General features: G+C 37.1%; 59 protein-coding genes and 2 pseudogenes. 31 read left to right on the top strand and 30 right to left on the bottom strand.

Going from position 1 to position 57192, the window contains the following annotated elements:
• Positions 1 to 244 precede the first annotated feature (244 nt).
• The 5 genes from EZ449_RS18590 (at position 245) to EZ449_RS18570 (ending at position 4813) form a co-directional block, all read left to right on the top strand.
• The gene (locus EZ449_RS18590; protein ID WP_131561703.1) at positions 245 to 547 is read left to right on the top strand and encodes a DUF2752 domain-containing protein; all 303 of its coding nucleotides are present in this window, start codon (positions 245 to 247) and stop codon (positions 545 to 547) included.
• Positions 548 to 552: 5 nt separating this feature from the next.
• Positions 553 to 930, top strand: a complete 378-nt coding sequence (locus EZ449_RS18585) for a TM2 domain-containing protein (RefSeq protein WP_131561701.1) — start codon at positions 553 to 555, stop codon at positions 928 to 930.
• 390 nt (positions 931 to 1320) lie between these two features.
• Complete coding sequence (locus EZ449_RS18580) at positions 1321 to 2418, top strand: Nif3-like dinuclear metal center hexameric protein (protein WP_131561698.1); 1098 nt, start codon at positions 1321 to 1323, stop codon at positions 2416 to 2418.
• Complete coding sequence (locus tag EZ449_RS18575; RefSeq protein ID WP_131561696.1) at positions 2418 to 3164, top strand: zinc ribbon domain-containing protein; 747 nt, start codon at positions 2418 to 2420, stop codon at positions 3162 to 3164. Before EZ449_RS18580 ends, EZ449_RS18575 begins: the two co-directional genes overlap by 1 nt.
• Before the next feature lie 164 nt (positions 3165 to 3328).
• Positions 3329 to 4813 (top strand): tetratricopeptide repeat protein, encoded by a 1485-nt coding sequence (locus EZ449_RS18570; RefSeq protein ID WP_131561694.1) that lies wholly within the window; start codon positions 3329 to 3331, stop codon positions 4811 to 4813.
• Here EZ449_RS18570 and EZ449_RS18565 read toward each other — a convergent pair.
• From EZ449_RS18565 to rsfS, 4 genes are all read right to left on the bottom strand, one after another.
• Positions 4810 to 5889: a 3-oxoacyl-ACP synthase III family protein gene (locus EZ449_RS18565; RefSeq protein WP_131561692.1), complete on the bottom strand. Its 1080-nt coding sequence runs from the start codon at positions 5887 to 5889 to the stop codon at positions 4810 to 4812. The two genes, EZ449_RS18570 and EZ449_RS18565, sit on opposite strands and share 4 nt — an antisense overlap.
• A gap of 72 nt (positions 5890 to 5961) precedes the next feature.
• Entirely contained in the window at positions 5962 to 6606 is a 645-nt protein-coding gene (locus EZ449_RS18560; protein ID WP_131561689.1) for a LutC/YkgG family protein, read from the bottom strand.
• Positions 6607 to 6672: 66 nt separating this feature from the next.
• Positions 6673 to 8700, bottom strand: a complete 2028-nt coding sequence (ftsH, locus tag EZ449_RS18555; protein WP_131561687.1) for an ATP-dependent zinc metalloprotease FtsH — start codon at positions 8698 to 8700, stop codon at positions 6673 to 6675.
• Between the two features lie 30 nt (positions 8701 to 8730).
• On the bottom strand, positions 8731 to 9105 hold the full coding sequence (rsfS, locus tag EZ449_RS18550) for a ribosome silencing factor (RefSeq protein WP_131561684.1): 375 nt from the start codon (positions 9103 to 9105) through the stop codon (positions 8731 to 8733).
• 44 nt (positions 9106 to 9149) lie between these two features.
• Here rsfS and EZ449_RS18545 point away from each other — a divergent pair, with 44 nt between their 5' ends.
• The 4 genes from EZ449_RS18545 to pfkA all read left to right on the top strand — a co-directional run bounded on the left by EZ449_RS18545 (position 9150) and on the right by pfkA (position 13196).
• Positions 9150 to 9926, top strand: a complete 777-nt coding sequence (locus tag EZ449_RS18545) for a biotin--[acetyl-CoA-carboxylase] ligase (protein ID WP_131561682.1) — start codon at positions 9150 to 9152, stop codon at positions 9924 to 9926.
• A gap of 8 nt (positions 9927 to 9934) precedes the next feature.
• A complete protein-coding gene (locus tag EZ449_RS18540; protein ID WP_131561680.1) occupies positions 9935 to 10384 on the top strand; it encodes a protein-disulfide reductase DsbD N-terminal domain-containing protein in 450 nt (149 codons plus the stop codon).
• Positions 10385 to 10531: 147 nt separating this feature from the next.
• Complete coding sequence (locus tag EZ449_RS18535) at positions 10532 to 12208, top strand: protein-disulfide reductase DsbD family protein (protein WP_131561678.1); 1677 nt, start codon at positions 10532 to 10534, stop codon at positions 12206 to 12208.
• A gap of 4 nt (positions 12209 to 12212) precedes the next feature.
• Complete coding sequence (gene pfkA, locus EZ449_RS18530) at positions 12213 to 13196, top strand: 6-phosphofructokinase (RefSeq protein ID WP_131561676.1); 984 nt, start codon at positions 12213 to 12215, stop codon at positions 13194 to 13196.
• Between the two features lie 52 nt (positions 13197 to 13248).
• Here pfkA and EZ449_RS18525 read toward each other — a convergent pair whose 3' ends face one another.
• Positions 13249 to 13575 carry a heavy metal-binding domain-containing protein gene (locus tag EZ449_RS18525; RefSeq protein WP_047799724.1) on the bottom strand — a complete coding sequence of 109 codons (327 nt, stop codon included), beginning with the start codon at positions 13573 to 13575 and terminating at the stop codon, positions 13249 to 13251.
• A 287-nt stretch (positions 13576 to 13862) separates the two neighbouring features.
• Between EZ449_RS18525 and EZ449_RS18520 the strand changes: the two genes are divergently transcribed.
• Entirely contained in the window at positions 13863 to 16946 is a 3084-nt protein-coding gene (locus tag EZ449_RS18520; protein ID WP_131561674.1) for a VIT domain-containing protein, read from the top strand.
• A 247-nt stretch (positions 16947 to 17193) separates the two neighbouring features.
• Here the strand turns inward: EZ449_RS18520 and EZ449_RS18515 are convergent, their stop codons facing one another.
• A complete protein-coding gene (locus EZ449_RS18515; protein WP_165499806.1) occupies positions 17194 to 17715 on the bottom strand; it encodes a 5' nucleotidase, NT5C type in 522 nt (173 codons plus the stop codon).
• A 143-nt stretch (positions 17716 to 17858) separates the two neighbouring features.
• On the opposite strand from EZ449_RS18515, the gene EZ449_RS18510 reads away from it, so the two are divergent.
• The 8 genes from EZ449_RS18510 to EZ449_RS18475 all read left to right on the top strand — a co-directional run bounded on the left by EZ449_RS18510 (position 17859) and on the right by EZ449_RS18475 (position 24014).
• Positions 17859 to 18431 carry a 30S ribosomal protein S16 gene (locus EZ449_RS18510; protein WP_131561672.1) on the top strand — a complete coding sequence of 191 codons (573 nt, stop codon included), beginning with the start codon at positions 17859 to 17861 and terminating at the stop codon, positions 18429 to 18431.
• 105 nt (positions 18432 to 18536) lie between these two features.
• The gene (gene rimM / locus EZ449_RS18505) at positions 18537 to 19064 is read left to right on the top strand and encodes a ribosome maturation factor RimM (protein WP_131561670.1); all 528 of its coding nucleotides are present in this window, start codon (positions 18537 to 18539) and stop codon (positions 19062 to 19064) included.
• 60 nt (positions 19065 to 19124) lie between these two features.
• Entirely contained in the window at positions 19125 to 19559 is a 435-nt protein-coding gene (locus EZ449_RS18500; protein WP_131561668.1) for a hypothetical protein, read from the top strand.
• An 83-nt stretch (positions 19560 to 19642) separates the two neighbouring features.
• Complete coding sequence (locus EZ449_RS18495) at positions 19643 to 21016, top strand: DUF4419 domain-containing protein (protein ID WP_131561666.1); 1374 nt, start codon at positions 19643 to 19645, stop codon at positions 21014 to 21016.
• A gap of 45 nt (positions 21017 to 21061) precedes the next feature.
• Complete coding sequence (locus EZ449_RS18490; RefSeq protein WP_131561664.1) at positions 21062 to 21529, top strand: DUF4488 domain-containing protein; 468 nt, start codon at positions 21062 to 21064, stop codon at positions 21527 to 21529.
• Positions 21530 to 21609: 80 nt separating this feature from the next.
• On the top strand, positions 21610 to 22284 hold the full coding sequence (gene trmD, locus EZ449_RS18485; protein WP_131561662.1) for a tRNA (guanosine(37)-N1)-methyltransferase TrmD: 675 nt from the start codon (positions 21610 to 21612) through the stop codon (positions 22282 to 22284).
• A 138-nt stretch (positions 22285 to 22422) separates the two neighbouring features.
• Entirely contained in the window at positions 22423 to 22770 is a 348-nt protein-coding gene (gene rplS, locus EZ449_RS18480; RefSeq protein ID WP_131561660.1) for a 50S ribosomal protein L19, read from the top strand.
• Positions 22771 to 22970: 200 nt separating this feature from the next.
• Positions 22971 to 24014, top strand: a complete 1044-nt coding sequence (locus EZ449_RS18475) for a mechanosensitive ion channel family protein (protein ID WP_225872367.1) — start codon at positions 22971 to 22973, stop codon at positions 24012 to 24014.
• Positions 24015 to 24183: 169 nt separating this feature from the next.
• Here EZ449_RS18475 and EZ449_RS18470 read toward each other — a convergent pair whose 3' ends face one another.
• The 3 genes from EZ449_RS18470 to EZ449_RS18460 all read right to left on the bottom strand — a co-directional run bounded on the left by EZ449_RS18470 (position 24184) and on the right by EZ449_RS18460 (position 27674).
• Positions 24184 to 24843, bottom strand: coding sequence for a phosphatidylserine decarboxylase family protein (locus tag EZ449_RS18470; RefSeq protein ID WP_131561650.1), 660 nt, complete (start codon positions 24841 to 24843; stop codon positions 24184 to 24186).
• Positions 24844 to 24899: 56 nt separating this feature from the next.
• Complete coding sequence (gene hpt, locus EZ449_RS18465; RefSeq protein WP_131561648.1) at positions 24900 to 25442, bottom strand: hypoxanthine phosphoribosyltransferase; 543 nt, start codon at positions 25440 to 25442, stop codon at positions 24900 to 24902.
• Between the two features lie 84 nt (positions 25443 to 25526).
• Complete coding sequence (locus EZ449_RS18460) at positions 25527 to 27674, bottom strand: transglycosylase domain-containing protein (protein ID WP_131561647.1); 2148 nt, start codon at positions 27672 to 27674, stop codon at positions 25527 to 25529.
• 131 nt (positions 27675 to 27805) lie between these two features.
• Between EZ449_RS18460 and EZ449_RS18455 the strand changes: the two genes are divergently transcribed.
• Genes EZ449_RS18455 through EZ449_RS18440 form a run of 4 tightly spaced genes read left to right on the top strand, consistent with a single transcriptional unit; the run spans position 27806 to position 30346 of the window.
• On the top strand, positions 27806 to 28882 hold the full coding sequence (locus EZ449_RS18455) for an Mrp/NBP35 family ATP-binding protein (RefSeq protein ID WP_131561645.1): 1077 nt from the start codon (positions 27806 to 27808) through the stop codon (positions 28880 to 28882).
• Positions 28883 to 28916: 34 nt separating this feature from the next.
• Positions 28917 to 29162, top strand: coding sequence for a NifU family protein (locus EZ449_RS18450; protein WP_131561643.1), 246 nt, complete (start codon positions 28917 to 28919; stop codon positions 29160 to 29162).
• Between the two features lie 52 nt (positions 29163 to 29214).
• Positions 29215 to 29853, top strand: coding sequence for a peptidase associated/transthyretin-like domain-containing protein (locus tag EZ449_RS18445; RefSeq protein ID WP_131561641.1), 639 nt, complete (start codon positions 29215 to 29217; stop codon positions 29851 to 29853).
• On the top strand, positions 29825 to 30346 hold the full coding sequence (locus EZ449_RS18440; protein WP_131561639.1) for a hypothetical protein: 522 nt from the start codon (positions 29825 to 29827) through the stop codon (positions 30344 to 30346). The genes EZ449_RS18445 and EZ449_RS18440 overlap by 29 nt, the downstream gene beginning before the upstream one ends.
• Before the next feature lie 63 nt (positions 30347 to 30409).
• Here EZ449_RS18440 and def read toward each other — a convergent pair whose 3' ends face one another.
• From def to EZ449_RS18420, 4 genes are all read right to left on the bottom strand, one after another.
• Positions 30410 to 30970 carry a peptide deformylase gene (gene def / locus EZ449_RS18435; protein WP_131561637.1) on the bottom strand — a complete coding sequence of 187 codons (561 nt, stop codon included), beginning with the start codon at positions 30968 to 30970 and terminating at the stop codon, positions 30410 to 30412.
• 149 nt (positions 30971 to 31119) lie between these two features.
• Positions 31120 to 32352, bottom strand: a complete 1233-nt coding sequence (locus EZ449_RS18430; protein WP_131561635.1) for a M16 family metallopeptidase — start codon at positions 32350 to 32352, stop codon at positions 31120 to 31122.
• Between the two features lie 26 nt (positions 32353 to 32378).
• A complete protein-coding gene (locus EZ449_RS18425; RefSeq protein ID WP_131561633.1) occupies positions 32379 to 32831 on the bottom strand; it encodes a hypothetical protein in 453 nt (150 codons plus the stop codon).
• Between the two features lie 171 nt (positions 32832 to 33002).
• Positions 33003 to 35081, bottom strand: coding sequence for a S9 family peptidase (locus tag EZ449_RS18420; RefSeq protein WP_317130440.1), 2079 nt, complete (start codon positions 35079 to 35081; stop codon positions 33003 to 33005).
• Between the two features lie 588 nt (positions 35082 to 35669).
• Here EZ449_RS18420 and proB point away from each other — a divergent pair.
• Both proB and EZ449_RS18410 read left to right on the top strand, forming a co-directional pair.
• Positions 35670 to 36749 (top strand): glutamate 5-kinase, encoded by a 1080-nt coding sequence (gene proB / locus EZ449_RS18415; RefSeq protein ID WP_131561631.1) that lies wholly within the window; start codon positions 35670 to 35672, stop codon positions 36747 to 36749.
• A gap of 116 nt (positions 36750 to 36865) precedes the next feature.
• Positions 36866 to 38113 (top strand): glutamate-5-semialdehyde dehydrogenase, encoded by a 1248-nt coding sequence (locus tag EZ449_RS18410; RefSeq protein ID WP_131561629.1) that lies wholly within the window; start codon positions 36866 to 36868, stop codon positions 38111 to 38113.
• A gap of 188 nt (positions 38114 to 38301) precedes the next feature.
• Here EZ449_RS18410 and EZ449_RS18405 read toward each other — a convergent pair whose 3' ends face one another.
• Positions 38302 to 39684, bottom strand: coding sequence for an MBL fold metallo-hydrolase (locus EZ449_RS18405; RefSeq protein ID WP_131561627.1), 1383 nt, complete (start codon positions 39682 to 39684; stop codon positions 38302 to 38304).
• 81 nt (positions 39685 to 39765) lie between these two features.
• Complete coding sequence (locus tag EZ449_RS18400; protein ID WP_131561625.1) at positions 39766 to 40113, bottom strand: hypothetical protein; 348 nt, start codon at positions 40111 to 40113, stop codon at positions 39766 to 39768.
• A 323-nt stretch (positions 40114 to 40436) separates the two neighbouring features.
• Here EZ449_RS18400 and EZ449_RS18395 point away from each other — a divergent pair, with 323 nt between their 5' ends.
• Positions 40437 to 40688 (top strand): hypothetical protein, encoded by a 252-nt coding sequence (locus tag EZ449_RS18395; RefSeq protein WP_131561623.1) that lies wholly within the window; start codon positions 40437 to 40439, stop codon positions 40686 to 40688.
• A gap of 49 nt (positions 40689 to 40737) precedes the next feature.
• Here EZ449_RS18395 and EZ449_RS18390 read toward each other — a convergent pair whose 3' ends face one another.
• From EZ449_RS18390 to EZ449_RS18380, 3 genes are all read right to left on the bottom strand, one after another.
• Positions 40738 to 41415, bottom strand: a complete 678-nt coding sequence (locus EZ449_RS18390; protein WP_131561621.1) for a type 1 glutamine amidotransferase domain-containing protein — start codon at positions 41413 to 41415, stop codon at positions 40738 to 40740.
• A gap of 84 nt (positions 41416 to 41499) precedes the next feature.
• Positions 41500 to 42069 (bottom strand): Crp/Fnr family transcriptional regulator, encoded by a 570-nt coding sequence (locus EZ449_RS18385; protein ID WP_131561619.1) that lies wholly within the window; start codon positions 42067 to 42069, stop codon positions 41500 to 41502.
• A 72-nt stretch (positions 42070 to 42141) separates the two neighbouring features.
• Positions 42142 to 42513, bottom strand: a complete 372-nt coding sequence (locus EZ449_RS18380) for a hypothetical protein (protein ID WP_131561618.1) — start codon at positions 42511 to 42513, stop codon at positions 42142 to 42144.
• A gap of 363 nt (positions 42514 to 42876) precedes the next feature.
• Here EZ449_RS18380 and EZ449_RS18375 point away from each other — a divergent pair, with 363 nt between their 5' ends.
• Positions 42877 to 43122, top strand: coding sequence for a redox-active disulfide protein 2 (locus EZ449_RS18375; RefSeq protein WP_131561616.1), 246 nt, complete (start codon positions 42877 to 42879; stop codon positions 43120 to 43122).
• Between the two features lie 14 nt (positions 43123 to 43136).
• Here EZ449_RS18375 and EZ449_RS18370 read toward each other — a convergent pair whose 3' ends face one another.
• The 5 genes and pseudogenes from EZ449_RS18370 to ffh form a co-directional block, all read right to left on the bottom strand.
• The gene (locus EZ449_RS18370; protein WP_131561614.1) at positions 43137 to 43325 is read right to left on the bottom strand and encodes a hypothetical protein; all 189 of its coding nucleotides are present in this window, start codon (positions 43323 to 43325) and stop codon (positions 43137 to 43139) included.
• Between the two features lie 111 nt (positions 43326 to 43436).
• Positions 43437 to 44105: a SanA/YdcF family protein gene (locus tag EZ449_RS18365; protein WP_205943035.1), complete on the bottom strand. Its 669-nt coding sequence runs from the start codon at positions 44103 to 44105 to the stop codon at positions 43437 to 43439.
• Positions 44106 to 44175: 70 nt separating this feature from the next.
• Positions 44176 to 44694 carry a hypothetical protein gene (locus EZ449_RS18360; RefSeq protein ID WP_131561613.1) on the bottom strand — a complete coding sequence of 173 codons (519 nt, stop codon included), beginning with the start codon at positions 44692 to 44694 and terminating at the stop codon, positions 44176 to 44178.
• A gap of 548 nt (positions 44695 to 45242) precedes the next feature.
• Positions 45243 to 46094 (bottom strand): annotated as a pseudogene (locus EZ449_RS18355) (YifB family Mg chelatase-like AAA ATPase); the annotation flags it as partial.
• A gap of 356 nt (positions 46095 to 46450) precedes the next feature.
• Positions 46451 to 47791, bottom strand: a complete 1341-nt coding sequence (ffh, locus tag EZ449_RS18350) for a signal recognition particle protein (RefSeq protein ID WP_131561611.1) — start codon at positions 47789 to 47791, stop codon at positions 46451 to 46453.
• A gap of 554 nt (positions 47792 to 48345) precedes the next feature.
• Between ffh and EZ449_RS23190 the strand changes: the two genes are divergently transcribed.
• Both EZ449_RS23190 and EZ449_RS18345 read left to right on the top strand, forming a co-directional pair.
• Complete coding sequence (locus tag EZ449_RS23190; RefSeq protein ID WP_225872366.1) at positions 48346 to 48993, top strand: carbohydrate binding family 9 domain-containing protein; 648 nt, start codon at positions 48346 to 48348, stop codon at positions 48991 to 48993.
• 16 nt (positions 48994 to 49009) lie between these two features.
• Positions 49010 to 50767, top strand: coding sequence for a DUF5916 domain-containing protein (locus tag EZ449_RS18345; RefSeq protein WP_225872365.1), 1758 nt, complete (start codon positions 49010 to 49012; stop codon positions 50765 to 50767).
• Between the two features lie 39 nt (positions 50768 to 50806).
• Here EZ449_RS18345 and EZ449_RS18340 read toward each other — a convergent pair whose 3' ends face one another.
• From EZ449_RS18340 to ruvX, 7 genes are all read right to left on the bottom strand, one after another.
• Entirely contained in the window at positions 50807 to 51808 is a 1002-nt protein-coding gene (locus tag EZ449_RS18340; protein ID WP_131561609.1) for a DUF3078 domain-containing protein, read from the bottom strand.
• A gap of 94 nt (positions 51809 to 51902) precedes the next feature.
• The gene (locus EZ449_RS18335; RefSeq protein ID WP_131561608.1) at positions 51903 to 52226 is read right to left on the bottom strand and encodes a hypothetical protein; all 324 of its coding nucleotides are present in this window, start codon (positions 52224 to 52226) and stop codon (positions 51903 to 51905) included.
• Complete coding sequence (locus tag EZ449_RS18330) at positions 52223 to 52975, bottom strand: hypothetical protein (protein ID WP_131561606.1); 753 nt, start codon at positions 52973 to 52975, stop codon at positions 52223 to 52225. Before EZ449_RS18330 ends, EZ449_RS18335 begins: the two co-directional genes overlap by 4 nt.
• A 48-nt stretch (positions 52976 to 53023) precedes the next feature.
• Positions 53024 to 53887 carry a glucosaminidase domain-containing protein gene (locus EZ449_RS18325; RefSeq protein WP_131561604.1) on the bottom strand — a complete coding sequence of 288 codons (864 nt, stop codon included), beginning with the start codon at positions 53885 to 53887 and terminating at the stop codon, positions 53024 to 53026.
• A 39-nt stretch (positions 53888 to 53926) separates the two neighbouring features.
• The gene (locus EZ449_RS23180) at positions 53927 to 54595 is read right to left on the bottom strand and encodes a glucosaminidase domain and LysM peptidoglycan-binding domain-containing protein (protein ID WP_131561603.1); all 669 of its coding nucleotides are present in this window, start codon (positions 54593 to 54595) and stop codon (positions 53927 to 53929) included.
• 79 nt (positions 54596 to 54674) lie between these two features.
• On the bottom strand, positions 54675 to 55310 hold the full coding sequence (locus EZ449_RS18315; protein ID WP_131561601.1) for an O-methyltransferase: 636 nt from the start codon (positions 55308 to 55310) through the stop codon (positions 54675 to 54677).
• A gap of 8 nt (positions 55311 to 55318) precedes the next feature.
• Entirely contained in the window at positions 55319 to 55735 is a 417-nt protein-coding gene (ruvX, locus tag EZ449_RS18310) for a Holliday junction resolvase RuvX (RefSeq protein ID WP_131561599.1), read from the bottom strand.
• Positions 55736 to 55965: 230 nt separating this feature from the next.
• On the opposite strand from ruvX, the gene EZ449_RS18305 reads away from it, so the two are divergent.
• The 3 genes and pseudogenes from EZ449_RS18305 to EZ449_RS18295 form a co-directional block, all read left to right on the top strand.
• Positions 55966 to 56379, top strand: coding sequence for a DUF3575 domain-containing protein (locus EZ449_RS18305; protein ID WP_131561597.1), 414 nt, complete (start codon positions 55966 to 55968; stop codon positions 56377 to 56379).
• Positions 56376 to 56696 (top strand): hypothetical protein, encoded by a 321-nt coding sequence (locus tag EZ449_RS18300; protein ID WP_131561595.1) that lies wholly within the window; start codon positions 56376 to 56378, stop codon positions 56694 to 56696. Before EZ449_RS18305 ends, EZ449_RS18300 begins: the two co-directional genes overlap by 4 nt.
• Positions 56697 to 57008: 312 nt before the next feature.
• Positions 57009 to 57192: pseudogene (locus tag EZ449_RS18295) on the top strand (IS1634 family transposase); the annotation flags it as partial.

Genomic DNA, 57192 nt, shown 5'->3' with positions numbered 1-57192 from the left:
TATTTAACCGCAAACTTTGTTAAAGGTTTTTTAAGTTTGTGCGTAGTTTCTCGTGTTCCAATCCTAATTCGTCGGTTTAAATTTACGGTTCGTCGAATAAACGTATATTTCAGTAACAAAGCTTCTGGTAAACCCTCTAAAATATATAAATTGAAAGCATGAAACCATCATTGATTTACCTAAAATCAAAATATACAAGAAAATCATGATAGCTTCATCACCATTGAAAACAAATTTTAAAGCGATGAAACACCTAAAAAACTTGCCTCTAGAACTGGTGTTCTGGCTGACAGCTTTAGTGTTATTGGCAACAGCTAATGGTCATGAACATCACTTTACACTTTGTCCGCTAGCAAATTTAGGCTACGAGGGTTGGTGTCCAGGGTGCGGTTTGGGCAGGTCGATTAGTCATATTTTTCATGGCGAATTTACCGAAAGCTTTTCCCAACATTGGTTTGGCTTTCCGGCACTTTTAATTATAGTTTACAGAATTTACACATTGATAAAAAATAGAAACAAATTTAAATTTCAAACAACAAATACATAGAAACCATGGATATATTTCAATCGCCTTTAATGTCGTTACCAGGTATAACGCCAGAAGAATACGCCTACTTACAGCAAGCAACAACAGGCTTAAACGAACAACAATTACGTAATTTCTTAATGATTTACGGTAGTCGTAGAAAGCAACCATCAGAAATCTTATTGTTGGCCCTAATCGGATTTTTAGGCTTTGCCGGAATACACCGTTTTGTAATCGGCCAAATCGGGATGGGTATTTTATACTTCTTTACTGGCGGTTTATGCGCAATCGGTACAATTGTAGATGTGATAAACCATAAAAGTCTAACGTTTGAGTACAACCAAAAAGCGGTTTTCGAAAGCTTGCAAATGGTAAGAATGGGCGGTGGCTTTCAACAAGCATAATTTAACTTACGAAGTTTCAAGGGCAGCGAGCGTTAAGAGAACTTCGTAAGTTTTTAAAATAATTTTTTGAAAAGCAGAGACAGAATCTTTTTTTAAGCGTTTGTCCCGCTATACACTACAAGTCCGCACCCGATGAAGAATCGGGTTTGCGGGCTTTTCGTTGCTATCGGGTTTAGGTGGAAAACATTGTTAAGAATTTAAACAGCAATCGTTCAAAATGCCGTCATCTCGATTGAAGCGCAGCGGAACAGAGAGATCTTTGAACATTGCAATTCGACTTAAAAAGATTTCTCGGCTTCGCTCGAAATGACGGTTAGCTAAATTACCTGCCTACGCTACTTTCAAAAAATCCATTCAAACAAAAAACATCAAATTATATATCTTTATGCCATGAGATTATCAGAAATAACCAATTATTTAGAAAGCATTGCGCCTTTGAATTATCAAGAAGATTATGACAATTCAGGTTTAATTGTTGGCGATCCGAATATGGAAATTCGAGCGGCTTTGGTGGCATTAGATTGTATCGAATCGATTGTTGATGAGGCAATTTCAACGGGCTGTAACCTCATTATCACCCATCATCCAATCGTTTTTAAAGGATTAAAAAAGCTAAACGGCAAAAACTATGTGGAGCGGGTTGTATTAAAAGCCATAAAAAATAACATCGCTTTATATGCCATCCATACAAATTTAGACAGTATTCATACAGGTGTAAATGCCAGAATTTGCGAACGTTTAGGTTTAACCGGAACCAAAGTACTCTCGCCGAAAACTGGGTTGTTAAAAAAATTGGTTACTTTTTGCCCGCAAGCACAGGCTGAGCAATTGCGTTCAGCTTTATTTTATGCCGGCGCAGGCAATATTGCTAATTACAGCGAATGCAGTTTCAATGCAGATGGTTTTGGAACTTTTAAAGGCAATGAGGATTCTGATCCCTTTGTTGGTGAAAAAGGTGTTCGCCACAGAGAACCTGAAGTGCGAATCGAAATGGTTTATCCCACGCAAGCAGAAAGAAAGATTTTGGTAGCCTTGTTTGAAAATCATCCTTATGAAGAAGTTGCCTATGATATTTACAAACTCGAAAATAAACATCAATTGGTTGGTGCGGGAATGATGGGTTGGCTGGAATACGATATGGATGCGTATGATTTTTTGCATTTAGTAAAAGATAGAATGCAAGCTAAAGTAGTCCGGCATACCGATGTTATCGGCAAAAGGATTAAAAAAGTGGCTGTATGTGGTGGCTCTGGAAGTTTCCTTTTGAGAGAGGCCATCGCCGCAGGAGCAGATGCTTTTATCACAGCTGATTATAAATACCATGAGTTTTTCGATGCAGAGGAAAAAATCATCATTGCCGACATCGGACACTTTGAAACTGAACAATTTACCTCAAATTTATTGGTAGAAATTATTCAGAAAAAATTTACTAACTTTGCAATCCGTTTAACGGAGCAAAATACAAACCCAATTAATTACTTGTTTTAATGGAACAAACCGTAGAACAAAAGCTAAAAGCTTTATACGAATTACAAAATATCCACACAAAAATTGATAAAATCCGCCAAGTACGTGGCGAATTACCAATGGAAGTTGCCGATTTAGAAGATGATGTTTTAGGATTAGAAACTAGAATTTCAAAAATCAAAGGTGAGCTAGATGATCTTGAGGATTCAATCGTAACTCGCAAAAATACAATCAAAGATGCTCAAGCAGCAATCAAAAGATACGATACTCAATTAAAAGATGTTAAAAACAACCGTGAATACGATGCTTTAACAAAAGAAATTGAGATTCAAGGTTTAGATATCCAAGTTTCTGAAAAGAAAATTAAAGAACATGGTTTCGAGATTACTTCTAAAACTGAAATCTATGAAGCTGCAAAAGCTGAATTAGATGGTAGAAAAAAAGATTTAGATGTTAAAAAAGGCGAATTGGATGTAATTACTGCAGAAACTGAAAAGGAAGAGCAAGATTTACAAAAGAAAGCTGATAAAGCTGAGCCAACTATCGACGAAAGATTATTGGTTGCTTACAAACGTTTACGCAAGAATGCAATTAACGGTTTAGCTGTTGTAACTATCGACCGTGATTCTTGTTCAGGTTGTTTTAACCAAATTCCACCTCAACGTCAGTTAGATATTCGTCAACGTAAAAAAATTATCGTTTGCGAGCATTGCGGACGTATCTTGGTTGATGAGGCTTTAACAGTTGAAGTAGCAGAGGCTTCTTAGGTAGCAATCTTTAAAATTATTAAAAGACGTTCTGATGAAAATCAGGACGTTTTTTGTTTTTACGCAAAACAAGAATAAGATTTTAGCGTTAAATTTAGATATTTGTTTAAATGTGAATTTCTGCTACCCGAAAAGTAGTGGCGCCAAACTATAATAATTCCCGAATGATTAAAAGCTTGCGTTTTTGTGCATTAGCTGCATTACTAATATTTCCTTTTTCTTCCTTTGCCAACTTCGATTTCAATACCAATTGCCTAAATGCCTACAGAAGTATATTCGAATTAAAGCTGGGTAATGCAAAGGCATACATCTCGACAGAAAAAAAACAACATCCCAATAATTCTATCATTCCGCTATTAGAAAACTATGTAGATTATTTTACAGTGCTCACTTCAGAAAGTAAGGCAGATTTCGATCGATTGAAGGGCAATAAATCATCACGCTTGGATCAGATTAGTGATGATGATAAGAGCTCTCCGTATTACCTGTATGCGCAAGCAGAGATCAATTTGCAATGGGCATTAATTCGTGGTCGTTTTGGTGAATATTTTAATGCCGCGATGGAAGTAAAAAGGGCAAATAATCTACTTCAAGAGAATGCTAAAAAGTTTCCCAACTTTCATCTAAATTTAAAAGGATTGGGTTTAATCAATGCGGTTTTGGGAAATCTTCCAGATGGAGCATTAAAAACAGCATTATCAACATTTGGGATAAAAGGCAACCTACAAAATGGATTAAATATGTTCGAGAAATTGGCAGATAATCTCCCAAAATCATCTTACGAGCCATTTTACGAAGAGGTAGTTTTCTATTATGCATACGTGCTTACAGATGTAGCGCATAGTCCGCTGGCGTATTCAAAAACAATGAAATATACCGAACGAATTGCCGATACGAGCTTATTAAAAAGTTACTTGCAAAGTTATGTTTGCATCAAAAATGCGCACAGTGAGGAGGCGATTTCTATTTTATCGAAAAGACCAGAAGGCGGCGTTTATCAACCATTTCCATACCTTGATTATTTGGAAGGTGTTGCACATCTTAATAAACTAGATTTAAATGCTGCAACTTATTTTAATCGCTTTTTGCAGACGAATAAGGGCGTAAATTTTATTAAGGATGCTAATATCCATTTGGGATGGATCTCGCTTTTAAAAAATGATAAATCGGCTTATGCTAGTTATGCGACAAAGACGATTAACAATGGATATACTTATATGGAGAAAGATAAACAGGCAAAAAACGATGCAACGGCTTCTACTCCAGCAATTGATCTTTTAAAAGCTAGGCTATTATGTGATGGTGGTTATTTTGCCAAGGCCTTGCAGGTTTTGGATGATAAAAAAACCTCTGATTTTTCTAGCGATCGTGATAAAATTGAGTTTAATTATCGATTGGGGCGAATATACGATGATTTGGGAAAAGACGATCAGGCTTTAAGTGCTTACCAAACAACCATTAATCTAGGTAAAAACCAAAAACATTATTTTGCTGCGAATGCCGCTTTGCAAATTGGTAAAGTTTATGAAAATAGAAAAAACGTAGCCAAAGCAAAAGAGGCTTTTAATCTTGCTATAGCCATGAAAAACCATGAATATGAAAGCAGTATCGAAAGTCAGGCTAAGGCTGGTTTAAGGCGCTTAAACTAAAAACGATATACAAATGCATTGATGTGCATTCCCGCTCCCACCGATGCAAAAACAGCAACATCTCCAGCTTTAACCTTATAGCCTTTAACTTGTTCTTTCAACACTAAATCGAGCAAAGTTGGCACTGTTGCAACAGAGCTATTTCCTAACCAAGATATAGTCATTGGAACCAAGTTTTCTGGAACGGTATCCTTGCCATAAAGCTTAAATAAGCGCTTCATTATTGCAGTGTCCATTTTACCATTAGCTTGATGAACAAAAACGATGTTCACATCTTCTACGCTCAATCCAGCCTTATCAATCGCTTTTTTAATCACCTGCGGAACCTGTACAACTGCAAATTCATACAGCTTTCGGCCATTCATTTTTAAGTATAAGTTTCCATTGGTTTCCTCTGGATGAGCACCTTTGCCCATAATTAAAAGGTTGCCATGGTTTACCGCATGAGTTTCAGTTTTATGTGCTAAAATTCCAGTCTTTTGCTCAGCTTCTTCCTTGGCTTCGAAAATAACAGCTCCAGCACCATCAGAAAAGATCATGCTATCGCGATCATGCGGATCGATGATTCTACTCAAGGTTTCAGCGCCAATAACCATTACACGTTTAGCATCACCGCTTTTAATGTAATAATCTGCCTGAATAGATCCTTGAACCCAACCCGGGCAGCCAAAAATGATATCGTAAGCAACACAATCTGGGTTAACAATACCCAATTGTTGCTTGACTTTTGAAGCTAACGATGGTAAAATATCTATACGATTGCTTCCCTCCGGGATGTCTCCGAAGTTATGGCAAAAGATAATACAGTCTAATGTTTCTTTATCGATCCCCGCATTCTCAATTGCCTTTTCAGCAGCAATTGCGCCAATGTGGTTACTCAATTGTTCCGGACAAACGTATCTACGTTCTACAATTTCCGTAATCTCAGAAAATTTATTAATGATCTCAGAATTTTCCTTTTCTAATTGAGATCCATTCTCAAAAAAAGTAGAATTTAAAAATTCGTTACCAGAAATAATGTTCTCAGGAATATAACTTCCCGTTCCGGCAATTACTGTATTTATCACTTTGCTCATAAATTATAATACCGCATACTAAATCGGTATGTAGTATAAAAATATGGTTAATAAATTAGAAACAGAAATTTTTTAAGCAAAATCATCAATCAAGAAAACAAAAAGCTCTTTAGGACCATGTGCACCCAATACTAATGTTTTCTCAATATCAGCGGTTCTGCTTGGACCAGTAATGTTGCTTATCATCGATGGAATTTGATTTCCATATCTATTTTTAAGCATTTGGAACGCATCCTTAAGGTCTAAAACCAATTGACTTGTTCTGGCAATAACAATATGATGATGTGGGAAAATGCTTAATCTTCTGCCCGCTGCACCCTGATTGGTAACCATCACGCTTCCGTTGCGGGCAACTAAGGCTTCGCAAAGCGTAATGCCCACTTCTGCTTGTTCAAAATCCTTATCGGTTTGGTAAAAAGGAAATTCGTATTTAGTTAGAAATTCTTGAAGTTCAGGTTCCCAGCAATAAATTTTGCGCCATTTGTACTTATCAGCCAATTGGAGCATGTTTTCAAAAAAATCGATGCCATCTTCGCAAAAGATAAAATTTCCCGATACAGCCGTAAGTTGCTCTGCAAATAGAATTTCGAGTTCCTCGGTATTTTTTTTATATAAAGGGCTATCTTCTAAGTTCGGATAAGGGTTTTCACGCTTTTCTAAAAGCGCTTTCCTTATCTTTTTTAGTATTTGTTCCTTCGCTGTCGTATTATCCTTCATTATTAAAAAAAAAGCTACCCTAATTTATTAACTAGGGTAGCAAATGTAATAATAGAAATTATTTATTTATGCTTCTACTGGAGTAATATGTCCTGGAGTTCCGCTTTCGCCTTGAGCTTCGAACAAACGTTTACCAAAAATTACTTCTAAATCATCTTTAAACAAAACTTCTTTTTCGATTAAGATATCAGCCAATTGAATCAATTTATCTTTATTTTCTTGTAATAAACTTATTGCTCTTTGGTATTGGCCCTCAATTAATGCAGAAATCTCTCTATCGATTGTTAAGGCAGTATCTTCAGAATATGGTTTAGAAAAATTGTACTCATTTTGGCCAGATGAATCGTAATAGGTAATGTTTCCTAACTTTTCATTTAAACCGTAAATGGTAACCATTGCTCTGGCTTGTTTATTTACTTTTTCTAAATCGCTTAATGCGCCAGTAGAAATCGTATCGAACATTACCTTTTCTGCAGCTCTACCACCCATTGTAGCACACATTTCATCGAGCATTTGGTGTGGACGAACAATTAAGCGTTCTTCTGGTAAATACCAAGCTGCACCTAAACTTTGTCCGCGGGGAACAATTGTAACCTTAACCAATGGCGCAGCATGTTCTAATAACCAACTTACCGTTGCGTGGCCAGCCTCATGAATAGCGATTGCTCGTTTTTCACTAGGGGTGATGATTTTGTTTTTCTTTTCTAAACCGCCAACAATTCTATCAACAGCATCTAAGAAATCTTGTTTGTCAACAGCTGTTTTATTCTTACGAGCAGCAATTAAAGCTGCTTCATTACAAACATTTGCGATATCTGCACCAGAGAAGCCAGGAGTTTGTTTTGCTAAAAATTCAGTATCTAATTCTTCTGATTTTTTTAGCGGCGTAATGTGTACTTCGAAAATTTGTTTACGCTCGATAACATCCGGTAAATCAACATAAATTTGTCTATCGAAACGACCAGCTCTTAGTAACGCTTTATCTAAAACATCTGCACGGTTAGTTGCCGCTAAAATAATTACATGTGTGTTTGTGCCGAAACCATCCATTTCAACCAATAACTGGTTTAATGTGTTTTCACGCTCATCATTACCACCCATTACACCATTTTTTCCACGAGCACGACCAATTGCATCAATCTCATCGATAAAAATAATACATGGTGATTTGTCTTTCGCTTGTTTGAATAAATCCCTCACACGAGAAGCACCAACGCCCACGAACATCTCAACAAAATCAGAACCTGATAAAGAGAAGAATGGAACTTGAGCCTCGCCAGCAACAGCTTTAGCCAATAGGGTTTTACCAGTACCTGGAGAACCGACCAATAAAGCGCCTTTCGGGATTTTACCACCTAGATCAGTATATTTTTTAGGGTTTTTAAGGAAATCTACAATTTCCATTACCTCAGTTTTTGCTTCTTCTAAACCAGCAACATCATTAAATGTAATATTAACTTGGCTTTCCTTATCGAATAAGGTTGCTTTAGATTTTCCAATGCTGAAAATTTGTCCGCCGCCGCCAGCGCCGCCACCCATTCTGCGCATCATAAAAATCCAGAATCCTATTAAAAGTAAAACTGGTAAAATGATACTTAAGAACCAGCTTGCTAATGGGTTGCTACGATTTTCTGCTTGAAAAGAAATCGCTTTTCTGCCAGCAGGTAAACTGGCTTGAGATTCTTTTAATTTTGCTGCCAAATCCGAAAACTTTCCACCAACTTCAAAATAAACTGTTGGCGTAGGTGTATTCGATAAATTGATTGCGCTTTTGCTTTTATCCGTTTTGTAAATGGCTTTTTTAGCTAAGCTATCTTTATTTATATACACTTCAGCCTTAACTAAATCTTCGGTTTGGTAAGCAACAATTTTATCTACATCACCTGGTAAAAGCATTTGGCTCTCAAAAGTTTCGTAAGTTACTTTTTTGCCACTATCGCTAGTAAAAAAAAACTGTGCGGCAACAATTGCAATTATAATGGCTGCGTAAACCCAGAAAATATTAAACTTCGATCCTTTTTGCGGTTTCTTTGGAATGTTTGGAAGTTTCTTCCCCGGTTTGCCGTTTTCGTTTGTATTTTGATTATCGTTCATCTGTCTTTGTCAAAATTGTGGTTCTATAGGTTATGCGCTCTGATAATTTGTGCTTTCTGCATCTCCCCAAAGTTCTTCTATGCCATAAAAGTGGCGCTTTTCTGTTTTAAAAATGTGCACAACCACATCAAAATAATCTAAGATAATCCAATCTGCAGATTCAAAACCTTCTTTATGTCTTGGGTCTGCTTGGGTAACTTTATATATTTCTTTTTCAACGCTATCGGCAATTGCTTTTACTTGCGTACCAGAATTGGCGCTTGCGATAATAAAATAATCTGCTACAGATGTATGAATATTCGTTAGATCTAACCGCACAATATCTTCTCCTTTTTTTTCCTGAATGCCCAGAACGGCTAACTCAGAAAGGTATGTAGAAAGGGCTACTATTTTCTTTTTTACCATTAAAATGATTTAATTTTGGAATTACAATAATATAAACTCAACACTTGCAAAATAACACTTTTTCGACACTATTTGTTGGTCAAAATTTAATCAAATTAAAAGAGGTTGATTCTACTAATAACTTTTTGAAAGATTTGGTGTCAAAATCCGAGCCATTAGCAGAAGGCACTGTAATTATGGCAGACAATCAGTTTGCGGGTAGAGGGCAGCAAGAGAGCGTTTGGCAAACTCAGGCAGGGAAAAATATCAGCACAAGTATATATTTAAAACCTTCTTTTTTACCTTTGGATAAACAGTTTTATTTAAATATTGCCGTTAGTTTAGCTGTTAGCGATGCTCTTTCTCATTTTATCCCCAGTGGGATTAAAGTAAAATGGCCAAATGATATGTATTATTTGAACAAGAAAGTAGGTGGTATTTTAATTGAAAACACACTGACAGGGAGTTCCATAAAATCATCAGTTATTGGCATCGGTTTGAATATTAATCAGCAAGAATTTGCCGAAAATATTAGCGATAAAGCCACATCCGTCATTCAAATTTTACAAAAGGTTACGCCTTTGATGGATATTATGGAGAAAATATTTGTGTTTATGGAAAAATACTACCTAATTTTGAGATCAGGAAAATATAGTATTTTACAAAACGATTACCTTAAAAGGCTGTATAACTTCGAAATGTCGGCTAGTTATAAACAAAATGGAGAGGTTTTTGAAGGTACAATTATTGGAGTTGAAGATAGTGGTCGATTGCAAATGAACACCGCTAATGGTTTGGTTTCTTTCAACTTTAAGGAAATAGAATTTACACACACAAAATAAACACACAAATGAAAAGAATCACACTGGCGCTATCCATGGTATTATTTACCATTTTTGGAGCGTCTGCTCAAATCGAGAAACCGGTTACCTGGTCTTACTTCGCAAAAAAAGTAAGCAAAACAGAAGCTATTTTATACATTAAAGCAACCATTGAAGATAAATGGCATATTTATTCTCAAAACGTAAAAGATGGTGGACCGGTTAAAACTACTTTCACTTTCTCCCCATCAAAAGATTTTACCCTAGTTGGAAAAACAGTTGAGCCAAAAGCCATCACCAAGTATGAGAGCACTTTTAAAATGAATGTTAGTTATTTTGAGAGTTCGGTAATCTTCCAACAGAAAATAAAACTGAATAAAGCTACTACAGCCGTTAAGGGTAAGGTAGAATTTATGGTTTGTAACGATAGGCAATGTCTTCCCCCAGAAGAAGTAGAGTTTAGCGTTCCCGTTAAATAATTGATACCAAAATATTTACAAACAGTCCCGAAGAACTCGGGACTGTTTCTTTTTAAAGTAAAATCTACTTGGTGTAGCCGTTTATAAACTAATCGTTTATAAAATTATTCTTAATTTCACGGCCACAAACACACACAAAACACATAAATGAAAAAGGTTTTATTATTATTACTAATGGCAGCAATGTTTTTAGCATTGCCAGCTATTAAAAGTTACGGCTCCGTAATACAGGATACCACCGCAACGGCACCAAGCGACATGGTTTTTACCGAGGTAGGCTCGGCACAAGACAGTGCAGCTAACAATATTGTAAAAGACACAGTTAAGAAAGAAACGAAAGCTGTCGCAAAAACCGTAGCTAAAAGCACTTCAGCAGAAAAGCTAACCCTTTGGCAAACTTTTATAAAAGGATTGTTTGGCGGTTTTTTAGCCTTTTTAATGCCCTGCATTTTTCCTATGGTGCCTTTAACGATAAGCTATTTTACCAAAAAAGCGGGAAGTAGAAAAAAAGGCATTGGGCAAGCCATTCTCTATGGAATTTCGATTATCGTTATTTATGTGGTTTTTGGTTTATTAATTACCATACTCTTTGGCTCAAGTAAGCTTAACGAACTAAGCAGCAGTGGTTGGTTTAATTTTGCATTTTTTATACTCCTCATTGTATTTGCTGTTTCCTTTTTTGGAGCTTTCGAAATCACCTTGCCAAGCTCATTTGTAAATAAAATAGATCAAAAAGCAGATAACAGCAAGGGGTTGGGTGGCATATTTTTTATGGCAGCCTCGCTGGCCTTAGTTTCGTTTTCATGTACAGGCCCAATTATTGGAACATTATTGGTTGAGGCCAGTTCAAAAGGAAACGTGCTTGGCCCTGCAGTTGGAATGTTTGGTTTCGCCTTAGCCTTGGCTTTACCGTTTACATTATCGGCCATATTTCCAGGCTTTTTAAATAGTATGCCTAAATCTGGTGGTTGGCTTAACAGCGTAAAGGTGTGTTTGGGGTTTTTGGAGTTGGCTTTAGCTTTAAAATTTTTATCAGCAGCAGATTTAGTATGGCATTGGGAATGGTTTGATAGAGAAATTTTCCTTTGTTTATGGATTGTTATTTTTATTTTGATGGGAATTTATCTGTTAGGAAAAATCAAATTTTCTCATGACAGTGATTTATCTTACGTTTCCGTACCAAGGCTGTTTTTGGCTATCTTATCTTTTTCGTTTGCCGTATATATTTTACCAGGATTATGGGGTGCTCCGGTAAGTGTTTTAAGTGGTTTAGCCCCACCAATGAATACACAAGATTTCATCCTTGGAGGTAGCACTCAGGCATCAATCACATCTTCCGAATTTCCAGCGAAAGTTAAATATAGCGATGTACTTCATCCACCGCGTGGTTTCAATGCATTTTTCGATTTAAATGAAGGTCTTGCTTATGCCAAAAAAGTAAATAAACCTATGATCATAGATTTTACAGGACATGCTTGTGTAAATTGCCGAAAAATGGAAGATAATGTTTGGATCGACCCTGAGGTTGGCCGCTTAATTAAAGAAGAATTTGTATTAATTCAGCTATATGTTGATGAAAGATCTGCTAAGGTTCCTACTAGCCAAGTTCATTATTCTTCATTTTTGCGTAAGGATACTGAAGACTTAGGAGCGTGGAATGCTGATTTTCAGGCATCAAAATATAATTCTAATTCACAGCCATTTTATGTTTTAGCTGGTCATGATTTAAATACATTGGTAGCACCTCAAGGAGCAATCTTTGATGCAAAGGATTATGCACTATATTTGCAAAGCGCCCTAGATATTTTTAAGGGAAAGAAATAACAAAATGAATAAGATAAAGAACATTGGTGTTTTAACCTCCGGAGGGGATTCTCCGGGCATGAACGCCGCAATTAGGGCTGTTGTTAGGGCCTCAATTTATTACGATATTGAAGTAACTGGATTTATTCGTGGATACGAAGGTTTAATCAATAACGATTTTATAGCCATGGATCGCAAGTCTGTGGCCAACATTATCCAACGTGGCGGTACCATTTTAAAAACCGCCCGTAGTGAGGCTTTCAGAACGGTTGAGGGCAGAAAAACAGCTTATCAAAACCTTAAGGATAAAAACATTGATGCCTTGGTCGTGATTGGGGGAGATGGAACTTTTACTGGAGCGAATGTTTTTGCTCAAGAATTCGATTTTCCAATCGTTGGCTTACCCGGAACTATTGACAACGATCTTGCAGGTACCGATTTTACCATTGGTTACGATTCGGCCATTAATACCGTTATTGATGCTGTTGATAAAATTAGAGATACTGCAGAATCTCACGATAGATTGTTCATCGTAGAGGTAATGGGTCGCGATTCAGGCTTAATTGCCTTACGAAGTGGCATTGGTGTTGGCGCAGAAGCCATTATGATTCCTGAAGCGAACATGAATGTAGATGATATTTTGCATAAACTAGAGCATAGTCGTAAAGATAAGGCATCGAAAATTATCATTATTGCCGAAGGTGATGATACTGGCGGCGCTTTTAAGGTTGGCGAAATTCTACAAGAAAGATACCCACATTATGACACGAAAGTTTCGGTATTAGGACATATTCAGCGTGGCGGAAAGCCAACTTGCATGGATCGTGTTTTAGCGAGCAGGTTGGGCGTTGCAGCTGTTGAGGGCTTAATTAATGGCGAAAGAAGCGTGATGGCCGGACAAATAAATCGAGAGATTACGTTTACACCTTTCGATCATGCCATTAAACATATCGATGCAGAAAAAGTAAGTTCTACCTGGTTAAAATTAATCGACATTCTGTCATTCTAAAAATAATAGATGAATACTGGCAATCGTCAGTATTCATCTAATTTTATATCGCCTACAAATCTTCCAAAATAACCGCAGTTCCATTGGCGCTCACCATTAACATACTGCCACCACTGCCAACAGTTTCGTAATCTAAATCTATTCCAACAATTGCATTGGCACCTAAAGCGGCCGCATATTGTTGCATTTCGTTTAGTGCGGTATCTTTTCCTTCTCTCAACACACGTTCGTAAGAGCTAGATCTACCCCCAACAATATCGGTTATTCCAGCAAATAAATCCTTAAAAATATTTGCACCAATAATGGTCTCACCCGTAACCAGACCAACATATTTCACAATTTTCTTGCCCTCAACAGATGGCGTTGTCGTTAATAACATAGTTTCAGTTTTTAATAATTAGAACTCAATTTTAATTAAATGTTACATGCTTTTTAGAAAAGCAGGGTTCTGTTTTTTATTGGTTATTTCTGCCCCCGCTTTTCATTTCAATCTTTTTGAAAAACTTTCTGTCAGCATATTCAAGGTTGCTGCTATCAAAAAGGATTTTCATTCCAATCGGGTTTATTTACACAGGCTTCCGCATCTATTTTCGTAAGCATAGCGAGGCTTCAAAAATAAATTTATGCAATCCGTATAAATTTTGCATCCCTATTTAAAATCAATGTATGAGACTATCTAAAACCTTACTCATCGTCCCTCTATTTTTAATTACATTTCTAGTTCAGGCACAAATGCCCGTTTTAAAGGTTCAACAAGCTGAAACCGAAGAACAAAAGCAAGCCGTTAAACTAAGCAAGCTCAATATCGATGTGCAAATTACCGGAAACATGGCCACAACGGTAATGACCATGACTTTCCATAATAGCAGCAATAGAATATTAGAGGGCGAATTAACTTTTCCAATGCCAGAAGGCGTAAGCATTAGCCGATATGCTTTGGATATTAATGGCAAAATGCGTGAAGCAGTTCCGGTAGAAAAAGCTAAGGCAACCGAAGTTTTCGAAAGCATCGAACGTCGCCGGGTTGACCCAGGTTTGTTAGAGAAAGTAGAAGGAAATAACTTTAGAACAAGAATTTATCCGCTACCAGCAAACGGAAGCCGAACCATTCTTGTGGGTTACGAAGAAGAACTTGGATTTAATAGCGGTAATGTTTTAAAATATCACTTGCCTTTAGATTACAATCAATCCATCGAAAATTTTTCGCTAAAAGCAACAGTTTTCGAGAGTGTGATCAAACCCGAATTAGGCGAGCAGCCAGATGGAAGTTTCGATTTAAAGGCAACTGGAAATACTTACGTTGCAGAAATCAATAAAACCAATTATCAATCTAAAAACGGCTTAACCATTAATTTGCCCAAACGAAATGATTTACCAGAAGTGCAAATGCAAAAGGCATCAAATGGATATTATTTCTTGGTAAATGTTTTTCCAAAGGTTCAAAGTCGCCCAAGGCAATGGGCAAATCAAATCGGTTTAATTTGGGATGCATCCTTAAGCGGCCTGCAACGCGACACTAAGAAAGAGTTGGCGCTTTTAGATTTGATTATCAAACAGAAACAAAATCTAACCATTCAATTGGGTTTAGTAAATAATGGTTTCAAAAATGCTGGCACATTTATTATTTCTAATGGAAATTGGGATGTTTTAAAAGAAAAACTGAATAAAATCACTTACGATGGTGGTACAAACTTCAGCGCCATAAATTCGAGAACTTTCCAAGCGGATGAATATATTTTCTTTAGCGACGGACTTTCTACGTTTGGCAAAAACACTGTTGCCTTAAATAAACCTATTCATTGTATCAATACTTCTTTAAAGGCTGATTATAGCACCTTGAAATATGTCAGCCTCAAAACCGGGGGACAATTTGTAAACCTAAATGTTATGGCTACAAATGAAGCATTTAAACAATTAAGTCAGGAAAATCTTCAATTCTTAGGAATTAAAAACGGAACCGATGTTCGCCAAACTTATCCCTCTATGCATGTAAACGTAAATGGACAATTGTCTGTTGCGGGAATTATGAATGGCCTAAATACCGAATTCGTTTTACAGTTTGGCTACGGAACAACCGTGATTTCTGAGCAAACGATTCGCTTAAATGCTACCGAACACGCATTAAGTAGTATTGATGTTAGCCGTGTTTGGGCGCAAAAGAAAATTGCCGAAATGGATATTCAATACGAAGTCAATAAGGATGATATTAGCGTTTTGAGCAAGCAATTTGGCATTGTTACTCGCAATACAAGCTTAATTGTTTTGGAAAATTTAGATGACTATTTGCGTTATGATATTACTCCGCCAGTAGAATTGCGACCAGCTTACGAAGCTGTTCTGAAACAACGAAGAATTGATATTTTAGAGCGTAAAACTGATTTATTGAATGCTGCGGTTGCCATGACAAAAGAGTTAAAAACTTGGTGGAATACCGATTTTTATTACAAAGAACCAGCCAAAGGGAAAGAACAATATCCAACGCCAGAAAATGTGATTGTTGCGGATCAAACTAGAACCGCTCAAGGAAGTTCACAAATATCACGCTCAACACCGCAATCAAGTCCGGCCGCTCCACCCAGAATCCAAGCAGACAAAGCAGCAGAACCTCCAACTGTTGAAAGGCTTAGAGAATCAGAACAAAAAAATGCATTAAGCGAAGTGATGATTGTTGGTTCTGCTACTCAGCAAAAAAGAATGATGACAGGTTCAGTTACTACTATTAAATCGCAAGAATTAGCTTCGGCACCCGTTGCCAATGTAGAACAAGCACTTCAAGGTAAGGTCGCTGGATTATCAATTAGTCAATCTAAAACGAGAGTTGTAGAATCTCAACCAGCTATCATCATTCCTGAATTTAAAAGCGATAAAGATTATATGAAAAACCTGGTTGGAAAACCAGACAGTGCCTATGCAGCCTATCTTAAAATGCGCCCAAATTATATTAGTACACCAATGTTTTATTTTGATGTTGCCAATTGGTTTTATCAGCAAAAAGACAGTGTAAGGGCTTTAACCATTTTAAGTAACATTGCCGATTTAGATTTGGAGAATGCCGATTTATACAAAACCCTCGCTTATAAATTAAAGCAAACCGGAAATTATAGTGATGAAATTTTTATCACGCAAAAGGTTTTGCAATGGCGCCCAATGGATGCGCAAAGTTACCGTGATTACGCCTTGGCATTGGCCGATGCGGGTCAATATCAAAAAGCTTTGGATAATTTATATAAGGTTTTAACCCAAAGTTATAACTCGCAAACTGCAGATCGCGATCAGGGAATTGAAGAGATTATCATTTCTGAGATCAATAACTTAATTGCCAAACATGGCGATAAGCTAAGCACGAAAGGAATCGATAAAAGACTAATTCAGCCATTGCCTGTTGATGTTCGTGTGGTTTTAAATTGGAATAAAAATGATACTGATATCGATTTGTGGCTAACCGACCCAACTGGTGAAAAGGGTTACTATGGAAATAACCGGACAAAAATTGGTGGTAGAATTAGCAACGATTTTACATCTGGTTATGGTCCGGAGCAATTTATGATTAAAAAAGCTGTAAAAGGGAAATACAAGATTGAGGTGAATTATTTTGGCGATAGGCAAATCAATATCAGCGGACCAACAACCGTTACTGCAGAGATTTATACGAGATACGCAACTGGCAAACAACAAAGGAAAGTGGTTGTATTGCCAATGGCGGCTGATAATAAGAATGGGAATTTGGTTGGGGAGTTTAGTTTTAATTAGGATTTCACCGATAGGAAAAAATGATTATACCGATTTTGGTGTTTTGCATTAATGGTTCGTGAAGACGCGAACCAAGGCCAAAATTAGTAAAAGAATTAACCATATAAGAAATATAAGTTTGATGCTCCACCGCAATGTTCTTACGTTTTTTATATGGTTAAATTTAAAAAGAATTTAAGTGTTTTTTAGTTTTGATAACTCTAATAACAAAGTGGATAGAGAGTTGTCAAAGCTTTATATGCTAATATTAAAGCAACAATCCTGCAATCTCTTCCCAGCTATTTACCCTTTCATATTCGGTAATTAAAAGGTTGTGTGGCGAAGTATATAAAAGCGGTCGGCCTTTAAAATTTACGAAGTTTTTAATTCGGTCGTCAATTAGCACATCAACCTCAACAATCTTATTTCCACAGAACATGATGTGTTGCCAATCGATAAAAGGAAAATGTTCGGCAAGCCAATCGTACTTATCAACCAACGAATTTCTAAATTCCATTGCTGCAGAAACAATGTAAACATCGTATTTTTCTTGCAAAGCCTTAATTACGCGTTGGCTATCGGAAATCACTTCTAAATCGCGAAAAAAGCCCGGTTCGTTAATGTATTCGAACCATTTTTGGTTTACATCTTGAGGTATTTGTTTAAAAACCTCATTTCCAGCTTCGATTTTCAAATCAAGCGGTATACCAAAATCCCGATTGTAAAGTTTAAGAAATTTAGGGATTACGTCGGCAATAACCTCGTCCATATCAATGGCAATTCTTTCCATATTGTATCTGCAAATATTTTGGGCTAAATATCCTGAAAACAAAGTAATTAAACTATGTTTTTAATTTGCAGAATTTTTTTATCTTTGCAGCCCGCAACACGAAGTTCCGGGAAATATGTTGAATACATAAATACAAAAGAAAAATGGCAACTAAAATCAGATTGCAAAGATTCGGTAAAAAGGGCAAACCTTTTTATCATGTTGTGGTAGCGGATTCTCGCTCTCCACGTGATGGTAAATTTATTGAGCGTTTAGGTTCTTACAACCCAAATACCAATCCTGCAACCATCGAAATTAACTTCGAAAAAACTTTAGCTTGGGTAAACAGTGGTGCACAACCAACTGATACAGCTCGTGCTATCCTATCTTACAAAGGTATTTTGTACAAAAAACACTTGGAAGGTGGTATTAAGAAAGGTGCTTTAACTCAAGAACAAGCTGATGAGAAATTCACTGCTTGGTTAGATAGTAAAGCTGGTAAAATCTCTGGTAAAACAGAAGGTTTAGCTACTTCTAAAGCTGATGTGCGTAAAGCAGCATTAGCAGCAGAAGCTAAGAAAAAAGAAGATAGAGCAGCAGCTATCGCAGCTAAAAATGCACCAGTTGCAGAAGAAGTTGTTGAAGAAGAAGTTAATGAAGAAGCACCAGCTGTTGAGGCTGAAGCAACTGAAGAAACTCCTGCAGCAGAAGCTACTAAAGAAGAAGGCGCAGAATAATTCATTTTATTTTGTTGCACAGAAAATAGCGTTCCGGATGATTCGGAACGCTATTTCTATTTAAAAGAGAATTTAACAATAGCCCCTTTAGGGGTTTGGGGTGATATGAAACACGAAGAAGCATTTTATATAGGTTACGTTACCAAATCAAGAGGTTTAAAGGGAGAAGTTCAGGTGTTTTTCGAATTTGATGATTACGAGAAACTGGAGTTTGATGTCGTTTTTGCTGATATGAACGGCAAGCTTGTTCCCTATTTCGTGGCGTCTGCCAAATTACAGGTAAATAAAACTGGCTATTTCAATTTCGATGATGTTGATCATATCGATAAAGCGCAAGCCTTGTTGAAGAAAAAACTTTATTTGCCAAATGCCCAAATGCCAGAACGTGGTGAAGATGAATTTTTTTACACAGATTTAAAAGGTTTTATAGCCATTGATGAAACTCTTGGTGAGCTAGGCGAAATTTTAGAGGTTAATGAATATCCACAACAATTTGTAGCTACCGTTTTGTATAAAGAAACTGAAATTCTTTTCCCTTTAAATGAGGATTTTATCATCGAAATTGATGATGAAGGGAAAATATTAACTGTGGACTTACCAGAAGGACTTTTGGATATTTATCTTACTTCATAATAGGGCTTGCAATAGATCAATAAAATTGTTAATTTAGATTTCACTCTAACCAAAATTAACATGCTCAAAAAATTATCCTATTGCACAGCAATTCTGTTCGCTGTATTATCAATCGTTTCTTGCAAAACCGTACAACAAGCTAATCTAAAAGAAATTAAACCTTTTGTTGGAATTTGGGATGTAACGAATCATCCAGGAAGCAAAATTGTCTTTAAATCAGACGGCAGCTTTTATAACCTAGTAAAAGAGAACGGCACTAAAATCGTTACCCACAGCGGATCTTTCAAGGTGTTATCAAACAACTTTTATGTTCTCGATATTACTTATGCAAGAGCTGATGCCACCTATCAATTGGCGGGCAAACAGTATATAAACTCTTTCGAGCTAAGTGAAAATAACCAAAAAATGAAAATGACTGGTGTGGTAGATGCCAGAAATGGAGGTTCAAAATTGGAATGGACTGATCAATTGGTTAAGGTAAATGCGATTGACTAATCCAAGTTAATCATCCAGCAAATTGAATTTTAGTTTATTTATGGAATTAACCATAGTTTGCATCATATCACGAAAGCGCTGTTATGATTATTAAACTATGCCATTTAGTTTTAGGTATGTTAATGTTTTCCTGTGCATTAAACGCACAGGAAAATACCATTGTAGAGATTGAACAATTATCCAAGCCACAGAAGTTACTTCGTGAATCTTCATCAAAAGAACTCCCACAGTTATATCGTACAAGTTTTGAAAAAACTTCTCCATTTCCCGATAGCTTGGTTTTCTATCAAGATCATCCATTTTTAACGGGTTTATTTAACGCATATTTAGATCATCGACCAATTGTGCTGTCTCCAGATATGATCTGGCTGTTAATAGGTCAGGGATTTGCAAGGCACATCGATAATAACAAGGAGGCGCTTCGCAATAAACTTGTACACTTTGAGGGCAATAAGGTTTTAACTGTAGTTGCTGGTGATATTCAACTTGGCGATAAAACAAGTAATTGGGAAGCCGTGTTCCCTCAGTTTAATAAACAGATTAGCTTATTTACGGGCGAGAAATTCACAAAGAATTTAACAGCAGATTTTACTACCACAACCCCAACATCCAAAATTGCCTCCGAAATAACCTTAATGGATGGGATGAAATCTTACTTTGTCTATCAAGTTGTAATTATAGGTTGTGGCATACCCAGGGTAACCATAGAGGGAACAACTGAGGATTGGGAAAAGGTGTTAAAAAAAATCCGTTTTATAAAACAGTATGATTTAAAATGGTGGACAGAAGAGCTTGAGCCAATTGTGAAAGAAATTATTTTGGCTAAGAAAGGAAAAGCTAATAATCAATTTTGGATGAATATGATTAAGGTACATACCACGAAATCTTACGGAACGATAAATACGATTGATGGTTGGATTACCAAATTATTTCCATTCACCAAAAAAGGATTAAGAACAGATTTTAAACCAATTTCTGATATTGGTGGTTTGGCTTCAGAGCTTGTTAAGGTTCCTTTTGTATTAAAGGATATAGAACATGGCAAAGTTTATAACATGGAGTTTTGGGCAGGATTTATGGGCGTTAAGCAAGATAAAAAAGACTTTACGCTTAAGCCTGAAATTGGTTGGGCCATCAACGCTACTCCCTCAACCAATGCAACGCCTAGGTGGAAGAAATCTGATGCGCTAAGTATTTATAATATTGTTGATATACCCGATGAGGTTTACAGTTCCAAAAGCTTGAGGGTACTGGAAATGAATTTTAAGGGTGAGATTAAGATTCCTAATAAATTGGCAGAAATCAATATTTCAATCCTTAAATTAAAGGGAAAGATAACTGATGAAGAGGAAAAAAAAATTTTAAAGTTATTCCCCAAAACACAAATCTCCATAAATGATAAGTGGCTAAATATTAAGAAAGATAAATTCGGAATAGACGACATAAAAATACCCTAGTAAAGAATAATATATCTGTTTAAAAAATTAACCTCGATTTTAACTATGAATATTAAATTTTTAAAAAGCATCATTTTTTTATTGTTTGCACTATCTTTTTACAGGGTAAATGCTCAGGATTCAACTGCCAAGGCACCTCTTGTGGGCATTTGGGAATTAACCAACATTGCTTTAGCAGAAAGTGATCATGTCATGGATCCTCAAAATACTACGCTTAAGGTTTTTGATAGTGATGGTACGCTCAGCCAAGTAATTGTTACTGGTAAGGGTGCATTTATCCTTCAAAAAGGAAAATACCAAGTTGTTGATAAAAGTCATTTTAATGATATACTGCTTGCCGACAGCAGAGCAGATTCTAACAATCCAGGGAAAACGTATTTAGTTGAGTTTCATTTAATAAAAAATGGAAATAATAATTTTTTATCTTTAGAGGGTGCTTTAGAAGATGATAAAGGTAATAAAACCATGCGATGGAAAGAGCTGTGGCGGAAGGTAGAGGTAATTCCAAAATAAGTTTTAAGTAAATCTTCTTGGTTAGAATTGATAAGAATAACAAAATTCTATACTCCAATCTCAATTCTTACCTTTGCGTTATGCGTTTCGATATTATTACTGTTCTGCCTGCTTTACTTGAAAGTCCATTTGCCCATTCTATTTTGCAACGGGCGCAAAAAAAGGGCATCGCCGAAATTGTTGTCCATAATCTTCGAGATTATGCAACAAACAAGCAAAAAAGTGTTGATGATTATCAGTACGGAGGCGGTAGCGGAATGGTGATGAGCATTGAGCCTTTTGCGGCTTGTATCGAAAAGCTTCAGGCGGAAAGAGAATATGATGAAATTATTTTTATGAGTCCGGATGGAGTTACTTTAAACCAGACCACCGCAAACGAACTTTCCGGTAAGAAGAACATCATCATTTTATGCGGGCATTACAAAGGCATAGATCAGCGTATAAGAGATGTTTTCGTAACAAGGGAGATATCTGTAGGTGATTATGTGTTAAGTGGCGGAGAACTGCCGGCTGCAATTGTGGTAGATGCTGTAGTGCGTTTAATCCCTGGTGTTTTAAACGATGAAACCTCTGCCCTTTCTGATAGTTTTCAAGGTGAGTTACTAGATGCACCAATTTATACCCGCCCAGCAGATTGGCGTGGACATAAAGTGCCTGATGTTTTGCTTAGCGGACACGAAGCTAAAATAAACGAATGGAGGCATGACGAAGCTTTACAACGAACTAAAACTCGCCGTCCAGATCTTTTGGAATAGAAGTATCTAATCTATCCAAATGTGGAATTCGTAAAGATTGTGGAAAAAATTAAATTAGGTTTTTTTTTCTCAAAAATAATCCCTAATATTGCAATCCGATTTTCACGGGATGAAATATCGATTTAATAGCTTAAAATCATGGATTTAGTAAAATTTGTTGAAGAGCAGGCCATCGCGAAAAAAGATTTTCCTGCGTTCAAGTCTGGCGATACAGTGAGCGTGCACTATAAAATTCGCGAAGGTAATAAAGAACGTATTCAAATTTACCAAGGTGTTGTAATACAACGTAACAGTGCTGGTGCTAACGAAACTTTCACAGTTCGTAAAATGAGCAATGGTATTGGTGTTGAGCGTATTTTTCCTATCAATTCTCCAAACATTGATAAGGTAGAAGTAAATAGCTATGGTAAAGTTCGTAGAGCGAAATTGTTCTATTTACGTGCTTTAACTGGTAAAGCTGCTCGTATCAAATCTTTGAGAAAATAATATTCTTTATTATAAGATATAGCCTTCACGATTAATTTCGTGGAGGTTTTTTTGTTTGTACTTTTGTCATTATGTTAGATTCGGCATTCTTCGACCAAATTTTCTGGGGCAACACTGTAAAAGCCTATTTCTTGTTTGGTGGAATACTTTTAGTTGGGCTTATTTTTAAAAAGTTAGTCTCAAAATTGCTAAGCAAGCTTTTGTTTACGCTATTTAAAGGTTTTTCGCAGCAATCTCATGATGATACTTTTGTGAGCTTACTGCTAAAGCCTATTGAGGTTTTTATGCTTCTAGCCACGTTGTACCTCTCTATTAATCAACTTAAACATCCTTTAGAAGTTGCCGTATTTCATTACAGTAAAATAGTTGGAAAGATTAAAGAGGCAATTCCCGTTACCATTGGCGAGTGCCTCGACAGAATTTTTCTCTTCATGATCATTCTATCCATTTTTTGGATCATTCTACGCATCATCGATTTTATTTCACATGTCTTATTGTTTAAGGCATCACTAACAGAAAGTAAGTCAGATGATCAGTTGGTGCCTTTTTTAAAGGAACTTTTTAAAACAATAGTGGTTTTTATTGGCTTTTTTACGCTTTTAGGTTTTGTATTCGAGGTTAATGTTTTAACGCTGATTACTGGTCTTGGAATTGGAGGTATTGCCATTGCATTGGCCGCTAAAGAAAGTCTGGAAAACTTGATTGGCTCCTTTACTATTTTCTTAGATAAACCCTTTGTTGTGGGCGATTTAGTAAAGGTTGATGGCGTAGAGGGAACCGTTGAAAAAGTTGGTTTTAGAAGTACACTTATTCGTACTACAGAGAAAACAATGGCAACCATTCCAAATAAGGGAATGATTGATGGTGTTTTGGAAAACATGAGTTTAAGGAATTTTAGAAGAGTTAAATTCTCTTTCGGGATTACTTACGAAACCAACGCAGAAACTATTAAAAAGATTGTTGATGAGATTAAAACCTACATCCGAGAACATGAGGATACCAGTGATGATGGCAATGCCTATTTCGAGGGTTTTGGCGATTCATCCTTAAATATTGAGGTAATCTATTTTGTCTCACTCATCGCCTACAATGATTATCTATCCATAAAGCAGGAAATCAATTTCAAGATTATGGAGATTGTGATGCGCAATAAATCAGATTTTGCTTATCCAACGCAAAGATTAATAAGCGATAAAACGACAGCAATAGATAATAAGGAAGTTGGAAATGATGCTACAGATTAAAAAGGGATCAGGATTATAGGATTTAAGGATTTTCTAGATCTAGCGGTGATTATGCCCATTGCAATAAATACCAAATCAAATATTCCAATTGCAGCCCAACTTTGTGTTCTTAGGTGTCTTAGGTGGTAAGAATTAAGGAGTAAAAAAAAAGCTTTCTGAATTGGTGATCCTAACTTAACTCTGCCAAAGTAGTTATCCCACCTTTAACAACCTGATTAAGTTCTACGTTTACCTTTGTTCCAACAGGAAGAAAAACATCAACTCTCGAGCCGAATTTAATGAAACCGAATTGTTCTGCTTGTACAACCTCATCGCCTTCTTTAACATACCAAACAATTCTACGGGCCAAGGCGCCAGCAATCTGACGAAATAAGACAGGAACACCGCTTTTATGCTCAACTACTGTAGTTGTACGCTCGTTTTCGGTAGATGACTTAGGATTCCAAGCCGCAAGATATTTCCCAGGGTGGTATTTGAAAAACTTAACCACTCCAGAAATTGGATTACGGTTAATGTGAACGTTAACTGGCGACATAAAAATCGAAACCTGTAAGCGTTTATCCTTGAAATACTCACCTTCCTCAGTTTCTTCGATAACCACAACTTTACCGTCTGCTGGGCAAATTACTAAGTTTTCGCCAGCAGAAAAGCTGCGACTGGGATTGCGAAAGAATTGTAGTACAATGATAAATAATGCGGCAGAGAAAATATAGATGAACCAACGCAACCAAGTGATATCGTAATATTTGTAATCAACAACCGCGTTAATTACGAAAATAAGCAATATGGTTATGGCAATAGTAGTGTAGCCCTCTTTATGTATGGTCATTGTGTTAAAAATTATTGGGCAAAGGTGCGAAAAATAAATTAATCCGATCTAAAAATTTACGCTTCAGTTGCTCTGTAAATATCAGTCAGGTTTCTGCCAAGTCCGTTATAATCTAAGCCATAGCCCACCACAAACTCGTTAGGTATTTCAAAACCAATGTATTCCAACTCTTCAATATCATATTTTAAGGCACTTGGTTTTAATAGTAGAGAACTTACTTTTACCGAAGCAGGATTTTTTTCCTTTATCATTTTTAAAATATGGGTTAAGGTTAATCCTGTATCTACTATATCTTCAACAATGATGATATCTCTTCCCTCAATATTCTCTGGCAAACCGATTAACTCCTTAACCTTGCCAGAGCTTGATGTTCCCTCGTACGAAGCTACACGCATAAAAGCAACCTCGCAAGGCAGACTAATTTCCTTTATTAAATCTGCCATAAACAGAAAGCTGCCATTTAGCACGCCAATAAAAAGTGGGCATTTCCCTTCGTAATCAATATTAATTTGAATACCGAGCAGGCGAATTCGTTTATTTAATGCATCGTTTTCTAAAAAAATCTCGAATTCCTTATCCTCTACTTTTATTTTGTTCATGCTGATGTTGTAATGTTATATTTTGGGAACTTAAATGTTCGCCATTTCTTCGCTAAAAAAGGAAAACTACTAACTGAAAATTGATTATTCGCCGCCTTCTAGCTCTCGTTCCTTTCGGCGCTGTTCTCTGCGTTCTTGCCTTAATTCTTTTTTCGATTTTGTGGTATCTGCAGGTTTTACAATTGCGGTATCTTTTTTAGCACCACCAAAAATTCGATCGAAAAGGTTTTTATTCTTATCCTGCATAATTACAGGAGGCATTCCATCTTCATCATCATCGTCAAAAGCGGTCGTATCAACAACTGCCGTATCTGGCGCTAGGTACTGACGCAAACCTTCCCTTAATCTAACATTGTAAAAGCCGTAGCCAGATGTATCTCCCGGCACTAAACCTCTTCTCGCCATAATGTTTCCCATAAAGCGGAAGTAATTGTACATATATGGTTTCAAACTTCCATCGGCCATAAATTTATACATCGATGCTTTCGGTTTAGGGACAATGCTAGCCAAAAATAATCCATCACCTATGGTTAAATCTGCTGGTTTTTTACCGAAATAATATCTTGAAGCCTCGCCAATGCCATAAATGTTTTGTCCGAGCTCCATAATGTTGAAATAAACCTCGAGCATTCGTTGCTTGCTCACCAAGTGATTGTGTTCGATGAGCCAAACAATTAAAATTTCTTCAGCCTTGCGGGCGAGGGTTTTTTGGCGACTTAAATAAACATTCTTAACAAGCTGCATGCTAATGGTACTTCCGCCACGCTTAAATTTCTTTTCCTTGTAATTTACTGCGATGGATTTACGGATCGATTCCTCCACAAAGCCATTGTGTGTATAAAATGATGGATCTTCAGCAGTTAAAACCGCATTGATGAAGTTTTTAGATATTGCAGACAACGGTGTGAAGTTAGGATTTGATGGGCCAATCGTAATATCTCGCATCGGTTTTCCATACTCATACGGCGTATAAACAAAAGGACTATTAATCTTCTGTAAATTGGTTTTCCCCCATTTCAAAATCTTGAAATTAACGGGCGTTAAGGTCGAACTGAAACGAACGCTATCTGGAATTGCGGTATCTAAATAGAAATTAAGGTTGTATTTAACCTTGCCTTGTACTTTCAATCCATCAAGCGATTCGAATAATCCCTGCGGAAAGGCATCCAAAACACCTTGAGCATCTTGTTCATTGGCATTTAGTTTTAACTCGTAGATTTTATTTTTTCCGAGGGTATATTTAACGTAAGGATGAATTTCTGCGTTTTTAAGGTATGCTGTTGAAGAACTATCCAAGGCAACGAAATTCGGACCAACCAAAACATCGGCATCTAGTTTGGCACTTTGAACAATAATATCATTGCTGGCTAATCTTGCTTGGTTAATCAACATATTTTTAACCGACCATGAACCAGAAATCTTGTAGTCATCGCCGCTGTAACCAGCATCTTTCAACTCCGTTTGCAATGTATCGAAACTGAGCTTTGCATGAAGTTTATTGTTTAAATAAGGTAGCTCCAATTTTTTTCCATCAGCATAAGCGGTGAAGCTTAATTGTTTTCTACCTGGTTTTACCAATCCATCGATATGCCAGGTAGATTCGCCATTATTAACGTTGATTGTTGATTTTAAATCTCCACCATCAATAGTCGCGGTGGTTGCAAAACTTAATTTTGAAGTATCATGATCATTAAATTTAAAGACCAAATTCTTCACGTTCATATCATCAGGAATTTTATATAAAACCTGATTTAAAATGTTGTTTGCAATCTCTGGTAAATTGGCTTTACGTGTATTTTCAGTGCTATCTTTTTTCTTTCGCTTAAGGATGAAATCGATGTTTGTCGTAGAATCTCGCACTACAACGCTTACAAAACCATCGCTTAATTCTACTTCTGATAATTTTACATTGCCAAAAATTAGCGGAAATAACTTAACGCCAATGCTCATTTCACCAATGTTCGAAAGCGTGTCTCTATCTTTGGGAACCACAGAAATTGCGGTCATTTTTACGGTGCTTAGGCCAGTAAATCCGGCAGAGCCGATCTTAACCTCAAGGCCATAATCCTTATCTGCTTTAGCGATGGCTTTCGCAACCATCTTTTTTAAGAGGGCCTCTCTTTTGCTATATGCCACAGCGCCCAAAGCAACGCTTACAATCAAAAAAACACCTAAAATCCACGCTCCGATTTTTAAATATTTTTTAGGGATCTTAATTTTTGGTATGCGCATATAGTCGTTAAAATGGTTAATTGCTTAAACGTAACAATTAAATGTTTATTTCGTGTTAAAATTACAGTTTAAAACCCTAAATAAAAGTTTTTGTGGCTATGTTTTGTTAATTTTGGAGTTAAATTAATACGATGCAGATTAGCCCGCAACAAGTTTTAGATGCGCTTAAGAATGTTGAAGATCCAGATCTTAAAAAAGACTTGGTAACCTTAAACATGATTAAGGATTTACAGATAGAAGATAATAAAGTTAGCTTTACTTTAGAGCTTACTACGCCAGCTTGTCCGATGAAAGACATGCTGAAAAATGCTTGTACAAATGCAGTAAAGCACTTTGTATCGGCTGAGGCAGAAGTAATTATTAAGATAACCTCACGAGTTACCCAACCAACCAATTCATCTTCATTGGATAACATCAAGAACATCATTTTGGTTTCATCAGGTAAAGGTGGTGTTGGTAAATCTACTGTAGCCAGTAATTTAGCTGTTGTACTGGCTAAGGATGGTGCAAAGGTGGGTTTAATTGATGCTGATATTTACGGACCGTCGGTACCAACCATGTTCGATTTGGTTGATGCAAAACCTGGTGCTGAAGAAACCGCTGATGGTAAGACTAAAATTTTACCGATAGAAAAATATGGCATTAAGTTGTTGTCCTTAGGCTTTTTTGCTGATCCAGGTCAGCCCGTGCCTTGGCGTGGACCAATGGCCTCTAACGCTGTAAAACAATTGTTTAACGATACCAACTGGGGAGAATTGGATTATTTAATCGTAGATCTTCCACCGGGTACTGGCGATATTCACATAACCATTACCCAAAGCTTCCCCATTTCTGGAGCGGTTGTGGTAACCACTCCTCAACAAGTTGCGCTGGCCGATACGCATAAAGGTTTAGCGATGTTTAGGATGCCAGGCATTAATATTCCAATTTTAGGGGTGATTGAAAACATGTCGTATTTTACGCCTGCAGAATTGCCAGATAATAAATATTATATCTTCGGAAAGGGTGGTGGAACAAAACTTGCAGAGCGATTTGATGTTCCATTCTTAGGAGAGATTCCAATTATTCAAAGCATTTCGGAAGCGGGTGATAATGGAAAACCAGTTGCATTGAATCAAAATCCACAGTTGGATATTATATTTGGAGATATTGCCAGTAAGATAGCGCAGCAAATTTCCATAAACAATGCACAAATGGCTATTTGCTAAAAAATTACTATTTTTATATTTTAAAAAACACATAATGAATTTAATAGAGCAAGTAGAACAGGCATTGGAAACCATCAGACCATATTTAATGGCCGATGGAGGTGATGTTTCTGTTGAAGAAATTACATCAGAAAGAGTAGTTAAGCTGAAGTTATTAGGTAACTGCGGTTCTTGCCCAATGAGTTTTATGACGATGAAATCGGGTATTGAGCAAGCAATTATGAAAGCAGTACCGCAAATTACTTCGGTTGTAGCAGTAAACATGGTTGAGCAAGATTAGCTTTAACACTATTTAACAAGCAGTTATAAGTATTAAAATTACTTTTGTCTTAATGAGATATTGTGTTACCCTAATTTGTATTCTTTTTTCTTTAACCGCTTTTGCACAACAGAGGCCGGTACAGGAAAAGCTTATCCAATTTTCGGGTATCATTACTGACATTGATAGCGGCAACGTTATCCCTTACGTTACCATCACAAATCTTTCAGAAAAAAGTAAAAGAATTGGCGCAGATTACCGTGGCTATTTTACGTTTATTGTTAACCCGGGAGATACCATCCTATTTACAGCGATAGGTTATAAGAAATTCTCTACTATAATTCCGGAGGGAACAGCAGATAGTAAATACACTATCATGGTTAAACTTAAGGCAAACGTAATTGATTTGCCGTCTGTTCGCGTTTTTCCATGGGCTACAACAGAAGAGTTTACCAGAGAGTTTTTATCGATGAAACTTGCGGATGATGATATGGCAATTGCCAAAAAAAATCTTTCAAGGGCATCAATCGATGGTTTGATACAAACTTTGCCACGTGATGGGCAAGAAATTGGCAGTCAGAATTATCGATATAACTTTGATAGGATGGTGAATAAAAACATGGTTCAAACCAATCCATTGTTGAACCCTTTCGCTTGGGGTAAATTGATGCAACAGATCTTTGATGGCGATAAGAAACGGGGCGAGAATTAGGTTTTTCTTGATGAATTATTTTCCACAGCAAACACTCACGCTAAATACTTCCCTTTCTCCAAATCAAGTTTTAGATAAAATATGCTCAAATACACAAGTAACTCAAAAGGAAGAATTCAAAATTTACAAGAAACTTTTTAAGGGATATATTTCAGGAAGTCATTTCAAATTGACCCGATCACTTTCTTATCGCAATTCTTTTCAGGCAGAAATTTTTGGTGAATTAAGCGCTGTAGATAAGGGAACTTTTATCAAATTGGATATGAAACTTCAGCCTTTGATAAAGGTGTTTATCATGATTTGGTGTGCTGGAGTGTCGTTGGCGCTAATAGTGTTTGTTATTTCATCGATAAATAATCCAAAGATGGCAATTGGTTGCCTCATCCCATTTGGAATGCTAGTTTTCGGCTACGGACTAACTCTGGTCTGTTTTAACCTTGATTGCGATGAATCAAAAAAAATTATGACGAACTTATTGGAAGCAAATCATTAATTCCCTTTAGCACAAAAAAAGCGAAAACGTTTCCTTTTTCCCTTATATTTTCCATCAAAAATTTTATCTTTTCTTACTCTTATTCGGAAACCTCATCTTATAATCGGTGCTGATATTTCCTTTGGAAATTGCATCCAGTTTACTTTTAAGCATCGTTTTACGAAGAATACTTACCTTATCTGTAAATAACTTTCCTTCGATGTGGTCGTATTCATGTTGAATAACGCGAGCAGGCATACCGTCAACATCATCCGTGTGTTCAACCCAATTTTCATCAAAATATTTTACCTTGATGTTTGGTTTGCGCAAAATATTTTCGCGGATATCGGGAATACTTAAACAGCCCTCGTTAAAATTCCAAGGTTCGCCAGTTTCTTCTAAAATTTGAGCATTAATAAAAACCCTTTTGTAGCCTGGAGTTCCGTCCTCATCCTCACCGGTATCCACAATAAATAAACGAATAGGCAAGCCAACTTGAGGAGCGGCCAAGCCCACGCCATTTGCATAGTACATGGTGTCGAACATGTTGGCAATGAGTTCTTTTAATTGGGGATAATCTTTATCGATATCGGTTCCTATTTTCTTTAAAACAGGGTCTCCGTAAGCAACTATGGGTAATTTCATTGTGTAATGTGTTTTTTTCAGGATGTTAAATCTGAGGGTATTAATCAACAATTTGTCAGTCTGAGCCTACCGAAGACCTTTTTATCTTGTTTGTCCTTCGACAAGCTCAGGATGACAGACTAATAAAACTAACGGTACAAAAATAACAATTATTCCAATATCGGACTGAAAGTAAAAATATTCAGTTGTTCTCGAGCCAAAACCTCATCGGCAATTTGTGCAATTTCTTGGGTGGTTACTTTTCTAATCTTCTCAAAAACTCTTTCCAGGGAATCAATTTTATGATGGTCAATAAGTGTTTTTGCCATCGATATAACTAAGCCGATTCTATTTTCTTCACTTAGAGCAATTTGTCCGATAAATTTGTTTTTGGCTTTTTGTAATTGTAATTCATTCAGTGGATTATCTTTTAATTTCTTCATCTCCTTGAAAATTAAAGACAATGCTTTTTGCTGTTTTTCTTTATCTGTTCCAAAATAAATAGAGAATATTCCTGTATCACTCAAAGGCGAAAAATTCGATTCGATGGTATAGGCAATTCCATACTTCTCTCTGATTTGGAGATTTAAAACAGAGCTCATACCATTTCCGCCGAAATAATTATTCAAGAGCATCAGCCCTGCTTTATTTTTATGGTGAGTCGAATAAGTTTGAGTACCTAAAATGCAATGCGATTGCATAATTGGTTTGTAAATAGTGGTTGTAGTCGGGTTTAAAACAGTTGGTTTTATTCTATTTTGAGCTGGAGAGTTCTCTTCAACATCAGCAAAATGTTTGGTTCCCTTATTTACAACGCTGTTTAAAGTATAGTTTCCTAAAACGGCAATTACGATTTCATTAGTGCGATAATTTGCTTTTCTAAAATTAATAACATCCTCTCGGGTGAAATTACTGACGCTTTCTGTGGTGCCGAGAATGTTATTTCCTAGGGCATTTCCCGCAAAAAGCATGTCCTCAAAATCATCATTAATGGCTTCCTCAGGCTGGTCGAGATAGGACGCAATTTCATCCAGAATAACACTTTTTTCCTTATCCATTTCATCCTCGGGGAAAGTAGAATGAAAGATGATATCGTTAAATAAATCTAACGTTCTGTCTAAATAAGGATTTAAAAAAGAAGCATGAACACAGGTATATTCTTTGGTGGTATAAGCATTCAAATCTGCCCCCACGCTTTCCAAACGGTTTAAAATCTGGTTGGTACTGCGTTTTTCGGTACGCTTAAAAATCAGGTGTTCTATAAAATGTGCTAAACCTGCTTTGCCGTCAGGTTCATCACGAGAACCCGTATTAATGATGATGCAAGCGTGAGATATGGTAGAAGCCGAGGGCACATGCAACAAGCGGATGCCGTTCGGTAAAGTATGAACATTGTATTCCATTGGCGGGCAAAGATAAGGCTATTTGCTTACAATGCCTCTGTATCTGGGTATTGCAATTGTAAACTAGAAATCAATTTATCTTTTGTTGGCCTGCTTAAAACCAGAAATACAAAGTTGGCTGTGGCAAATATCAAGAAAAAAGAATTTTGAGTGATGAAGAAACCAACTAAGTTAAAAAGTGCACCACCCTCTAAAAGCGCTGCGCTAATAACAAATCCACTTTGATATTGATTGATTTTGGAATCGACATCTGCAGATTTATTAATTTTTGAGATTACGTTTCTGAAAAAGAAAATGCTTGCGGAAATGGTTATTAACCCAAGGATTGGAAATATGGGATTAAATGGCGCAGTGGTTTTCGGATTTGCATCGAAAAACATGATTTCCCGATTGAGGAAAATGGTTACCAAGGCAAAAAGCAAAACACCCGAGCATAAAGCCAGATGAATGATTTGGAGCGTTTTTAATTTAGTATTCATTGAAATATTATTTGGAATAGGTTTAGCATTTTAAAAATTATAGAGTGAAGTCCAGTTATCGTAAAATCGTCATTTCGAGCGAAGCCGAGAAATCTTTGAAGCTAATCAACAAAGTTCAAATATTCCTCCATTGCGCTGCGCTTCAGTCGAAAGGACGGTTTTCTAATAAATTTACTTCTCTATCCCCTCCAGGGCAAACAAAAATGCCCATCTTAACGATACATCTTTCAAATAATCGAAACGACCTGAAGCGCCGCCGTGACCGAATTCCATGTTTGTTTTTAAGAATAAAACATTTTTATCAGTTTTCATGGCTCGTAGTTTTGCCACCCATTTTGCGGGTTCGAAATATTGTACCTGACTATCGTGTAAGCCCGTCGTTACCAACATATTTGGGTAAGCTTTTTTCTCAACATTTTCGTATGGAGAATAACTTTTCATATAATCGTAAGCATCCTTTTTCTTCGGATTTCCCCACTCGTCAAATTCGTTCGTAGTTAGCGGAATACTTTCATCGAGCATGGTGTTTACCACATCAACAAAAGGCACATCGGCAATTAAACCATTCCATAAATCGGGCGCTAAGTTTACCACAGCACCCATCAACAAACCTCCTGCACTGCCGCCATGAGCATATAAATGTCCTTTCGAAGTGTATTTCTGCTCAACCAAATATTCGCCTGCAGCAATAAAATCGGTAAATGTATTTTTCTTTTTCATCAGCTTCCCGTCCTCATACCATTGGCGACCCATTTCTTGTCCGCCACGAATATTGGCAATGGCAAAAACAAAACCACGGTTTAGTAAGCTCAACCTCGGCGAGGAAAATGTTGCTTCGCTACTGGAGCCGTAAGAGCCATAAGCATAAAGCAACAATGGTGCATTTCCGTTCTTCTCAAAGCCTTTTTTGTAAACCAACGCCACAGGGATTTTTGTTCCGTCTTTCGCTGTTGCGAAAACACGTTCTGTAGCATAATCATCAGGATTGTAACCACCAACAACTTCCTGTTGCTTCATTAATTTCTTGTCCTTTTTCTCTAAATCATAATCGTAAGTAGAGTTTGGTGTAGTTAACGAAGTGTAGGAGTAACGCAGCATTTTGCCGTTATATTCAGGGTTAGCGCCAATGCCAGCGGCATAAACGGGTTCCTCAAATTTGATGTAATAATCACTACCATCTTTCTTCAAAACACGAAGTTCGGTCAAGCCGTTTTTGCGCTCAGAAAGAACTAGATAATCTTTAAACTCATCACCATATTCCAACAAAACATCCTTACGGTTTGGAATCACCTCTTTCCAATTTTCTTTTGCGGTTTTGTCCAGCGGACATTCCATCAAGCGGAAATTTTTCGCATTCCAATTGGTAACGATATAAAATTTATCATCAACAGGTAACACATCATATAAAACATCTTTAAATCTCGGAGAGAAAACCTTAAATGGCGCTTCAGGATGGTCGGCATCAATCATTCTATATTCAGAAGTTAAAGTTCCCTGTGAGCCGATGAAAATATACTTACCGTTTTTCGATTTTACTACCCCAATATAGTTGGAGTTATCTTTCTCGTCATAAACCACAACGTCCGTTTTAGCATCCGTTCCGAGTAGGTGTTTTTTAATCTTTTCACTTAGTAAAGTGACTGGGTTTTTCGAAGTATAAAACAATGTTTTGTTATCATTCGCCCAAGCTACAGCGCCCTCAGTATTTGTAATTGCATCTTTGTAAATCTCACCTGTTTCCAAATTTTTCACCTGAATGGTGTATTGCCTACGAGACACCTTATCAACACCGAAAGCCAATAATTTATTATCAGGACTAATACTAAAACCCGTGGCGCTATAATAGGAATGGCCTTTTGCCAAGGCATCAACATCCAATAAAATTTCTTCTGTAGCCGTTAAACTTCCTTTCTTGCGACAGTATTTATAGTATTGTTGTCCGTCTTCTGTTCGGGTATAATAGAAGTAACCGTTTTTAAATACGGGTACCGATTCATCTTTTTCCTTAATCCGACCTTTCATCTCCTTAAACAGATTTGCCTGAAACGTTTCCGTTCCTTTCATCATCGTATCGAGGTATTTATTTTCGGCTTTCAAATAATCAACAACTTTGGTACTATCAGGCCCTTTCTTGAAATAATCAATCATCCAATAATAATTATCCACCACGGTATCGCCATGCATAATTCGTTTGTGTGGGTTAATTTCGGCTATCGGAGGTTTAGCATCAGGCCATTTTATCGGTTTCATTTCTTGTTTTTTGGGGTTGTTGCAAGCTGAAATTGCTCCAAGCAAAATCAGGCCAGGTAAGATACATTTCATCATGATGGTTTGGTGTAGGTTAATGCAATTTAATGAATTTTTATTGGAGTTTCTTTTTGGAAATGAAAGGTTCTGTTTTTCATGGCGGCTTTCAGTCCCGCTTTCCCTGCTGCCGTGAAAAACGGCATTCGTACAATCGGGTTTATTAACATAGGTTTGTGGCTTTTGGCTAAATAACCACCCCTGCCCCACCTAAATTAGGAGGGGAGTCGTAAGTGCTCTGGGAAGTTTTTTGCATTTATTATCGACTTATGACTTAAACCTATTTCTTAAAAAGAACCATCAAATTTTAAACACGTACTGTCCATCTCCCCTCCTTATTTTCAAGGAGGGGCAAAGGGGTGGTTTAACGCGTAATATTTAATCTGTGGTTAAACGCACAGCCAATCTTAATTATCATTTTCGCAAAAATTCACCATCATGTTGATATTCATTCCAATTGAAAAAAATAGATGTTAAATTGCCCTTTCAATTTTCTAAAAAGCCCTCCCTTCCGGGGAGGGTTGGGAGGGGCTAATGAAATTAGGGTACAAAAAAATAGTTGTTAAAGTTGGGTCGAATGTAATTACACAGGCCAACGGTTTGCCAGATGAATCGCGGATTCAGCATTTGGTAAATCAGCTGGCTGAAATTAAAAAGCAGGGCATCGAAGTGATTTTGGTTTCATCCGGAGCTGTAGCCGCAGGCAGAAGTTTAATCAAAGTTTCCGAAAAGCAAGATGCCGTTACCACGCGACAACTATTGGCTGCAATTGGTCAGGTAAAGTTGATTAACACTTACGCTAATTTCTTTGAACCACACAAAATTAAATGTGCCCAAGTTTTGGTTACCAAAGAAGATTTTCGCGACAGAGCGCATTACCTCAACATGAAAAACTGTATGCAGATTTTGCTACAGAATGAGGTTATTCCTGTGGTAAATGAGAACGATGTGGTTTCGGTAACCGAATTAATGTTTACCGATAACGATGAGCTTGCAGGTTTAATCGCCTCGATGTTAAATGCTGATGCATTAATTATTTTATCGAACGTAAATGGAATTTACAATGGCGACCCAAAAATTGCCGGTTCAGAAGTGATTGAAGAAATATCGGGTTCGGTTTCTAATCTGGCTTCATTTATTCAAACAGGCAAATCGCAATTTGGTCGTGGCGGAATGGTTACAAAATCGACCATGGCACAAAAAGTGGCCAAGCTTGGCATTACAGTTCATATTGCAAACGGAACAACTGATAACGTTTTAACATCGTTACTAAACAACGAAATTGTTCATACGCGTTTCGTTCCAGAGAAAAGTAAATCGGGCAAAAAGAAATGGATTGCCCATTCTGAAACGGCTGCAACGGGAATTGTTAAGCTGAATGATGGTGCAAAAAGTGTGTTAACTTCAGGCAAGGCAACAAGTTTATTGCCCGTGGGCATCATCGAAATACAATCTGATTTTTTAAAAGGCGATATCATTAAAATCATCGATGAAAAAAACCAGTTAATTGGTTTGGGCATTGCAGAATACGGTTCGGATAAAGCCAGAGAGAGAATCGGACAGAAAAAACAAAAAGCATTGGTACATTACGATTATTTTTATTCTTCGATATAAAGATTTTACCGCAAAGAACACAGAGAAGAGGCGTAAAGAAACGCAAAGCAAATTGTGTTTTTTGGTGCCCAACTTTGCGTTTCTTTGCGAAAAACTTAGCGGTTAATTAAAACAAAATGGATTACAAACAATACTTCGAAAAAGCAAAACAAGCTACCCGCACCATGATTGGCTTGAGCAAAGAAACTACCAATAAAGTTTTAACAGATTTAGCTGAAGCCTTGGTTTTATCTACGCATAAAATTTTAGCAGAGAATGTAAAAGACTTGGCCAAAATGCCCATCGAAGACCCGAAATATGATAGACTTAAACTAACCAAACAACGCATTGCTGACATTGCAAATGATGTGAAAAACGTAGTGAATTTAGCAAGTCCGCTAGGCGAAGTGCTTTCTGATAAAATTTTAGAAAACAAACTTCAAATTCAAAAAGTTCGGGTTCCGCTGGGTGTGGTTGGTGTAATTTACGAAGCTCGTCCGAATGTTACTGCCGATGTGTTTTCGCTTTGCTTTAAAACGGGAAATGTTGCGGTTTTAAAAGGCGGGAGCGATGCTGAATTTTCGAATTTAGCCATAGCAAAAGTAATTCACGGGGTTCTTGCGAAGTATAAAATTAATCCTGATGTTTTAACTCTATTGCCAGCCGAAAGAGCCGCAACAGAGGCTTTACTCAATGCAAGAGGTTTCGTTGATGTGTTGATTCCTCGTGGAAGTCAGTCGCTGATTAATTATGTTCGTGAAAACAGCAAAATCCCTGTAATTGAAACGGGAGCAGGAATTGTTCACACTTATTTCGATGAATCGGGTGATTTAGAAAAAGGTAAAGCCATAATTTTCAATGCAAAAACTAGAAGAGTAAGTGTTTGTAATTCACTCGATTGTGTGTTGATTAATCAAAACCGATTAACAGATTTGACCGAACTTTTATCGCCCTTAGCTGATGTAAAAGTCGAACTTTTTGCCGATGAAAAAAGTTATGCAGTTTTAAAATCTTCTTACCCAGCCGAACTTTTAAATCATGCAACTGAAGAACATTTTGGAACTGAGTTTTTATCTTTAAAACTGGCTGTTAAAGTTGTTAGCGATTTTGATGCAGCCTTAAATCACATTGCAGATTACAGCTCTAAACATAGCGAAGCCATTATTTCGGAAGATGCGGAAAACATCACTCGGTTTTTAAATGAAGTAGATGCCGCTGCGGTTTACGCCAATGCATCTACCGGTTTTACCGATGGCGCACAGTTTGGTTTGGGTGCGGAAATTGGTATCAGCACACAAAAACTTCATGCCCGTGGACCGATGGGGTTGGAAGAGCTAACGAGTTATAAATGGGTGGTTAGGGGAGATGGGCAAGTGAGGGTTTAATGGAAGATGTAAGAGGGAAAATGGGTGATGGAGCATGTCTTGCCGACAAATCGTCATTGCGAGGCACGAAGCAATCCTGCAACAATGGGTTTATGCGAACGCATTAAGATTGCTTCGTGCCTCGCAATGACGCGATGTTTAGAACTGTTGGCCGAATGAACTAATGACCAATCAACGATTGAACTAAATTAAATCTCAAACACCTCACCTCTTTCCGGCGCTACAACATTAAAGCCATCTTCCTGCAAAGCAGCCATTAAAAGCTGTAAACTTTTATCTTCACCATGTACCAGGAAAACCTGTTTTGGTTTTCCGGTTTGTTTAACCGTTTTAACCAAATCATCATGGTCGCCGTGGCCGCTGAGTAAATCTGTTTGGCGAATGGTGGCATAAACCATCATTTCACGGTCTTTAATTCTAACAATTGGCGCACCACTTAAAAGTTTGTAGCCAAGCGTTCCTTTGGCACAATAGCCGATGAAAAGAATGGTGCAATAATAGTTCTGGATATTGTAATAAAGGTGGTCTTGAATACGTCCACCCTCTAACATTCCTGCTGAAGAAATGATGATGCAAGGGTCGTAATAATTGGAAACATCCTTGCTTTCTTTCATGGTTTGAACGTAGGCCAAATGCTCAAATTCAAATTCATCACCCATTGTTTTATAGAAATCTTTCGCTTCTTGATTCACCAGATTATGGTGTTTTCGGTAAACATCAGTGGCGTGTATTGCCATCGGACTATCGACAAAAATTTGAACAGGCGGTAATAATTTTTTAGTGAAGATTTGGTTTAATGCAAAAACCAACGATTGCGTTCTGCCGATACTAAAAGCAGGAATAATCAATCGGCCAGGGCTTTTAATGCAGGCTTCTTCAATTTCCTTTACCAATCGTTCTTCCAAAGTTTGGTCTTTGGTATGGTAGCGACCGCCGTAGGTAGATTCGCAAACAAAAAAATCAACTTCAGGAATAGCTTCGGGTTTTACCAAAACAGGGTAATTTTCCCGCCCAATATCGCCAGAGAAAGCAATTTTCTTTTCTTCGCCGTTATCATTAATGATTAAAACTGCAGCTGCTGCTCCTAATAAATGGCCAACTGGAATAAAGGTTAAACTGATATCGCCATTAATTTTAAATGGCTGATTAAATGCTATGGTTACGAAACGGTCGATGGTGTCCATTACATGTTTGTGCAGGTACAAAGGTTTCGGTCCGCTGAAGTTGCCACGTTTAGTACGCGGTTTTCTTCCTTGTTTTCTTAAAAAAAGCTCTACCGAATCAAACAATAATATGGATGCTAAATCGGCAGTTGGCGGCGTACAAAGCACTTGTCCGTTAAAACCCATACGTACCAAGGTGGGTAAATTGCCCGAATGGTCTATATGTGCGTGGGTTAAAATTACCAGATTAATACTTGCTGGCGCAAAAGGAAATTCTTGGTTTTCTTCCTGATAAGTATCCTTTTCGTAATCTAAACCGCAATCTATCAGTATTTTATAATGCCCAACTTCGAGCAGGTGCATACTTCCTGTTACTTGTTGTGCAGCGCCCCAAAACGTTAACTTCATCTTTCTTTCTGTAGGGTAAATTGTTTTGTGTAAAGTAGTATAAATGATGGAATTTTTAAACAACAAGAAGTAATTTTTTGGTTAGCGGAAGTCTTTGTGTTGTTTTGAAATGGAAAGTAATTCGTTCTGGCGCTCTTGGGCAAAGCCAATTAAATCTTGGGCATTTATAACTTCATCAACTAACAAGCCAATAATTGTATTGTAAAACATCGAATTTTTGAGCCCATCATATCGTCGTGCAATATGTTTATCAAAATCTTTTACAGAGGTAAAAATTGCATAATAACTTTCTCGGTTATCTTGGGGGCGTTCTGTTTTCCATTTTTGCAAAATTTCATCAAATTCATTCATGCCTTTTGCCAATTCTCTTTGGAGGGCGATTTCAAAGAGCGCTCTCGCAACCTTATTTTCAGCTTTAGAAAAATCCATAATTTAAGTTAGCATATTTTTTTGGAAAGCAGTTGCGGCGGATTCTTTTTTAAACCTGTCCCGCCTTTTGTTTTTTCCGATGAAGAATCGGAAACACTTCTGTCGGGTTTGAGTGGCACGGTTGGCGGTACTATTTTAGGCTAGGTGCTTAACCATGGTTTATAAACCCGATTGTTGCAGAAACCAAAAGCTATTTCTGCTTTTGTTGAAGCGAAAAGCGGGGCTGCCAGCCTCCAAGAAAGCAGAACCGTTCATTTTCAAATCCTTAATCGCAGACTAATTTTAATATTTTAAAGACTTATCTTTGAAGAAAAACATTAACAATGCAAGAACCATTTGATATAGAAATAGGGCCGACAAATTATTCGGTTTTTCCTGAGGGAAATGATTCATACACCATTTTTAAAGATGGCAGAGAGTACATCCAGATTCAGAAAGATACATCTTCGATTTGGTTAAAGATGGATTATAAAACTGAGCTTCCGATTTTTGAGGAGGATGAAGAAGTGAGTGCGATTGGGCAGGCAATTGAAAAATATGTGCCTGAAGAAGAGGATGAGGAAGAAGAATTGTAGAAAAAAACGCTCTACTGGTCATATAAAGGTCAGTAGAGCGTTCTTAGTCTTAAATAAGTTTCAATAATTCTTCGGCTACTTTTTCTGATGATGATGGATTTTGACCCGTAATCAGCAAGCCATCTACAACGGCATAAGGATTCCAATCTGCTATTTTAGTGTAAATCCCGCCGTTTTTTAACAGCATATCTTCCACCAAAAACGGAACCACATTGGTTAGCTGAACAGCTTCTTCTTCGGTATTGGTAAATCCTGTTACGTTTTTGCCATTTACCAAATATTTGCCATTTACTTTTACATCCTTTAAAACGCCAGGTGCATGGCATACAAAAGCAACTGGTTTATTTGCGGTGTAAAAATCGACGATAAGTTTTTGAGAAGTCGCACTTTCTGCCAAATCCCAAAGTGGACCATGCCCGCCTGGATAAAACACGGCATCGTAATTTTCCATTTTTACTTCTGCTAAGGGGATTGTATTTTTTAATTTATCTAAAAGAATAGTGTCTTTATCCATTCTTCTGGTGGTATCGGTTTGAAATGATGGCTCTTCACTTTTAGGGTCGATTGGTGGCTGACCACCTTTTGGCGATGCCAATACAACCTCAATATTTTTATCTGTTAAAGTATAATATGGGGCAGCTAATTCTTCTGACCAAAAACCTGTTTTTAAACCTGTGTTTCCTAATTCGTCGTGGCTCGTAAGCACGATTAAAACTTTCTTATTCATATTTTTATCCTAATTGTAAAACAAAATTAGGCTAATGTTTACCAGCCGCATAGGACTTGAATCACAGATTTTGTGTGCGTTGAATCACAATTTATCCGATAATCTGCTTAATGTTTCTCGTGAAATACCCAAATAAGCAGCAATAATTGTTTTGGAAACCCTTTGTAAGAGCTGGGGATATTGTTGCGAAAATTGCTCGAAACTTTCTTTAGGGCTATTTGTAAGCAGCGATAGAATTCTTTGTTGTAGGGCCACATAACCAGAACTATTTTTAACCCTGAAGAAGTGCTCCATTTTATGGCTCTCGCTACAAATTTTATTTAAATTCTCTTTTGAAATATATAAGAGTTCCACGTTTTGTAAGCAACTGATATTTATAATCGATTTTACATTATTATAAAAAGCTTGGAAATCGGAAATCCACCAGTTTTCCATAGCAAACTGGATGATGTATTCCTTACCATTTGCATCGGTAAAAGTTGCTTTAAGAAGTCCGTTAATAACGAAATAGATGTGTTTTACCAGCTCGTCTTCCTGAATTAAATATTGATGTTTTTTTAAACTTTTGGATTTGAAATGGTTGTTGATAAATTCAAATTCTTCATCGGTAAGCGGAACGATTTCTTCAATATGTTTTCTTAACTCAACACTCATTCTGTAAAGCTAGCTAAAATCAAAGCACAAAAAAAATCCCGACCAAGGCCGGGATTTTTTGCTATTTTTAAATTATCTGGTGGCGTTTGCCGTCCAGTTACCATTCGAGTTTGAAACACCTATTTTTAATGTACTTGCATCAATTGTAATACCAATTACACCTGTTCCAACACTAATGTAGGTATTCCCGCTTTCTTGGAATTTAACTCCAGTAATATCAGGAATGTTGTTGCCGAAGAAGAAGCTATAGGTATCATCAACTTTGGTTACAGTTACTTTACCATCTGTACTGCTTATTTGTGTATCACCTTTACTGTATGATACGGTTCCTCTGTAAGTACCCACAAAAAAATCTCTGTCTGCAGGATCGGTATCTTTTTTACATGAAACCATTACTGTTAATGCTATTAAAAGCATGCTGAAAATTTGAACTGTCTTTTTCATTTTATGTTTTTCAAAGGTTAGGAATCGGCTGTGGTAGACAGCAGATTCGATTAGTAAATGTAACAGCTTGTTTACAACGACTGTGCCAAAAGCCTTTTGTAAAGGATAAAAATAGCACCATAATTAAAGCATAAAAATTTTATAGTCGAGCTAATATTCTGATAAATAGATTGTTAGTTGTGGTTTTAATGAATACTAAATGATATTGGATAATTGTAGCGGTTCAGGTTATTGTTTACAAGGCGCTAATTTGTAATATGTTTAGTTTAGCAGAATTTAATGGAGAATAATCCTTTAGCTTAAGGAATAATTTTTCTATTTTGTGGCAAGGAGAACCAAAATACAGCTAATTGAATTTTTACAATGGAAACGAAAAAGTATGAGGAAATGAGTAATGAAGAGTTGCTAAAAAGCGAGAAAATGACAAGTACGTTAACATACACTCTTGGTGGAATGTTATTGGTATTATTTTCGCTCAGCCTATTTATAACCTTTACAAAAGGTTTTACAGCTTTAACCGTAGTCCCAATTGCACTGATGCCAATTGTGTTGATTAATTTGGGAAGTATCAAAAAAATAAAAGCTGAGCGTAAATTAAGAGGTTTGTAGCAATGGGCTATCATTTAATAACCGAAAAAACCCATCGTAACAACTACCAAAATAAATATTCCGTAAAGGAGTATTATTGCGGAAATGATGATACTAATAATGGCTAAAAGTTTGGCTATTTTTAAATACTTGATTTCTTCAATGTTATAGTCGCCAGCCGCAATTACCGAATTCTTCAGCTGATTACGGCATAAAATTAACATTAGTATAATCACAGCCAATCCAAAAATTTCTGCAAACCACGTAAGGAAAGAAAACGCCAAGGCAGCGCTGGACAGGTATAGGTAAAGCTTGGTTTTTTCATAAGCAGCAGGCTATTTAGCTTGGTCTTTTGAATAGTTAGACTGCCCGTTGATGTTAACCGTTTCGCCTAGGTATTTTGGTTTACGGTTAAACAAAATATCGAAAATTGATTTTGATATGGAGAGTTTTTCTCTGAATGCATAATATTTGTACCCTCTATATTCGCCGTGGTTGGCTGAAAAACCATACGATTTTATGCCAATTTTGTTGCCAATGTATATGCAACGATTGAGGTGATATTTTTGAGATACTAAAATCGCGGTATCAACCTTAAAAATATGTTTAGCCCTGTACATAGTAGAGTAGCTATCAAAACCAGCATAATCAATGTAAATCTTATTGGTATCTACACCGTTTTGGTAGCAATATAACTTCATTACGGTAAGTTCATCATGCTCATCTCTACCATTATCTCCGGAGAGCAAAATTTTGTATACTTTTTTGCTTTTGTAAAGCGAAATACCTGCATCAAGTCTATCTTTTAAATATTTGCTCGGCTTATCTCCATTTATGCCTGCGCCGAGAATAATGGCTATTTTGCTTTGAGGCACATCTTCCATTTTTTCGTATATCGCATTTTCGGTTGAATTGTTAACGGCGTAATTGGTTACCATAACAAAAGCAAAACCAACACAAGCAAGCAGCAAGATTATTCTAATTGGCTTTTTTATCTTCTTCATTTATATGATTTATAAAAATCAGTTTCTTTTACTTCTTTGGCAAAACTGCTTTCGGTTTTAGTGAAAATATTCAAAATAAAATTATTTTTCCGTTGAAGATGAAAGTATAGGTGCCATCACCTCGTATATTATCTAGTGTACTAAACGAATCATTGAGTTGTTTTTTGAAGCTTTTTTTATCTATTTTATTTTTTTCGATGCAGGCGTTCAGCAATTCGCTAGCTGAGTTTATGCTTCCGTTTCCATTTAATAGCGGAATTAGGTAACCTAATGTCTCGTCGGTTTTGCCCATCTTTCCATAAACCATGTTTAAATCATAAATTATCCGATTGGCATCTTTTTGTGCCGTAGTGCAGGCAGCAGGAACAATTCTAAAATCTAACAACAACCTTAGGAAGTATTTTTCGGCAAGTTTATAGTTGGCATTTCCAAAATAAATATCCGCAAGTGCATGTGATGCGGTATGTTTGAGGTTAATTACTTCGTCGCTTTTGTATTTCCAGGCTTTTTCATCAATTTTTAAATCCAGAAAATAGCCGAGTTCTTCTGTAAGCTTCCTGATGTTTGTTCGATCAAGTTTTTGAGTCATATTCTTGGCGTACTCTGCTAATTTTTTGTCGCTTTTGTAAGGCTCTTCCCCCAATAAATAATATCGAGCAGTGCGGGGGCAATTACAACTTCGCCTACCTCGGTATCGATGTTACTTCCCATAGCAACCACAATTTTGCCTTTTCGATAAACTGTTGCGTAAAAATCTAGGCTTTGGGTTAAATAACCCGCTTTTTTATAACAGCATCACGCATTTTAGCAGCTATTGTTTGGATGCTATCGTAATTAAGTTTAAAAGCACCCTCCTAAATTTACTTTCTGAAAAGGAATATTAAAGCAACTTTAAACTATCGGAATATAATGCTTTTTTTAAAGAACCGGAGCCACTAAAATTTATCCAATGGTCTAAACTATCGCCATGAAACATTACATTTCTGTTGAAATCGCCCTTACTGTAACCTGAATGATAAAAACTGAAATTAGCAAACATAATCGCTAAACCCTTGGTGGATTTTGCTCTGCCATTCTACTCTAAACCCTGGCCCTGTTTGTAAAATGATGATATATAGAACCGAGTGCCGATTAATGCAATAAGGCAACATCAGAAATGGTATGGTCTGGGGAGCGGTACGGTCGAACGGTCATCAATGCATCAGCAGCTGAAAGTTTGCCTGCAACAGAATGTATTTTGGTGGTTTCTAATGCTTCGTATAAATTTAGTGGTGGCAAAATAGTTGGCAAACGTTTCGCCAACATGGTTTTTCCTGCTCCTGGCGGACCGATTAAAATTACATTGTGACCGCCTGCGGCGGCAATCTCCAATGCCCGTTTGATATTTTCCTGTCCTTTAACATCAGAGAAATCATGCTCATAATTGCTGATGTTTTTAAGGAACTCTTCCTTAGTATTTATCTTTACCTGCTCTAGGGCTTCGGTTTTGTTAAAGAATGATATGACTTGAGAAAGATTTTCTACCCCATAAGCAACAAGACCATCAACAATGGCAGCTTCTCGAACATTCTGTTTTGGCAAGATGAAGCCCTTGAAACCATCTTGCTGCGCTTGTATAGCAATGGGCAGAGCACCTTTGATCGGCTGTATGCTCCCGTTTAAAGAAAGTTCGCCCATAAGAAAATAGTGCTCTAAATCTTCGCTAGGAATTTGTCCGGATGCCGCAAGAATGCCGATAGCAATGGGTAAATCGTAAGATGAGCCCTCCTTCTTTATATCAGCAGGCGCTAAATTGACAACGATTTTTTGTTTCGGCATTCGAAAGCCTGATACATTAATGGCGCTCGCTACCCTTTGCAAACTTTCCTTAACCGCATCATCAGGCAAACCAACCATGTAATATTTTGTGCCAGCACTAATGCTTACCTCAATAGTGATGGTTAACGCATTTACGCCATAAACGGCACTCCCGTATGTTTTTACAAGCATTAATTTATCTCGAAAATGGAACGGGATGTTATATTATTCGGGGATGAATAAATTGATAATGACTAAGATATAAAGAATTATCTAATTACCGTTGGTTGAAATCAAAGGCAATGAATGTTCTATGCTTTAATTAAAAGTTAAAAATTAATGGCGATAATATTGGCGTTTAATATGCATTTCATTGCAGTCTGCTTCAGCTGACTGTTTTATTACAAGCCGATTAAGGCTTTAGCCAAAATATCAACTATTCTTGATTGAAATCAATAGCAACAAAAAATCCCAAACATTTCTGATTGGGATTTAAATATCTGTAATATGCTATTTTCGCTTTAGTCTTTCTGCTTTTACCTTTCGGCCTACCTTCTTCCCATTGGCATATTCGGCATACCTTTCATCATTGCGGCTGCGGCTGCTGGGTTCGAAAACTGTTTCATCATTTTACGCATATCCTCAAATTGTTTAATCAACTTGGTCACTTCTTCTACCTTGCTGCCCGAACCTTTTGCAATACGTAAACGACGGCTTTGTTGAATCGAATCTGGATTTTCTTTCTCAAATGGCGTCATCGAATTGATAATCGCCTCGATTGATTTAAACGCATCATCCTGAATATCCACATTCTTCATCATCTTGCCCACACCCGGAATCATGCCCATCAAATCTTTCATGTTACCCATCTTCTTAATTTGCTGAATCTGGTTATAGAAATCGTTAAAATCGAATTTATTCTTGCGTATTTTCTTCTGTAATTCTGCGGCCTCTTTCTCATCGAACTGCATTTGAGCACGTTCTACAAGGGAAACCACATCACCCATCCCTAAAATACGCGATGCCATACGATCGGGATAGAAAACATCAAGTGCTTCCATTTTCTCGCCCGTACCAATAAATTTAATGGGTTTGTTAACTACCGATTTAATGGAAAGGGCAGCACCACCACGGGTATCACCATCTAATTTGGTTAAAACAACTCCGGTAAAATCAAGGCGATCGTTAAAAATCTTCGCTGTATTCACCGCATCCTGACCAGTCATCGAATCCACCACGAATAAGATTTCGTGTGGTTGTGTTTTCTCTTTAACTTCCGATATTTCGTTCATTAATGATTCATCAATCGCTAAACGACCAGCTGTATCGATAATGATTACATTGTTTCCGTTTTGTTTACCATGCGCAATACCCTCTAAGGCAATTGCAACAGGATCATTCGATTCGCGATTTGCGTAAACAGACACACCAACCGAAGTACCCAGTACCTCTAACTGATCTACCGCTGCAGGGCGATACATATCCCCAGCAACTAACAAAGGCTTTTTGCCCTTGCCTTTTAAATGTAAGGCCAATTTACCTGCGAATGTGGTTTTACCCGCACCGTTTAAACCAGCAATTAAAATGATGGTAGGGTTTGCCCTTGTATCTAATTCGGTAACCTCACCACCCATTAGGGCAGCAAGCTCATCGTTCATGATCTTGGTTAATAATTGGCCAGGAGAAACTGCCGTTAATACGTTTTCACCTAATGCTTTTTGCCTTACATCATCGGTAAATGCTTTGGCGGTTTTATAGTTAACATCGGCATCTAATAACGCTTTACGAATCTCTTTCATGGTTTCTGCCACGTTGATTTCCGTAATGCTGCCTTGTCCTTTTAATACTTTAAATGCTCTATCTAGCTTGTCCTGTAAATTATCAAACATGTTTTTTTGAAGCTAAAAGCCAATTGCCAAAGCAAAAAGCTAATGTTTTTAATAAAAAGCAAATGTATCAATTTTTGATTGTAAATCTTTGCTACTCAAAGTCAAAAATTGTTTCTAAAGTTACGGACTCTTATAGCCTCGTTCTTAATAGAGTTGATAACTCTTCATGCCGATTTTTTGAAAACGGACGGTTACAAGCATTTGGCAGGCTGCAGCCCCGCCATTTGTTATATCTTTTTTTAAAAGTTAGTAACTCTACGGGCACGTTGCAGATAAGAGTTAGAAACTTTAAAACAAAAAAAGTATATCACTTCTGTTGAGGGTTTAGGCATAAGGGCTTGCCGCCCAAACGTTAAAAAACAGCACAAATTGGCCAATTAGCCCCGGGTGCAGCGGTACCCTGCAGCATGGAGGAACGACTTGCGAAGCGTAAAGCGTAACACGGGAAGCAATTAAACGATTAGCAGAAACCTGCGCTTCAAAAAATCATATTTTTTTCTTTTGGTGCAACATTTTAAGTAAGCAATAGTCTTATGTAGGACTAAACCAAACCAATGAAATTCTATTTACCCCTATTTTTACTGTTCGCTTATTCTTTTTCTTATGCCCAAGATCCTTCAAAACAAAAGCAATTATCTGCCGTAAGAACTATAGAAACACCAAAAATAGATGGTATTTTGGATGACCCCTGTTGGACTAACGTTCCAATTGCTACCGATTTTTTTGAGATAAGACCTGTGCCTGGACGTGTTGAGAAACAAGATAGGCGAACAGAAATGAAAGTGCTATATGATGATGTTGCCATTTACCTTTACGCCCGTATGTACGATGACAAGGATAGTATTTCACATGAATTGGTATCTCGTGATAATATTGGCAATGCCGATTTTATCTCGATAATTGTAGATCCGTTTTACGATAAAATGAATGGCAATGGTTTTTTTGTTACCGCTGCTGGCGTTCAATTCGATGCCAAATATTCGCAGGTTGGCGATGAAGACCCCAATTGGAATGCCGTTTGGGAAAGTGCCGTAAAAATAGATGATTTGGGCTGGACTTGTGAAATGAAAATCCCTTATTCTGCACTACGCTTCTCGAGTAAGGATATTCAGAATTGGGGCTTAAATTTTAGCCGCAGAATACAGCGCACTAACGTACAAACGTTTTGGAATTGTAGACCCAAAAGTAAACGGTTTTATTAACCAAGAGGGTTTGTGGATGGGCTTGAAAGACATTAAACCGCCTTTACGCTTATCGTTTTCGCCATATATTTCAGCGTATGTAAATCACTATCCAGCAAATATTCCAGGTGTTAAAAACACAACATCACGTTTTAATGGTGGTATGGATGTTAAGTACGGCATTAATAATAGTTTTACTTTGGATATGACACTAGTGCCCGATTTTGGGCAGGTACAATCTGATAATCGGATCTTAAATCTCACACCATTCGAAGTTAAGTTTAACGAAAATCGCCAGTTTTTTACTGAGGGAACAGAGCTTTTTAACAAGGGAGATTTGTTTTATTCAAAGCGAATTGGCTCAATACCATCATACTACAATTATTCTGGCGTAAGTAGCGGCGATAAGATAATCAAAGATCAAACCGAGGCAAAGGTTTTAAATGCAACCAAAATTTCTGGCCGTACTGCTAAAGGTTTGGGTATTGGAATTTTTAACGCCATAACCAATAGTATGCAAACCGAGGTGGAAGATGCTAATGGTAACTTGCGAAATGTAGAAACCCAACCGCTTACCAATTATAATATCTTGGTTTTCGATAAATCGTTAAAAAATAACAGCTCAGCAACCTTTATAAATACCAATGTTTTACGGCAGGGCAGTGCTTATGATGCCAATGTAAGTGCTTTGCTCTTTAATTTGAATAACAAAAACAATAAATACTTTGTTAATGGTGGTGGCAAAATGAGTTATTTACGAGGAGAAGAAACGAGCACAGGTTATAGTTATACGCTGCGTTTTGGAAAGCAAAGTGGCAATTTTACCTGGAGTTATAACCAAGTTTATGCTGATGATAAATTCGACCCATCGGATTTGGGCTTTTTTACCAATAACAACTTTTTGGACCAGCGACTAGGTTTTGGTTATAATATTTATAAACCAAGTAAATGGTATAACGAATGGCAGAGCTGGTTTAATATGTCGTATTCGAGAAGAACAAATCCTGGCGATTATCAAAGTTTTGAGATAGAAACAGGTTCTTATGTTAGGTTTAAAAACTTGTGGTCGGCAGAGTTTAATGGTAATTATAATGCACAACGTAACGATTTTTACGAGGCCAGGAACGGACAGGTTTACAAAGCACCAGAAAGTTTTAGTATTGGTTTATATATAAATCCAAATCGTGCAAAGGCCTATAATTTCGGTGGTAATGTGCGGTACGGTGAGCAACAACTTTTTAAGGGAAAATCGTATAACTTTTACTTCTTCCAAAATTTAAGGTTGAACGATAAGATTGCTTTTGGTTTAGATTTAAATTTCAATCCAAATTATAATTACGTGAATTGGGTTACGGCCCAGGGCAACAATGCAATTTTCTCTCGTTATGATAGACGAACAGTTGAAAACTCTTTTGATGCGAAATATACTTTTACCAACTTAATGGGCTTTACCGTTGTGTTAAGGCATTATTGGAGCGATAGGCGAAATAAGGAATTCTACTTGCTTAAACCAGATGGCAACCTGGCCGATTATCAAGGTCCGGCTTTAACGGGAACAGATAGAAATTATAATGTTTTTAATATCGATTTAATTTATACCTGGCAATTTGCCCCAGGCAGTACGCTTTCGCTTTCGTACAAAGATGCCGCCGAAACTTACAATACCTTTTATACCCAGCGTTATAACCGCAATTTAGATGGCATTTTATCGGCTCCTCAAAACAATAGCCTCTCAGTAAAGGTGCTATATTATATCGATTATTTGGATTTGAAAAAGAGACGAAAGAAAATTTAAATACTTAAATAACATCAATGCTTCTGCTTTGCTGCTCACTTACCTCGGAAATGTAAACCCAAACCCCAAAGCCAGTGTTTGATTCGCCTGCACTTTCGGATCTGTATCTTTATCAAACAAAATAACGCCTGTTAAACTCGTATTCATAAACTTGTTAATTTTCGCTGTCAAGGCAACATCTAAACGGTGATCTATTCGAGAAAATGAAATATCCTCGTATGGAATGAACATGTTATAACGGGCTTTTAGATTGGTGTTCTTAAAAATATCCTTATCAAAGGCACTTACTACCTGAAAAGCCAGCTCATTACGGAAGCGCTTGCCCTTATCAACACCATAAACATTTTTTTTGCCATCGTAAACGGTACTATCCAAAACAAAGGTTTGCCTTGCTGTTCCGGTACCAATTCGAGTAGAGAAGTAATTAACTGGCTTATATTCGAAACCAATTGATTCAGTTAAATATCCAGGGGCCATAAATCTAGAGATTAAAACCTGTTGTTCTTCTTGATTGTTATTTCTAAAATATCGGTAACCATTATCAAACTGCGATTCGAAACTTACCGATCCGAAGAAGAACCAGCTTTTTGATAATTGGAACGATGCTTTATTATCCCAAAAAATACGGTCGTTGGTTTTCTTTTGCAGCTGGTCTTTGTTTTTAACCTTCCCATATTGCAAAATCAACTCACTTACGTAACTGTAACTATTCTTGTTGTATTCTGCCCTGTAATTAAGCAAACCTCCAACAGCAATAGAATTTGTTCCGCCACCTTTCCAGTTGTCGCTAAATTGTGCCTGATTGATGTTAATGCCAATATTAGTCCTGGTTTTCCAATAATTAACCTTCGCATTAACTACCAAGGGCTTAATTTTTACTGGTTCAAAGTTTAATGGTCCTTGTCGGCTAGGCAGAGGGCTTCGCTTTAATTTAATGTTCATGCCCTTGGTGTTGACCGGAATCGTATCAATTTCCTGTGCATATAGTTTTGTAGAGCAGAAACTTAGAATAAGGATGATGGCAGCTAAACAGTTCTTCATTACCTACAAAGAAAAAGAAAAATTTGGGAGATAAAAAGCATTTGGCAAAATGATTGTCGGATAGACAATTGCAGACTGTTGCCAATCAATGAATTTAAATCGATTTAACCCAGCCGTACCAACTTCCGTTTTTTAGGTAGTTGAGGTTTGAATCGTGTTGGTAAGCCTCCTTTTCGAAGATGATGTTTCGATAAGCCGTATCGTGATTTTTAAACCGAACAAGGTTGATTAGATAATTGATCAAATAGAAAAGGTAGAAAGGAAAAATTAGCAATTCTAGCTGTTGCCTTAAATGAATTTTCTCGTGATTAAGAATTTCCTTGTCGTTTTTAAGCCGATTAGATTTTAACAGTATAAATGGAAATATAGCCATTCCAGCTGCGGGTAAATTCTTAACGATTAAAACTGGTGCTCTCACAGCTTTTCTATGGTTAACTTGGGCAATGCTGGCAACTGTAATGCTTTAGGGTTTAGCCGATAACTCTTGTACGCATTGCGGATAAACACATTAAAGGCATAATCATCGGCATCTAAAACAAACTGATAAGTTGGTCGGTATTGCTGCATAAAATCTGTTAGCTCAGTATCTTTTATCCCCAAGACCTGCTGAACCAAGGTTTCGTTGAAACGGTAATCGATTAAATCTTCACGATAGTCTTTTTCCAGTATTTTTTGTAGATGACGAGCATTTCTGCCCTGTTTGCTCAGTAAATTATATATGGCATCTATACCCAAACCCACGCCGCCGTTACCTAAATTCAAAAGGTCCTTGCTGCTTCCTTTCATGGTTTGGTAACGATATTCTTGGATCGATTTTTCGTATTGCTGTTGAGGCGTTAATCTTTTCTGCTGAATTACCACATCGCGTAGACGAATACCCAAAGATTTTAATTGAAAATAAGCCGCTGCTTGCCCCTTAAAAACCATTGTATCTACACCATAACCAGATAATGCGGCAACTAATGTATCGCCAGGAATGGCATAAGTGCTAAATTCGCCTATGGTGTTGTTGTAAAGTCCATCCCCGGTTCGAATATTATAAATGTAAACCTTTGCCAAACGTTGCTTGGTTTCCTTGTCTATAACGATTCCCTGCACAGGTTTTGTTTGTGCATGAAGCATCGTAGCGAAGCCGAACAATAAAATAAAGGGTACAAAAAGTTTCATTAGTCTACAAAACTACAAATATCTGCTATGCAATGTTTACGATTAACATTATTTAACCTTAAGTACTTGTCCAAGTTTTATGGCATCGGCAGTCATTTCGTTTAGCATTTTCAGTTGATCTACAGTGAGATTGAAGCGTTTGGCAATGTTGTATAGCGTATCGCCCTTAATCACAGTATAAGTGCCATCAGCTAAAATTGGTTTAGCGCCTACTGGCGGAGTTTCAACTGGTGTAAATTTCTTCTTCTCTTGAGGGATGTTTTCATTAATCTCCGTAAAAACACGATCCTCTCGGGCGATTTTCTGCTTTTCGCTTTCAGATTGATCGTATTGGTGAAGTTGATATTTTTCGATGGTATTAATCAACAGATCTGGATATTTCGGATTCGTGGCATAACCGGCAGTTTTTAAACCCTGTGCCCAGCTTTTATAATCGTTTTTATCCAGCTGAAATAGAAAACTATAACGTTTACGTTTTAAGAATTCTGAATGATCCTTGAATGATTCGCGAGCGTCCTTATAAACCCTAAAGCAATCATTTTTTTGGTCATCATCTCGAAAGTAATTTTTCCCTTTCCAATCTGATGTGCATTTAATGCCAAAGTGATTGTTTGCATATTTGGCTAAATCGCTGTTGCCACTACCCGATTCTAAAATACCTTGCGCCAAGGTAATACTTGCAGGAATGCCGAATGCATTCATTTCCTCTATCGCTACACCCTTAAATTCATCAATATAACTTAATGTATTGTAGCTTTTATAGCTATTGTTGTTTGCCTTATTTGCAGCTTTTTCGATTTGATTATTGTTCTTGGTAATTTTTCTCGAAGCACAAGAGCTGAAAAAAAGCACTGCAATAATGATTAGTAAATGAAGGGATGGATAATTGTTGGAATGGATGAATTTGCGCATTTATAATATTTTTGAAATGATATTTACTTTAGGTTTAATCTAGAACTTCAACTTCTGTCCGGGTTTGAGGTTAATGTTTTTTAGGCCATTCTTTTTCTGAATAGATTTAACTGTTGTACCTTTCTTTTTGGCGATTAGGCTTAAATTATCTCCAGCTTTTGTCGTATATGATTTGGATGCAATTTTTTTCTTACGATAAGCAGGCGTTTTGTAAACCGGTTCTTCATAACCTTCGGGGCGTTCATCGTATTGGTAAAGCTCATATTTTTTTACCAGTGCAATCACCTGACTTGCCCAAGTTCTGCTGTGAGCATATCCCGATCGCTGAATTCCCCTAGCCCAGCCTCTGTAATCGTATTGATCGTACTTGGAAAACAAATTGTTAAACGGTTCGCGAGTTTCCATTATTTCTACAAAATGACTGTAAGATTCATCCGCATTTTCATAATCGCGATAAGCAGAATGAATCTCCATATTCGTATTCGGACCTTTAACCCCAAAATGATTGTTTAAATATTGTGCAATTCTACTGTTTCCAGCCGCAGATTCATGGATGGCAACCGCTAGAATAATACTTGCCGGAATTTTGTGATCACGCATTAAACCTTGTGCAAAATCGACGTGAGCGGCAATATAATCTGCAGTGCTTTGTGCTTTTGCAATAATTCCTGTTAAGAGGAATAGGCAAAGGGTAAATATTCTTTTCATTTTTTTATTATTTTCCGTCATTGCGAGGCACGAAGCAATCTTAATCAACAGATTGCTTGGTGCCTCGCAATGACGATTTTCATTTCTTCCTAATCATAAATAACCCATCTCTAACAGGGAGAATTAATTTTTCAACCCGTTCATCTGCAGCTATTTTATCATTAAAACTAATAATATTCTTGGTGTCTTTGTCTTGTTTATCTTGAAGTACTTTTCCACTCCACAGCACATTATCCACAATGATGACTCCGCCCGGGCTAACACGATCAAAAATAAGGTCGTAATAAGTGCCATTGTTTTTCTTGTCTGCATCAATGAAAACGATATCAAAAACTTCGTTTAAATCGTTTACTGTTTGGGTAGCATCTCCCAAAATATACTTAATCTTATTGTTGTATTTTGATTGAGCGAAATTGTTGCGAACCATATCTTCCAGCTCGGCATTAATATCTAGGGTATAAATAATCCCATTCTCTGATAAGCCCTCGGCCAAGCAAAGCGTTGCATAACCGGTAAAAGTTCCAATTTCTAATATTCTTTTTGGAGAAACCATTTTGCTTAACATGCTCAAAACCCTGCCTTGGTAGTGCCCAGATAGCATTCTTGGCATCAAGACTTTAAGGTTGGTTTCGCGGTCTATTTTTTGAAGCAGCTCGCTTTCTGGTTCGCAGTAGTTGATGAGTAACTGTTGTAAGTCGTCGTTTATTAGGCTCATGTATGGGGTTATAAACGGTTGGTTTCCATAAAATATTGTAAAATGATGGTAGCGGCAATGGTATCAACCCTGTCTTTATCCCGTCTATCCATTTTTTTGAGGCCACTTTGCATAATGGCTTGGTGCGCCATTTTTGAGGTGAAACGTTCATCGACCCAATGCTGCGGAATAGCTGGGAAAGCTTTTTTTAACAAGGTAGAAAAGCCTTTAACATGTTGTTTCGAATCAGAGTCCGATCCATCCATTTGTTTCGGATCGCCCAGCACAAATGACTCAACCTGCTCGGTTAGCATATATTTTTTAATGTACTCAATCGCATCTTTCGGGTGGATGGTATCCAAGCCTGTTGCAATAATCTGCAAGGGATCGGTTACGGCAACCCCGATGCGTTTTGTGCCATAATCAAAAGCTAATATTCGAGCCATATAAAAGGTTTTGCGTATGGCGGTTTCCTTTCACCATAGCTAAATTAAAAAAACCAAAGGTAAGGTTTTTTGGGAATGGGTTTTAAGCTGTATATTGAGTAGTTCTTTCCCCGCTTGGGGAATAGAATACGCAACTCGAATTAATGTATATTTAATTATATCGTTGATTAATAATGATTTAGATTTGTGGATTGATAATTGCCAACCGCGGTATAAAACAAACAAATAATATGAATCTAAATTTTACAAAAACGTTAGCCTTAACTTTGGTTATTGGCTTATTCTATTCATCTAACAGTTTTGCACAAACAACACAAACTGCGGCATTAGATAGGGGTAAAAACCTAGTTAAACTGAATTTTGGCTCTTTCTTATTCAAATCGGTTAACATCCAGTACGAACGAGCTATTCACAAAAAAATGACAGTTGGTGTAGGCGTTCGTTTAATGCCCAAAAGTTCAATTCCTTTTAGTTCTTCTTTTGATTCTGCTGATGAACAGATTGGTAGCTTAAAACTAAGCAACTTCGCCATAACGCCAGAGGTTAAATGGTATTTTGGTAAGGATGTATTTAAAGGCTTTTATGTTGCTCCTTTCTTACGTTTAGCAAATTACAGTGCAAAATTGATTATGAATTTACTGTGAATAACAAACAAGAATACATTCCTTTAAGCGGCAATTTAACCACATTTACTGCAGGAGTTTTAATTGGTGCACAATGGAAAATCGCCAACAAGGTTTATTTCGATTGGTCTATTTTTGGTCCTCAATATGGTTTTTCTAAAGGTAAAATCAGCGGTACGAAAACCTTAACACTTCAAGAACAACAATCGTTAAGAGATGAGTTAAAAGATTTGGAAAGTGGGCAGGTATTCGTGCCAATTTGGGTATTGGTTACCGTTTCTAAATTTATCAAATTATATAAGCCGCTCAAAATTTTGGGCGGCTTTTTTATGCCATAAGGTTTCTCTGTTTAAGGATTACACAATTATCCGAATGGCAGCGATATTCCGAATGTTCGTGAAAGCGTGTAAGCAAAATAAAGTAAATAAATTTATTTTCTACAGAGGTTTTCTGGCCAAATGCTTCTAAGTGATTTACCTAAACCCTATTGCAGCGGCATCCTTTTATTGTTTTTAAATTTTGTTTTACTCGATACTCCTGACTTCGCCATGATTTTTTAATAAATTTCACAACGACTTGATCTTATGTTAGTTACGGTATTTGCATCGCCAATTTGGGTGACGCAAGGCGATTAAGAACTATCTTTAGGCATGTTTGTTCGCAAAAAAAAGAACCGTTCTGGCACCACTAGCATTGTGGTAGCGGTCAAGGTTCAAGGTAAATTTAAGGAGGTTAAGACAATTGGTGTCTCTAGGGATGAGGCCGAGATTGAACGTTTTTACAAGGAAGGCAAGATCTGGGCAGATAATCAGGTGAAGGGAGAAGGTTTATTCG

The sequence above is a fragment of the Pedobacter frigidisoli genome, from assembly GCF_004331675.1.
GTDB classification, from domain to species: Bacteria; Bacteroidota; Bacteroidia; order Sphingobacteriales; family Sphingobacteriaceae; genus Pedobacter; species Pedobacter frigidisoli.
This window is presented reverse-complemented; position numbering and strand designations above follow the sequence as displayed.

Excerpts from the sequence above, each read along its gene's own strand:
- EZ449_RS18425 (WP_131561633.1), bottom strand. The coding sequence starts at position 32,831 with ATGAATACTAAATTAAAAACGCTCCAAATCATTCATCTGGCTTTATGC.
- EZ449_RS18405 (WP_131561627.1), bottom strand. The coding sequence starts at position 39,684 with ATGAAGTTAACGTTTTGGGGCGCTGCACAACAAGTAACAGGAAGTATG.
- EZ449_RS18375 (WP_131561616.1), top strand. The coding sequence starts at position 42,877 with ATGGAAACGAAAAAGTATGAGGAAATGAGTAATGAAGAGTTGCTAAAA.
- EZ449_RS18495 (WP_131561666.1), top strand. The coding sequence starts at position 19,643 with ATGATTATTAAACTATGCCATTTAGTTTTAGGTATGTTAATGTTTTCC.
- EZ449_RS18470 (WP_131561650.1), bottom strand. The coding sequence starts at position 24,843 with ATGACCATACATAAAGAGGGCTACACTACTATTGCCATAACCATATTG.
- EZ449_RS18410 (WP_131561629.1), top strand. The coding sequence starts at position 36,866 with ATGGATTACAAACAATACTTCGAAAAAGCAAAACAAGCTACCCGCACC.
- EZ449_RS18370 (WP_131561614.1), bottom strand. The coding sequence starts at position 43,325 with ATGTTAATTTTATGCCGTAATCAGCTGAAGAATTCGGTAATTGCGGCT.
- proB (WP_131561631.1), top strand. The coding sequence starts at position 35,670 with ATGAAATTAGGGTACAAAAAAATAGTTGTTAAAGTTGGGTCGAATGTA.
- EZ449_RS18525 (WP_047799724.1), bottom strand. The coding sequence starts at position 13,575 with ATGTTATTAACGACAACGCCATCTGTTGAGGGCAAGAAAATTGTGAAA.
- EZ449_RS18345 (WP_225872365.1), top strand. The coding sequence starts at position 49,010 with ATGGGCTTGAAAGACATTAAACCGCCTTTACGCTTATCGTTTTCGCCA.
- trmD (WP_131561662.1), top strand. The coding sequence starts at position 21,610 with ATGCGTTTCGATATTATTACTGTTCTGCCTGCTTTACTTGAAAGTCCA.
- EZ449_RS18455 (WP_131561645.1), top strand. The coding sequence starts at position 27,806 with ATGCAGATTAGCCCGCAACAAGTTTTAGATGCGCTTAAGAATGTTGAA.
- EZ449_RS18585 (WP_131561701.1), top strand. The coding sequence starts at position 553 with ATGGATATATTTCAATCGCCTTTAATGTCGTTACCAGGTATAACGCCA.
- EZ449_RS18325 (WP_131561604.1), bottom strand. The coding sequence starts at position 53,887 with ATGCGCAAATTCATCCATTCCAACAATTATCCATCCCTTCATTTACTA.
- def (WP_131561637.1), bottom strand. The coding sequence starts at position 30,970 with ATGAAATTACCCATAGTTGCTTACGGAGACCCTGTTTTAAAGAAAATA.
- rsfS (WP_131561684.1), bottom strand. The coding sequence starts at position 9,105 with ATGGTAAAAAAGAAAATAGTAGCCCTTTCTACATACCTTTCTGAGTTA.
- pfkA (WP_131561676.1), top strand. The coding sequence starts at position 12,213 with ATGAATAAGATAAAGAACATTGGTGTTTTAACCTCCGGAGGGGATTCT.
- EZ449_RS18450 (WP_131561643.1), top strand. The coding sequence starts at position 28,917 with ATGAATTTAATAGAGCAAGTAGAACAGGCATTGGAAACCATCAGACCA.
- EZ449_RS18330 (WP_131561606.1), bottom strand. The coding sequence starts at position 52,975 with ATGAAACTTTTTGTACCCTTTATTTTATTGTTCGGCTTCGCTACGATG.
- rimM (WP_131561670.1), top strand. The coding sequence starts at position 18,537 with ATGAAACACGAAGAAGCATTTTATATAGGTTACGTTACCAAATCAAGA.
- EZ449_RS18460 (WP_131561647.1), bottom strand. The coding sequence starts at position 27,674 with ATGCGCATACCAAAAATTAAGATCCCTAAAAAATATTTAAAAATCGGA.
- EZ449_RS18390 (WP_131561621.1), bottom strand. The coding sequence starts at position 41,415 with ATGAATAAGAAAGTTTTAATCGTGCTTACGAGCCACGACGAATTAGGA.
- EZ449_RS18365 (WP_205943035.1), bottom strand. The coding sequence starts at position 44,105 with ATGAAGAAGATAAAAAAGCCAATTAGAATAATCTTGCTGCTTGCTTGT.
- EZ449_RS23180 (WP_131561603.1), bottom strand. The coding sequence starts at position 54,595 with ATGAAAAGAATATTTACCCTTTGCCTATTCCTCTTAACAGGAATTATT.
- EZ449_RS18315 (WP_131561601.1), bottom strand. The coding sequence starts at position 55,310 with ATGAGCCTAATAAACGACGACTTACAACAGTTACTCATCAACTACTGC.
- EZ449_RS18385 (WP_131561619.1), bottom strand. The coding sequence starts at position 42,069 with ATGAGTGTTGAGTTAAGAAAACATATTGAAGAAATCGTTCCGCTTACC.
- rplS (WP_131561660.1), top strand. The coding sequence starts at position 22,423 with ATGGATTTAGTAAAATTTGTTGAAGAGCAGGCCATCGCGAAAAAAGAT.
- EZ449_RS18340 (WP_131561609.1), bottom strand. The coding sequence starts at position 51,808 with ATGAAGAACTGTTTAGCTGCCATCATCCTTATTCTAAGTTTCTGCTCT.
- EZ449_RS18515 (WP_165499806.1), bottom strand. The coding sequence starts at position 17,715 with ATGGAAAGAATTGCCATTGATATGGACGAGGTTATTGCCGACGTAATC.
- EZ449_RS18360 (WP_131561613.1), bottom strand. The coding sequence starts at position 44,694 with ATGACTCAAAAACTTGATCGAACAAACATCAGGAAGCTTACAGAAGAA.
- ffh (WP_131561611.1), bottom strand. The coding sequence starts at position 47,791 with ATGTTTGATAATTTACAGGACAAGCTAGATAGAGCATTTAAAGTATTA.
- EZ449_RS18305 (WP_131561597.1), top strand. The coding sequence starts at position 55,966 with ATGAATCTAAATTTTACAAAAACGTTAGCCTTAACTTTGGTTATTGGC.
- EZ449_RS18445 (WP_131561641.1), top strand. The coding sequence starts at position 29,215 with ATGAGATATTGTGTTACCCTAATTTGTATTCTTTTTTCTTTAACCGCT.
- EZ449_RS23190 (WP_225872366.1), top strand. The coding sequence starts at position 48,346 with ATGAAATTCTATTTACCCCTATTTTTACTGTTCGCTTATTCTTTTTCT.
- EZ449_RS18430 (WP_131561635.1), bottom strand. The coding sequence starts at position 32,352 with ATGGAATACAATGTTCATACTTTACCGAACGGCATCCGCTTGTTGCAT.
- EZ449_RS18565 (WP_131561692.1), bottom strand. The coding sequence starts at position 5,889 with ATGAGCAAAGTGATAAATACAGTAATTGCCGGAACGGGAAGTTATATT.
- ftsH (WP_131561687.1), bottom strand. The coding sequence starts at position 8,700 with ATGAACGATAATCAAAATACAAACGAAAACGGCAAACCGGGGAAGAAA.
- EZ449_RS18570 (WP_131561694.1), top strand. The coding sequence starts at position 3,329 with ATGATTAAAAGCTTGCGTTTTTGTGCATTAGCTGCATTACTAATATTT.
- EZ449_RS18395 (WP_131561623.1), top strand. The coding sequence starts at position 40,437 with ATGCAAGAACCATTTGATATAGAAATAGGGCCGACAAATTATTCGGTT.
- EZ449_RS18500 (WP_131561668.1), top strand. The coding sequence starts at position 19,125 with ATGCTCAAAAAATTATCCTATTGCACAGCAATTCTGTTCGCTGTATTA.
- EZ449_RS18535 (WP_131561678.1), top strand. The coding sequence starts at position 10,532 with ATGAAAAAGGTTTTATTATTATTACTAATGGCAGCAATGTTTTTAGCA.
- EZ449_RS18560 (WP_131561689.1), bottom strand. The coding sequence starts at position 6,606 with ATGAAGGATAATACGACAGCGAAGGAACAAATACTAAAAAAGATAAGG.
- EZ449_RS18520 (WP_131561674.1), top strand. The coding sequence starts at position 13,863 with ATGAGACTATCTAAAACCTTACTCATCGTCCCTCTATTTTTAATTACA.
- EZ449_RS18420 (WP_317130440.1), bottom strand. The coding sequence starts at position 35,081 with ATGAAACCGATAAAATGGCCTGATGCTAAACCTCCGATAGCCGAAATT.
- EZ449_RS18590 (WP_131561703.1), top strand. The coding sequence starts at position 245 with ATGAAACACCTAAAAAACTTGCCTCTAGAACTGGTGTTCTGGCTGACA.
- EZ449_RS18580 (WP_131561698.1), top strand. The coding sequence starts at position 1,321 with ATGAGATTATCAGAAATAACCAATTATTTAGAAAGCATTGCGCCTTTG.
- EZ449_RS18490 (WP_131561664.1), top strand. The coding sequence starts at position 21,062 with ATGAATATTAAATTTTTAAAAAGCATCATTTTTTTATTGTTTGCACTA.
- EZ449_RS18400 (WP_131561625.1), bottom strand. The coding sequence starts at position 40,113 with ATGGATTTTTCTAAAGCTGAAAATAAGGTTGCGAGAGCGCTCTTTGAA.
- EZ449_RS18510 (WP_131561672.1), top strand. The coding sequence starts at position 17,859 with ATGGCAACTAAAATCAGATTGCAAAGATTCGGTAAAAAGGGCAAACCT.
- EZ449_RS18575 (WP_131561696.1), top strand. The coding sequence starts at position 2,418 with ATGGAACAAACCGTAGAACAAAAGCTAAAAGCTTTATACGAATTACAA.
- EZ449_RS18380 (WP_131561618.1), bottom strand. The coding sequence starts at position 42,513 with ATGAAAAAGACAGTTCAAATTTTCAGCATGCTTTTAATAGCATTAACA.
- EZ449_RS18440 (WP_131561639.1), top strand. The coding sequence starts at position 29,825 with ATGGCGATAAGAAACGGGGCGAGAATTAGGTTTTTCTTGATGAATTAT.
- ruvX (WP_131561599.1), bottom strand. The coding sequence starts at position 55,735 with ATGGCTCGAATATTAGCTTTTGATTATGGCACAAAACGCATCGGGGTT.
- hpt (WP_131561648.1), bottom strand. The coding sequence starts at position 25,442 with ATGAACAAAATAAAAGTAGAGGATAAGGAATTCGAGATTTTTTTAGAA.
- EZ449_RS18540 (WP_131561680.1), top strand. The coding sequence starts at position 9,935 with ATGAAAAGAATCACACTGGCGCTATCCATGGTATTATTTACCATTTTT.